The sequence below is a fragment of the Bacillus sp. N1(2025) genome (assembly GCF_053470005.1).
Genome location: NZ_JBLTJB010000004.1, coordinates 166008 through 222079 on the forward strand (window position 1 = coordinate 166008; position 56072 = coordinate 222079).

At 46.5% G+C, this 56072-nt stretch carries 61 protein-coding genes, 1 riboswitch and 1 other annotated feature (2 of these 63 cut by a window edge); of the genes, 15 read left to right on the forward strand and 46 right to left on the reverse strand.

From position 1 onward, the window contains the following. The 4 genes from thiO to ACNFN4_RS11230 all read right to left on the reverse strand — a co-directional run. A protein-coding gene (gene thiO / locus ACNFN4_RS11215; RefSeq protein WP_103526993.1) for a glycine oxidase ThiO crosses the window boundary here: on the reverse strand, positions 1–187 show its 5' portion. It extends 923 nt beyond the left edge of the window; only the first 187 of its 1110 coding nucleotides appear in the window; it begins with the start codon at positions 185–187; its stop codon lies beyond the left edge, outside the window. Beyond that, positions 171–788 (reverse strand): thiazole tautomerase TenI, encoded by a 618-nt coding sequence (gene tenI / locus ACNFN4_RS11220; protein WP_012117296.1) that lies wholly within the window; start codon positions 786–788, stop codon positions 171–173. The genes thiO and tenI overlap by 17 nt, the downstream gene beginning before the upstream one ends. Next, positions 766–1473, reverse strand: a complete 708-nt coding sequence (tenA, locus tag ACNFN4_RS11225) for a thiaminase II (RefSeq protein ID WP_015417218.1) — start codon at positions 1471–1473, stop codon at positions 766–768. The genes tenI and tenA overlap by 23 nt, the downstream gene beginning before the upstream one ends. 87 nt (positions 1474–1560) lie before the next feature. Continuing rightward, a riboswitch (TPP riboswitch) is annotated at positions 1561–1669 on the reverse strand. Between the two features lie 53 nt (positions 1670–1722). After that, positions 1723–3567 carry a monovalent cation:proton antiporter family protein gene (locus ACNFN4_RS11230; RefSeq protein WP_029973137.1) on the reverse strand — a complete coding sequence of 615 codons (1845 nt, stop codon included), beginning with the start codon at positions 3565–3567 and terminating at the stop codon, positions 1723–1725. A gap of 227 nt (positions 3568–3794) precedes the next feature. Between ACNFN4_RS11230 and prpE the strand changes: the two genes are divergently transcribed. Continuing rightward, positions 3795–4544: a bis(5'-nucleosyl)-tetraphosphatase PrpE gene (gene prpE, locus ACNFN4_RS11235; protein WP_007409101.1), complete on the forward strand. Its 750-nt coding sequence runs from the start codon at positions 3795–3797 to the stop codon at positions 4542–4544. 32 nt (positions 4545–4576) lie between these two features. Here prpE and ACNFN4_RS11240 read toward each other — a convergent pair whose 3' ends face one another. Genes ACNFN4_RS11240 through ACNFN4_RS11255 form a run of 4 tightly spaced genes read right to left on the reverse strand, consistent with a single transcriptional unit; the run spans position 4577 to position 7331 of the window. Next, positions 4577–5470 carry an RluA family pseudouridine synthase gene (locus ACNFN4_RS11240; RefSeq protein ID WP_448200178.1) on the reverse strand — a complete coding sequence of 298 codons (894 nt, stop codon included), beginning with the start codon at positions 5468–5470 and terminating at the stop codon, positions 4577–4579. A 14-nt stretch (positions 5471–5484) separates the two neighbouring features. Next, positions 5485–6285: an NAD kinase gene (locus tag ACNFN4_RS11245; protein ID WP_003155018.1), complete on the reverse strand. Its 801-nt coding sequence runs from the start codon at positions 6283–6285 to the stop codon at positions 5485–5487. 17 nt (positions 6286–6302) lie between these two features. After that, the gene (gene yjbM, locus ACNFN4_RS11250; protein WP_003155019.1) at positions 6303–6938 is read right to left on the reverse strand and encodes a GTP diphosphokinase; all 636 of its coding nucleotides are present in this window, start codon (positions 6936–6938) and stop codon (positions 6303–6305) included. A 27-nt stretch (positions 6939–6965) separates the two neighbouring features. Further along, the gene (locus ACNFN4_RS11255; RefSeq protein WP_012117290.1) at positions 6966–7331 is read right to left on the reverse strand and encodes a UPF0738 family protein; all 366 of its coding nucleotides are present in this window, start codon (positions 7329–7331) and stop codon (positions 6966–6968) included. Positions 7332–7455: 124 nt separating this feature from the next. Between ACNFN4_RS11255 and ACNFN4_RS11260 the strand changes: the two genes are divergently transcribed. The 5 genes from ACNFN4_RS11260 to ACNFN4_RS11280 all read left to right on the forward strand — a co-directional run bounded on the left by ACNFN4_RS11260 (position 7456) and on the right by ACNFN4_RS11280 (position 10698). Then, positions 7456–8028 carry a CYTH domain-containing protein gene (locus ACNFN4_RS11260; RefSeq protein ID WP_029973141.1) on the forward strand — a complete coding sequence of 191 codons (573 nt, stop codon included), beginning with the start codon at positions 7456–7458 and terminating at the stop codon, positions 8026–8028. A gap of 4 nt (positions 8029–8032) precedes the next feature. Then, a complete protein-coding gene (locus tag ACNFN4_RS11265; RefSeq protein WP_448200179.1) occupies positions 8033–8719 on the forward strand; it encodes a lytic transglycosylase domain-containing protein in 687 nt (228 codons plus the stop codon). A gap of 228 nt (positions 8720–8947) precedes the next feature. Then, complete coding sequence (locus ACNFN4_RS11270; protein ID WP_003155023.1) at positions 8948–9346, forward strand: globin domain-containing protein; 399 nt, start codon at positions 8948–8950, stop codon at positions 9344–9346. Then, the gene (gene spxH, locus ACNFN4_RS11275; protein ID WP_100261696.1) at positions 9343–10245 is read left to right on the forward strand and encodes a protease adaptor protein SpxH; all 903 of its coding nucleotides are present in this window, start codon (positions 9343–9345) and stop codon (positions 10243–10245) included. The genes ACNFN4_RS11270 and spxH overlap by 4 nt, the downstream gene beginning before the upstream one ends. Positions 10246–10530: 285 nt before the next feature. Beyond that, on the forward strand, positions 10531–10698 hold the full coding sequence (locus ACNFN4_RS11280; RefSeq protein WP_003155026.1) for a hypothetical protein: 168 nt from the start codon (positions 10531–10533) through the stop codon (positions 10696–10698). Between the two features lie 37 nt (positions 10699–10735). On the opposite strand, the gene pepF is transcribed toward ACNFN4_RS11280, so the two are convergent. The 3 genes from pepF to mecA form a co-directional block, all read right to left on the reverse strand. Beyond that, complete coding sequence (pepF, locus tag ACNFN4_RS11285; protein WP_448200180.1) at positions 10736–12565, reverse strand: oligoendopeptidase F; 1830 nt, start codon at positions 12563–12565, stop codon at positions 10736–10738. Between the two features lie 227 nt (positions 12566–12792). Beyond that, on the reverse strand, positions 12793–13953 hold the full coding sequence (locus tag ACNFN4_RS11290) for a competence protein CoiA family protein (protein ID WP_448200181.1): 1161 nt from the start codon (positions 13951–13953) through the stop codon (positions 12793–12795). 150 nt (positions 13954–14103) lie between these two features. After that, entirely contained in the window at positions 14104–14760 is a 657-nt protein-coding gene (gene mecA, locus ACNFN4_RS11295; RefSeq protein ID WP_003155032.1) for an adaptor protein MecA, read from the reverse strand. Between the two features lie 275 nt (positions 14761–15035). Between mecA and ACNFN4_RS11300 the strand changes: the two genes are divergently transcribed. Then, positions 15036–15692: a TerC family protein gene (locus ACNFN4_RS11300; RefSeq protein ID WP_414971336.1), complete on the forward strand. Its 657-nt coding sequence runs from the start codon at positions 15036–15038 to the stop codon at positions 15690–15692. A 54-nt stretch (positions 15693–15746) separates the two neighbouring features. On the opposite strand, the gene spx is transcribed toward ACNFN4_RS11300, so the two are convergent. From spx to ACNFN4_RS11340, 8 genes are all read right to left on the reverse strand, one after another. Then, a complete protein-coding gene (spx, locus tag ACNFN4_RS11305; protein ID WP_003155034.1) occupies positions 15747–16142 on the reverse strand; it encodes a transcriptional regulator Spx in 396 nt (131 codons plus the stop codon). 178 nt (positions 16143–16320) lie between these two features. Then, the gene (locus ACNFN4_RS11310) at positions 16321–16899 is read right to left on the reverse strand and encodes a GNAT family N-acetyltransferase (protein WP_448200182.1); all 579 of its coding nucleotides are present in this window, start codon (positions 16897–16899) and stop codon (positions 16321–16323) included. 117 nt (positions 16900–17016) lie between these two features. Beyond that, positions 17017–18204, reverse strand: a complete 1188-nt coding sequence (locus ACNFN4_RS11315; RefSeq protein WP_065180643.1) for a putative glycoside hydrolase — start codon at positions 18202–18204, stop codon at positions 17017–17019. A gap of 106 nt (positions 18205–18310) precedes the next feature. Then, on the reverse strand, positions 18311–19228 hold the full coding sequence (gene oppF / locus ACNFN4_RS11320; protein ID WP_017417453.1) for an oligopeptide ABC transporter ATP-binding protein OppF: 918 nt from the start codon (positions 19226–19228) through the stop codon (positions 18311–18313). Continuing rightward, positions 19221–20297: an ABC transporter ATP-binding protein gene (locus ACNFN4_RS11325; RefSeq protein WP_003155039.1), complete on the reverse strand. Its 1077-nt coding sequence runs from the start codon at positions 20295–20297 to the stop codon at positions 19221–19223. Before ACNFN4_RS11325 ends, oppF begins: the two co-directional genes overlap by 8 nt. A 12-nt stretch (positions 20298–20309) precedes the next feature. Then, the gene (oppC, locus tag ACNFN4_RS11330) at positions 20310–21227 is read right to left on the reverse strand and encodes an oligopeptide ABC transporter permease OppC (protein WP_007409113.1); all 918 of its coding nucleotides are present in this window, start codon (positions 21225–21227) and stop codon (positions 20310–20312) included. A 3-nt stretch (positions 21228–21230) separates the two neighbouring features. Next, positions 21231–22166: an ABC transporter permease gene (locus ACNFN4_RS11335; RefSeq protein ID WP_003155043.1), complete on the reverse strand. Its 936-nt coding sequence runs from the start codon at positions 22164–22166 to the stop codon at positions 21231–21233. Positions 22167–22272: 106 nt separating this feature from the next. After that, entirely contained in the window at positions 22273–23907 is a 1635-nt protein-coding gene (locus ACNFN4_RS11340) for a peptide ABC transporter substrate-binding protein (RefSeq protein WP_022553558.1), read from the reverse strand. A gap of 476 nt (positions 23908–24383) precedes the next feature. Continuing rightward, positions 24384–24595 (forward strand) — a binding site (T-box leader). A 56-nt stretch (positions 24596–24651) separates the two neighbouring features. On the opposite strand from ACNFN4_RS11340, the gene trpS reads away from it, so the two are divergent. Then, positions 24652–25644 (forward strand): tryptophan--tRNA ligase, encoded by a 993-nt coding sequence (gene trpS / locus ACNFN4_RS11345; RefSeq protein ID WP_014417415.1) that lies wholly within the window; start codon positions 24652–24654, stop codon positions 25642–25644. Positions 25645–25676: 32 nt separating this feature from the next. On the opposite strand, the gene ACNFN4_RS11350 is transcribed toward trpS, so the two are convergent. The 9 genes from ACNFN4_RS11350 to ACNFN4_RS11390 all read right to left on the reverse strand — a co-directional run bounded on the left by ACNFN4_RS11350 (position 25677) and on the right by ACNFN4_RS11390 (position 35449). Continuing rightward, the gene (locus tag ACNFN4_RS11350) at positions 25677–26429 is read right to left on the reverse strand and encodes a YjbA family protein (RefSeq protein ID WP_007409116.1); all 753 of its coding nucleotides are present in this window, start codon (positions 26427–26429) and stop codon (positions 25677–25679) included. 147 nt (positions 26430–26576) lie between these two features. Next, complete coding sequence (opp4C, locus tag ACNFN4_RS11355; RefSeq protein WP_017417449.1) at positions 26577–27491, reverse strand: oligopeptide ABC transporter permease; 915 nt, start codon at positions 27489–27491, stop codon at positions 26577–26579. 21 nt (positions 27492–27512) lie between these two features. Next, the gene (locus tag ACNFN4_RS11360; protein WP_448200183.1) at positions 27513–28463 is read right to left on the reverse strand and encodes an ABC transporter permease; all 951 of its coding nucleotides are present in this window, start codon (positions 28461–28463) and stop codon (positions 27513–27515) included. A 66-nt stretch (positions 28464–28529) separates the two neighbouring features. After that, on the reverse strand, positions 28530–30158 hold the full coding sequence (locus tag ACNFN4_RS11365; protein ID WP_038461778.1) for a peptide-binding protein: 1629 nt from the start codon (positions 30156–30158) through the stop codon (positions 28530–28532). A gap of 77 nt (positions 30159–30235) precedes the next feature. Beyond that, positions 30236–31225 carry an ABC transporter ATP-binding protein gene (locus tag ACNFN4_RS11370; RefSeq protein WP_014417412.1) on the reverse strand — a complete coding sequence of 330 codons (990 nt, stop codon included), beginning with the start codon at positions 31223–31225 and terminating at the stop codon, positions 30236–30238. Continuing rightward, positions 31222–32208, reverse strand: a complete 987-nt coding sequence (locus ACNFN4_RS11375; protein WP_025284553.1) for an ABC transporter ATP-binding protein — start codon at positions 32206–32208, stop codon at positions 31222–31224. Before ACNFN4_RS11375 ends, ACNFN4_RS11370 begins: the two co-directional genes overlap by 4 nt. Before the next feature lie 173 nt (positions 32209–32381). Beyond that, positions 32382–33167, reverse strand: coding sequence for a DUF2268 domain-containing protein (locus ACNFN4_RS11380; protein ID WP_103527003.1), 786 nt, complete (start codon positions 33165–33167; stop codon positions 32382–32384). Positions 33168–33249: 82 nt separating this feature from the next. Continuing rightward, positions 33250–34488, reverse strand: a complete 1239-nt coding sequence (gene fabF, locus ACNFN4_RS11385; RefSeq protein ID WP_448200184.1) for a beta-ketoacyl-ACP synthase II — start codon at positions 34486–34488, stop codon at positions 33250–33252. Between the two features lie 22 nt (positions 34489–34510). Beyond that, positions 34511–35449: a beta-ketoacyl-ACP synthase III gene (locus ACNFN4_RS11390; protein WP_007409122.1), complete on the reverse strand. Its 939-nt coding sequence runs from the start codon at positions 35447–35449 to the stop codon at positions 34511–34513. 166 nt (positions 35450–35615) lie between these two features. Between ACNFN4_RS11390 and ACNFN4_RS11395 the strand changes: the two genes are divergently transcribed. Then, on the forward strand, positions 35616–35834 hold the full coding sequence (locus ACNFN4_RS11395) for a hypothetical protein (protein WP_007409123.1): 219 nt from the start codon (positions 35616–35618) through the stop codon (positions 35832–35834). 28 nt (positions 35835–35862) lie between these two features. On the opposite strand, the gene ACNFN4_RS11400 is transcribed toward ACNFN4_RS11395, so the two are convergent. The 4 genes from ACNFN4_RS11400 to ACNFN4_RS11415 all read right to left on the reverse strand — a co-directional run bounded on the left by ACNFN4_RS11400 (position 35863) and on the right by ACNFN4_RS11415 (position 38494). Continuing rightward, positions 35863–36054, reverse strand: a complete 192-nt coding sequence (locus tag ACNFN4_RS11400) for a ComZ family protein (protein ID WP_003155061.1) — start codon at positions 36052–36054, stop codon at positions 35863–35865. A 12-nt stretch (positions 36055–36066) separates the two neighbouring features. Then, on the reverse strand, positions 36067–37020 hold the full coding sequence (locus ACNFN4_RS11405; RefSeq protein ID WP_072177123.1) for a BMP family ABC transporter substrate-binding protein: 954 nt from the start codon (positions 37018–37020) through the stop codon (positions 36067–36069). A 90-nt stretch (positions 37021–37110) separates the two neighbouring features. Next, a complete protein-coding gene (locus ACNFN4_RS11410; protein ID WP_110124641.1) occupies positions 37111–37677 on the reverse strand; it encodes a hypothetical protein in 567 nt (188 codons plus the stop codon). A gap of 82 nt (positions 37678–37759) precedes the next feature. After that, positions 37760–38494 carry a hypothetical protein gene (locus ACNFN4_RS11415; RefSeq protein WP_179155982.1) on the reverse strand — a complete coding sequence of 245 codons (735 nt, stop codon included), beginning with the start codon at positions 38492–38494 and terminating at the stop codon, positions 37760–37762. 260 nt (positions 38495–38754) lie between these two features. Between ACNFN4_RS11415 and ACNFN4_RS11420 the strand changes: the two genes are divergently transcribed. Further along, positions 38755–38940, forward strand: a complete 186-nt coding sequence (locus ACNFN4_RS11420) for a YjzD family protein (RefSeq protein WP_007409129.1) — start codon at positions 38755–38757, stop codon at positions 38938–38940. Between the two features lie 35 nt (positions 38941–38975). Here ACNFN4_RS11420 and ACNFN4_RS11425 read toward each other — a convergent pair whose 3' ends face one another. The 10 genes from ACNFN4_RS11425 to ACNFN4_RS11470 form a co-directional block, all read right to left on the reverse strand. Next, positions 38976–39155 (reverse strand): YjzC family protein, encoded by a 180-nt coding sequence (locus ACNFN4_RS11425; RefSeq protein WP_003155070.1) that lies wholly within the window; start codon positions 39153–39155, stop codon positions 38976–38978. 74 nt (positions 39156–39229) lie between these two features. Beyond that, entirely contained in the window at positions 39230–40201 is a 972-nt protein-coding gene (gene argF, locus ACNFN4_RS11430; RefSeq protein WP_012117275.1) for an ornithine carbamoyltransferase, read from the reverse strand. Continuing rightward, positions 40189–43284, reverse strand: a complete 3096-nt coding sequence (locus tag ACNFN4_RS11435) for a carbamoyl phosphate synthase large subunit (protein ID WP_448200185.1) — start codon at positions 43282–43284, stop codon at positions 40189–40191. The genes argF and ACNFN4_RS11435 overlap by 13 nt, the downstream gene beginning before the upstream one ends. Then, entirely contained in the window at positions 43277–44335 is a 1059-nt protein-coding gene (locus tag ACNFN4_RS11440) for a carbamoyl phosphate synthase small subunit (RefSeq protein WP_014417402.1), read from the reverse strand. Before ACNFN4_RS11440 ends, ACNFN4_RS11435 begins: the two co-directional genes overlap by 8 nt. Before the next feature lie 69 nt (positions 44336–44404). Then, complete coding sequence (locus ACNFN4_RS11445) at positions 44405–45562, reverse strand: acetylornithine transaminase (protein ID WP_029973152.1); 1158 nt, start codon at positions 45560–45562, stop codon at positions 44405–44407. After that, the gene (gene argB / locus ACNFN4_RS11450) at positions 45559–46335 is read right to left on the reverse strand and encodes an acetylglutamate kinase (protein ID WP_410980073.1); all 777 of its coding nucleotides are present in this window, start codon (positions 46333–46335) and stop codon (positions 45559–45561) included. Before argB ends, ACNFN4_RS11445 begins: the two co-directional genes overlap by 4 nt. Before the next feature lie 14 nt (positions 46336–46349). Next, a complete protein-coding gene (argJ, locus tag ACNFN4_RS11455; RefSeq protein ID WP_410980072.1) occupies positions 46350–47567 on the reverse strand; it encodes a bifunctional ornithine acetyltransferase/N-acetylglutamate synthase in 1218 nt (405 codons plus the stop codon). A gap of 22 nt (positions 47568–47589) precedes the next feature. After that, positions 47590–48627 (reverse strand): N-acetyl-gamma-glutamyl-phosphate reductase, encoded by a 1038-nt coding sequence (gene argC / locus ACNFN4_RS11460; protein WP_014417398.1) that lies wholly within the window; start codon positions 48625–48627, stop codon positions 47590–47592. Between the two features lie 133 nt (positions 48628–48760). Beyond that, positions 48761–49303, reverse strand: coding sequence for an MFS transporter (locus ACNFN4_RS11465; RefSeq protein WP_014417397.1), 543 nt, complete (start codon positions 49301–49303; stop codon positions 48761–48763). Continuing rightward, positions 49300–50736: an FAD-binding oxidoreductase gene (locus ACNFN4_RS11470; protein WP_014417396.1), complete on the reverse strand. Its 1437-nt coding sequence runs from the start codon at positions 50734–50736 to the stop codon at positions 49300–49302. The genes ACNFN4_RS11465 and ACNFN4_RS11470 overlap by 4 nt, the downstream gene beginning before the upstream one ends. Before the next feature lie 185 nt (positions 50737–50921). Between ACNFN4_RS11470 and fosM the strand changes: the two genes are divergently transcribed. Continuing rightward, the gene (fosM, locus tag ACNFN4_RS11475) at positions 50922–51365 is read left to right on the forward strand and encodes a FosM family fosfomycin resistance protein (RefSeq protein WP_014417395.1); all 444 of its coding nucleotides are present in this window, start codon (positions 50922–50924) and stop codon (positions 51363–51365) included. Positions 51366–51473: 108 nt separating this feature from the next. Here fosM and ACNFN4_RS11480 read toward each other — a convergent pair whose 3' ends face one another. Beyond that, positions 51474–51782, reverse strand: coding sequence for a metal-sulfur cluster assembly factor (locus ACNFN4_RS11480; protein ID WP_003155088.1), 309 nt, complete (start codon positions 51780–51782; stop codon positions 51474–51476). 62 nt (positions 51783–51844) lie between these two features. Further along, complete coding sequence (locus tag ACNFN4_RS11485; protein WP_014417394.1) at positions 51845–52612, reverse strand: prolyl oligopeptidase family serine peptidase; 768 nt, start codon at positions 52610–52612, stop codon at positions 51845–51847. A gap of 120 nt (positions 52613–52732) precedes the next feature. On the opposite strand from ACNFN4_RS11485, the gene ACNFN4_RS11490 reads away from it, so the two are divergent. The 3 genes from ACNFN4_RS11490 (at position 52733) to ACNFN4_RS11500 (ending at position 53977) form a co-directional block, all read left to right on the forward strand. Next, the gene (locus ACNFN4_RS11490; RefSeq protein ID WP_007610550.1) at positions 52733–53545 is read left to right on the forward strand and encodes a Cof-type HAD-IIB family hydrolase; all 813 of its coding nucleotides are present in this window, start codon (positions 52733–52735) and stop codon (positions 53543–53545) included. 85 nt (positions 53546–53630) lie between these two features. After that, on the forward strand, positions 53631–53780 hold the full coding sequence (locus tag ACNFN4_RS11495) for a hypothetical protein (protein ID WP_003155094.1): 150 nt from the start codon (positions 53631–53633) through the stop codon (positions 53778–53780). Beyond that, positions 53780–53977 carry a DUF3813 domain-containing protein gene (locus tag ACNFN4_RS11500; RefSeq protein ID WP_003155097.1) on the forward strand — a complete coding sequence of 66 codons (198 nt, stop codon included), beginning with the start codon at positions 53780–53782 and terminating at the stop codon, positions 53975–53977. Before ACNFN4_RS11495 ends, ACNFN4_RS11500 begins: the two co-directional genes overlap by 1 nt. Positions 53978–54013: 36 nt before the next feature. Here ACNFN4_RS11500 and ACNFN4_RS11505 read toward each other — a convergent pair whose 3' ends face one another. Then, positions 54014–54475: a BsuPI-related putative proteinase inhibitor gene (locus ACNFN4_RS11505; RefSeq protein ID WP_105937880.1), complete on the reverse strand. Its 462-nt coding sequence runs from the start codon at positions 54473–54475 to the stop codon at positions 54014–54016. 14 nt (positions 54476–54489) lie between these two features. Beyond that, positions 54490–55332: a YitT family protein gene (locus ACNFN4_RS11510; protein WP_007610547.1), complete on the reverse strand. Its 843-nt coding sequence runs from the start codon at positions 55330–55332 to the stop codon at positions 54490–54492. Positions 55333–55457: 125 nt separating this feature from the next. Between ACNFN4_RS11510 and ACNFN4_RS11515 the strand changes: the two genes are divergently transcribed. Beyond that, positions 55458–56072: the 5' portion of a DegV family protein gene (locus ACNFN4_RS11515; protein WP_419690862.1), read on the forward strand. The gene runs 237 nt beyond the window's last position; 615 of the gene's 852 nt are visible here — the first part of the coding sequence; it begins with the start codon at positions 55458–55460; its stop codon lies beyond the right edge, outside the window.

Sequence of the window (56072 nt, forward strand, 5' to 3'; positions counted from 1 at the left end):
AAAACGCATCCCGATTTTCACATTCCGCATGAGCGCCCAGCATTCCCGCGGCAGCGCTTGTCGTTTTTCGGCCGACTTCTCCGGCTTCAAACAAGACAACGTTCTGCTGCGTCTTCGCCAGCTCATAAGAAATGGCGCACCCGATAATTCCGCCGCCGATCACCGCTGTATCATAGTGCTTCTTCATAATCGGCCTCCCTTACCGCGCGTGCATACCGTTTTGCCGCTTCCTCAGGATTTTCAGCTGAGAAAATACCTGACATGACGGCAATTCCGTCCGGTTTCGCCTGCTTTGTGTGTCCGATCGTCTGCAGTGTCATTCCGCCGATTGCGATGACGGGGATGGAAAGCGTGCGTTTGATCTCTGAAAGCAGGCTGATGCCTCTTGCTTCAAGTCCTTGTTTACATTCGGTTTCAAATACATGGCCGAACACCACATAATCCGCATCTTCCTTTTCAGCTTGGATAGCTTCTTTCAGCGAATGAACCGAACGCCCGATATGAAGATGTGGAAATCTGCTTCGCACCTGCTTTACGGAAAAGCTGCGGGACGGAAGCTGAACACGGTGTATGTTGGCAAAAAGCGCGATATCCGCCCTGTCATTGATGATCAATTTGTCCTTATCCGCACCGCCCTTTTTCAAAAGGGACAAAAGCTGCATGATCTCTCCCGCTGTTTTATCCCGCTCACGGATATGGATAAAGCTTACTTCGCGCTGAATCGAAAGAATATCCTCGGCCAGCTCGGCAACGGGTTTGCGATTATCAGTTACCGCGTGCAGCTCCAAAGGATTCCACCTCTTTTCCGCCCTTCTCGGACCAGCCTTCTTTTTGATAGGCCATTCCCCAAAATTGATATTCATAATAGCTTGAAATCACAAAATTCTCTTTCATTTTCGCGCGGATGTCCTCTGTGCTGTTTTCAGCAATCTCGTCGAAACGGCTGATTTGTTCTTCGACTTGCTGTCTGAACCAGTCTCCGCCGTATGTACCGATCCATTTTTCATAAATCGGATGCTCCGGTTTGCACTCTTTTAAGTGTTCGCCGACTTCATAATAAAGCCAATAACAGGGCAGAAGCGCAGCTAATATTTCTCCAAAATTGCCGCTCATCACCGATCTGTACATATGAGACGTATAAGAATAGGCGGTCGGTGCCGGTTTAAATGCCGCACGCTCTTCTTCCGTAATCCCTAAAAGCTCCGTAAACTCGCGGTGCAGCGCCATTTCCGCTTCATATGTCCCTTGAGCGTGGCCCGCCATCCTGCCCGTCGTAAACAAGTCTTCGGCATATGCGGCGCCGAACGCCTGAACTTTTGCAAAATGCGTCAAATAGTAGGAATCTTGCAGCACGTAATAACTGAAACGGTCTATCGGCAGGCTTCCGTCACCGATTCCCGTTACAAACGGATGAACAAAACTTCCGTCCCACCATTCGGCAGCCGCCTGTCTGCATTCTTCAGAAAATGTCATCATGTCTTCCCCCCTGTTAAAATAAAAAAACCACTTTCCCGCATCGGAAAAGTGGTTTGGAATTTAAATGGATAAAAGGAACCCCAAAAAAATACCGCTCCACTTCCCTACGCAGGTCTGAACCTGTTCAAGTTATGAGGGTCTAAAAGTCTCACTTTTATCTCAGCCCTTATGAAGGACACCCCTAGTGGTCATACGATTAATGATTTATTTGTTATGCCTTCTATATTATCACGAATTGCAATTTGGTCAAGCTTCAAGAATTTTTCTCAGTTCCGACACGTAGTTGCGCGAGCCCGTGACGATGAGGCGGTCTCCTGTTTTCAGCCGCGTGTCTCCGTGCGGAACGATGCTGTCCACACCTCTGAAAATCCGGACGAAAATCACATCGCCCATCAGCGGAAATTCCCGCAGAATGATGCCGTTATACGCCGGGTTTTCCAGATTGATCTGATATAACGAAGACTCCTCATTCGTCAGGAGGCTCATCACGCCCGGCGCCTCAATTAATGCGCGCAAGAGCGTCTTTGTAGACAGAAGGATAGAAAAAATACTGATGCCCTCTTCTTTCAGTTTTGTTTCATGCTCAACCGAGCCGACGCTTGCGATGATACGCTCAGTCCCTTTCTCTTTCGCTATTAAGGCGATTTCGGCGTTCACATCTTCATTTCCAGTCGCCACGACAAGAATATCCGTTTTGAAAATACCGTGCGACTCAAGCGTGCCGGGCTCGTAATCAGAAATCGTGTCAACCGAAAAAACGGATTCCGCAAGCGTTTCCCCGGCATTTTCCTGATACACATGGACGACCCGTACTTCATATTCCTCCTCAGGCAATTCCAGCGTAACCGGAAGTGTCATTTGGTTGGCGCCGATAAATGTAATGCGCTTTTTTTCCTGCGGCGCACTTTGCCGTTTGTATAATTTCTTAAAGCCGATCGGCGTGATGATACTGGCAATAACCGCAACTAAAGTCAGCGCGCCGGACATATTGGCGCTGATAATGTGGAGCCTTTCTCCGATCGTAGCCGCCGCGATAACAAGCGACAGCGTGGACGTCAGCAAAAAGCCCGAAGCAAACACGGTTCTTTTGTCATACCATTTCTTTAAGTAAAACACCGGGAACATTTTGCTGATAAACAGCGCAAGCAGAAGCAGCGGAATCATCGTTACTGTTTTCGGATCTTGGAAAAGCGTCCAAATGTCCAATTTCACCCCGACCATGACGAAAAAGATCGGAATTAAAAACCCGTATCCGAATGAATCCAGCTGTTCCACCATTTCTTTATTCGGAGACAGTAGCGATACCAGAACGCCTGCCAAAAACGCGCCGAGAATATTTTCCGCCCCGAGAGATTCCGATAAAGCGACAAGCACGATAATCAGTGTGAAAATGGCTCTCGTGCCGATCTGCACGGTGCCTTTAGACATCGACTGCACAAATGAGCGGTGTTTAAAGATCCTGCCGAAGAAATACAGCACGACCCCCGCGGCAAAGAGAATCAACAGAAGCCACATATTTCCGCTGTCTTCTCCGTAAAGAGAAGAGAAGAAAGCGAGCAGAATCATCGTAGCCAAGTCCGCAATAACGGCAACAAGCAGGATGATCTGGCCGATATTGGAGTTCATGATCCGTTCTTCCTTTAAAGTCGGGACCACCACGCCGAGTGATATCGTCGAAATAATAAGCGTCATTAAAAATGCGTTTTGTATAAAACCGGCTAATACAAAGGCATAGGACAGCAGCAATGATAAAATAAAGATGCCGAAAAAGATAATCAGTGCGGCAGAAAACGTGTTGGGCGCTTCCTTGCCATTCGGAAGGAATTGTTTTTTCTTCCCTTTCTCAAATGAAGAAAAATCAATTTCCAAGCCGCTTAAAAACATTAAAAAGATAAAGCCGAGAACAGACAGCGTCTCCAGCCACGTGTCTCCCTGAACGACAAGATTCAGGCCGCTTTTTCCGATAATAAGCCCCATGATGATCTCCGCGACGACGACGGGGATGCTGAGCTTAAACCGATGTAAAAGGAGCGGCGTCAAAAAAGCGACGATCAGAACGACGACTAAAGATGCGACTGATGTGTGTTCCATTCGTAAATACCTCCTTAAAACAAGGGTTATAAAAGCCCGCTTTAAGCGGGCGAAACCTTACTTTTTTTTAAAAACATAACGCATATTCTAACAAGGCTGACCGCGAAAAAAAAGTGATAAGGCTTTATTTCTTTAATTCTTTTTTAATTTGTGCAAAAACAGCGTAATTAGGTATAGGAATTAGCCCCATAATAAATAAAAAACCGTTAATAAGGAGGCTGACACGAATGGCTTATGACATCATCAGCGATATACACGGATGTTATGACGAAATGATCGCGTTAATGCAAAAGCTCGGATATGAAGTGAAAGACGGAACGCCCGTTCATTCTGAAGGCAGGACGCTTGTCTTTGCGGGGGATTTAACGGACAGAGGCCCAAAATCCGTAGAAGTGATGCGTTTTGTGGCAAAAGCATATGAAAAAGGAGCCGTCCGTTATGTCCCGGGAAATCATTGCAACAAACTGTATCGTTACTTAAAAGGAAACCCCGTAAAAGTGATGCACGGACTGGAAACGACGGCAGCCGAACTGAAAGAGCTGTCTCCCGCCGACAGAACGGAAGTCTCCAGACAATTCATCCGATTATATGAGTCAGCGCCGCTTTATGACATTTTACATAATGGCGATCTCGTTGTCGCCCACGCCGGCATAAAAGCTGACGATATCGGTAAATACTCGCGTAAGGTAAAAGAATTTGTTCTGTACGGCGATATCACGGGTGAAACGTATCCCGACGGCAGACCCGTCAGAAGAGACTGGGCCGCCGCTTACGAAGGCAAGGCATGGATTGTTTACGGCCATACCCCGGTAAAACGCCCCCGGATCGTCAACCGTACGATCAACATTGATACAGGCTGCGTCTTCGGCAATCAACTGACAGGCTTTCGTTTTCCCGAGCACGAAACCGTCTCTGTGGAAAGCTCAATGCCGTATGATGCTTCACGATTTCGCGAGGATCACGGCAGGCAGGCATGAAAAAAGCCCGAAACCGGCACACGGTTCGGGCTTTACATGTGTTCAATTAATGTTCTCATATCGTCAGGCACCGGAGCGTGAAAAACGAGCTTTTCTCCGGTCATGGGGTGTACGAATGAAAGCCGCTCACTGTGAAGAGCCTGCCGCGCAATTCCCTCATTTTTTCCGCCGTACAGTGTATCGCCGACTAACGGGTGGCCGAGGTAGCTCATGTGCACCCGGATTTGATGCGTCCGCCCCGTTTCCAGCCGCAGGGCTGCAAGCGTAAACGCATGTCCCGCTTTTTCCGTTTGAAAATGCGTCACCGCTCGTTGTCCCTCCGGCGTTACCATCCGCTCAATAATACTGTCGTGTTTTCTTCCGATGGGCGCGTCCACCGTTCCTTCCTTCTGCGGCATGATGCCGTGTACGACAGCGAGATACCGCCTGCTGACAAGCCCCTTCTTCTGCGCTGCTGACAAAAGAGAATGGGAAAGCCGATGTTTGGCGATCAGCATCGCCCCCGATGTATCCCTGTCAAGGCGGGTGACAAGATGAACCGTTGATGGCACGCCGCTTTTCCGGTAGTGGCTGATCACTCCGTTAGCGATGCTTCCCGACGGATGTTCTCTTGATGGAATTGAGGAGACATACGGCTGTTTATTGACCACAAGCACATGGTCATCTTCATAAAGAATATCAAGCGGAACCGGCTCAGGCAAAAGCGTTTCACTCACATGCTCCTTCGGAAATTCAATCTTAAGCACGTCTCCGTCCGCTAACACGGTGCGGACGGTTACATGCTCTCCGTTCACAAGCAGGTCTCCCCCGCCGAATTTAATGTCAGCGAGTAGCCGCTTTGAAATGCCGAGCTGCGCCGTATATTCTTTTACCGTCATGCCGGCTTCCCGAGCAGTCATGTTCTTTTGGATAAAAAAGTTGTCCAATCCGTTTCCTCTTTCTATTCGCCTTTTCCGATAAAGGAGTCCTGCACCCTTTTCCAAAACGGAAAAGGGCGGAATCTTGCAAATCTGACTTTTTCATTTGCCACACGGCATAGAATGGACTTGACATCCTTATGCAGCAAGGTTAAATGATCAATTGTGACTTGAAAGTCGACGTCGTTTCTCGGTTTGATGACACAGTTATGATGATCGGGAAGCAAAAGCGGCGAACCGACAGTCCTGAACACTCTGTTGTTGATGGATGCCATTTCCGCAAGCTGAATCGCCCTGATGGAAGGGTGGATGATTGCGCCGCCTAACGCCTTATTATAAGCCGTGCTTCCGGAAGGCGTGGACAGACATAAACCGTCTCCCCTGAACGTTTCAAACAGCTGGCCTTTAATTTCCACGTCAGCGACGAGACTGCCTTCTATGCTTTTGATCGTACATTCGTTCAAAGCCAGATACCGCTCCTCACGCTCTTCATCATGATAAGTGACAATCACCTCAAGAAGGGGATACTCCACGGTATGATACGGCGTTTTGGCAATGGCCAGAACGAGCTTTTCTATCTCCTGCGGAACCCAATCGGCATAAAAACCCAAATGCCCCGTGTGAACTCCGACAAACGCCGTTTTATCGAGACGGTCGCTGTACCTGTGAAATGCGTAAAGAAGCGTTCCGTCACCGCCGACGGAAATAACGATTTCCGGCTCTTTTTCATCCAAGGTCATATCAAAATCGAGTAAATACGCCTGTATTTTGCTTTTCAGTGTATCTGAAACCTCGTCTCCTTTTGAAGAAACGGCAAATTTCATGCCATTCCCCTCCTTTCCTACTGGCGGTCTCCCGCTTTTTTCTTTCGCGAGAACGCGGCTTGGGCTTCCTGGATTTCTCCGCGGATTTCTGACATTTCTTCATCGAGCCGGGATGCGGCTTCTGAGGCCCGCTGCAGCCTCAGCTTTACTTTTTCGGGAATGTTCCCGCTGTATTTGTAATTCAGTGAATGCTCAATGGTTGCCCAAAAGTTCATGGCAAGCGTCCGAATCTGTATTTCCACAAGAACGTGCTTTTCACCGGACGTTGTTTGTAAAGGATATAAAACGACAAGGTGGTAAGACCGATATCCGCTTTCCTTATGCTCTGCTATGTAATCCCGCTTATCGACAACGGTAAAATCTTTTCTGGCAAACAGCATATTTTTGACGATCTGGATATCATCGACAAATTGGCACATAATACGCAGCCCCGCGATATCCTGCATCGTTTCAATCTGATGAAGCGGTATGCTTTTTCGTCTCGCTTTTTCAAGTATGCTCGCCACCGGCTTCACGCGGCCTGTCACAAACTCAATCGGTGAGTGGTCATCTTCATACTCATAAAGGGTTCTGACGCCTTTCAGCTTCACCTTTAATTCTTCAACAGCCTGGCGGTATGGCGCTAGAAATTGCTCCCATTGTTTGTCATCCATCGTACATCCCCCAATTCCGAACCTGTTCTAAAGAAATACGTTTTTCACTTTTTCTTCCATATCTCCGTAGTTTGCATTATCTTTAATATTTTCAAGAAGATAATCGAGTTCTTCATGCAGCCCTGAAAGTTCAACCGTTTTTCCGCCGGCCTCAAGGACCGCCGGCTTTCTTTGGTCTAAGGCTTCTTTCAGATCCGGCCAGATATGTTCTTTTATAATGACATATTCAAAAGAGTCAGCTGATTCAAGTATGTATACAAAAGCAAAGTGATCGGAATCAACAAGCATTTGACCTGAGGCTTTGCGTTCCGCTCCGCTTAAGTCCTCTCCGCACTTCAAGCGGAGCGCGTCTTCTGTTAATGATGCATTTTGGATTTCAATTCTCTTTTGCATAATGTTCTCCTTTTTTAACAAAGTACAGCATTTATTTTATCATATCAAGGTCGATATTGATAAACGTAACCTCTAAAGAGATAATGGGAATTATACAAATTTTCGTCCTGAAAGGAAGACTGTCATGACCCAAGAAATAGAAATTGAATTCAAAAACCTGCTGACAAAATCAGAATTTCTGAAGCTGAGTGAAGCACTCTGCATGAAAGAACATGATTTTAAACAGCAGGTCAATCATTATTTCGACACGAAAGATTTTTCCCTGAAACAAAAAAAATCAGCACTCCGCATCCGAGAAAAAGACGGCGCGTTCGTTCTGACGTTAAAAGAGCCTGCCGCGGTCGGTCTGCTGGAAACCCATCAAGAGCTTGCGGCACCTGATCTTGACGTCTTCAAGATTCCGGAAGGCCCCGTCAAACGTCAGCTGGAAGGTCTCGGAATCAACTCAGAACACATTTGCTATTTCGGAACGCTGTCGACCGCACGCGCGGAAAAAGAATCAGAAAAAGGCTTAATCATTTTAGATCACAGCCGATATTTAGAGAAAGAAGACTTTGAATTGGAATTCGAAGCTGCTGACTGGGATGAAGGAAAACGGGGGTTTGAACAATTGCTCAAGCAATTCGGCATCCCAGAGCGGATCACGAAAAATAAAATCCAGCGTTTTTATGAACAGAAACAAAAAAAGGTGGAATGACACAGTGAATATAACGAATTGGGCGGCCCTTCTCCAGCTGCAATCAATGGCGCTGCAATCAATCTCTCATACAAGCACGGCTTCAGGCGGACAATCTTCAGAAAGCCCGCTTGCCAATTTCAGCGCGCTGCTCAGCCAGTATACGGACACAGCCGTCCGGCAGCAGCCGGAATCAGGAATTTTAAACGGCGTGCGGACCGCTCACGCTTCTTATTCACCGAGAATTCCCGTTTCATCCGGTTCCGCGGCAGCTTCACAGACCGCTTCCCCAAGCATAAAGTCTGCGAATGCGGCTTCTGACATCAGCACCAGAAACTTTTCAATAGACAGCGCCATTCAGAAAGCGGCCGAAAAATACGGAGTGGACGAAAAGCTGATCCGCGCGGTTATTAAACAGGAATCAGGCTTTAATCCGAAAGCGGTCAGCGGTGCGGGGGCAATGGGACTGATGCAGCTCATGCCTTCCACGGCAGAATCACTCGGGGTGTCAAACCCGCTTGATCCCGTCCAGAACGCTGAGGGCGGCACGAAGTACTTAAAGCAGATGCTCACGAAATACGACGGAAATGTATCTCTCGCGTTAGCCGCCTACAACGCAGGCCCCGGCAACGTAGATCGGTACGGAGGCATTCCGCCGTTTAAGGAAACACAGCAATATGTCAAAAACATAACCAAACAGTATTACGCGTAAACCAGAGAGGCTTCCTTCGCCCTCTGGTTTTTTTGCGGAGTGAAATCTTACACATGAATGAAGGCGATGTGATATGATATGAAATACAAGCGCCTGACAGAAAGGCACTTTGTTTGTAGAAATAAAATGTTATTGCTAAAATATACAGTAACTGAAGATAGTAAAACTGAAAGATAAATTCGCAATGGGAATTATGATTCCTATTAGCCATATAAAGGAGTAGTCAACATGGGACAATCGTTTAACGCACCATATGAAGCGATTGGAGAGGAACTTCTATCGCAACTTGTTGATACTTTTTATGAGCGTGTCTCGTCTCATCCCTTGCTGAAGCCGATATTTCCAAGTGATTTGACTGAAACGGCCAGAAAACAAAAGCAATTTTTAACCCAGTATTTGGGCGGACCTCCTCTTTATACTGAAGAGCACGGACATCCCATGCTCAGGGCAAGGCATCTCCCCTTTCCGATTACGGACGAGAGGGCTGATGCGTGGCTAAGCTGTATGAGCAAAGCGATGGATCAGGTCGGGCTGGAGGGCGATATTCGTGAATTTCTGTACGGGCGTCTGGAACTGACGGCCAGGCATATGGTAAACCAGTCAGAAGCGGAGGATCGATCATATTGACGAATTATCAGCATGAGCAATACTTCGCCCATTGCCACGGACATCCAAAAAAACCGCTCGAAATTTACATGTTTGTCGACCCTTTATGTCCTGAATGCTGGTCGCTGGAGCCCGCCATAAAAAAATTAAAAATCAAATACGGACGTTTTTTTACGCTGCGGATCATTGTTTCCGCGAGCATTACATCGTTGAATAAGCAAAAACGGAAAAAACACCTTCTTGCCGAAGCTTGGGAAAAAATTGCGAACCGTTCCGGTATGCCCTGTGACGGAAGCCTTTGGCTTGAGCAGGATCAGCCTCTTTCATCGCCCTACCTTGCCGCACTCGCTTTAAAAGCGGCTGAACTGCAGGGAAGAAAAGCGGGCATTCTGTTTCTCCGCAGCATGCAGGAAAGCCTGTTTGTTTCCAAGCAGAATATTACAGATGAAGACGTTCTTTTAGAAATTGCCGAAAAGACGAAATTGGATGTTGAAGAATTCAAGCGCGATCTCCATTCGCAAAGCGCGGTAAAAGCGCTTCAGTGCGATATGAAAATCGCGGCGGAAATGGACGTCACCGTCAACCCGACATTGACGTTCTTTAACAGCCTGCATGATGATGAAGGGCTGAAGGTTCCCGGCAACTATTCTTATGACGTATACGAAGAGATCTTATTCGAAATGCTCGGGGATGAACCGAAGCCTTCTGAAACGCCGCCTTTGGAATGTTTCATTGAATATTTCCAGTTTGTCGCATCGAAAGAAATCGCACTCGTTTATGATTTGAGTCTAGAAGAAGTTGAAAAAGAAATGAAAAAACTGGCATTCGCCAAAAAGGTCGCCAGAGTGGAAGCAAAGCACGGTCTGTTTTGGAAATCTCTGGCCGGCACCCAGGAGGATGTCACCTGTTGTGATCATTAAAAAAAGCTGATTCCTTACGGAGCCGGCTTTTTTTGTGCAAATAAAGAAACCGCGCCGGGATAAGCGCGGTTTCATATGTCTTAACGACAACAAAGGGGATGGGAGAAATTTTTCACGGTCAAACAAAGGGGTAATGTTTGTTTGTGATCAATTTCACATCCTTATCATATCAAATCTTGTCGAGTTTTGACAAGCCATAAGATTAATGTTCATATTTTTGTCACAAAACATAACTGACTGCTTGTTTTCATAGAATATATCAATGAAAAACAAGGAGGGAAATCAATGCTCCGCACCGTATTGATCATCGGAATGATTGTGTTTTTCTTCTTTTTAAACCTGCTGGCCATGATGCACATGCTGCCGATTTACATTACATCTCCCCTGCTGTTTCTGTCCATATTGTTTGCCTTGTACCGGCTGAACCATAGAAAAACGTTTAAAGGGTTTTAGGAAAAGCCTGCGCATCTTATGCACAGGCTTTTTTGAATTACGAAGGGTTCACTTTCGAAAGAAGTTCTTCCATTTCATTCAGTTTCTCTTCAAACATTTTGCAGGCCGCCTCGATCGGTTCAGGCGATGTCATATCGACTCCCGCTTTTTTCAGTATGTCGATCGGATATTCCGAGCTTCCCGCTTTTAAGAATTCGGTATAGCGCTCCACCGCAGGCTTGCCTTCTTTTAAGATCTGGCTGCTCAGCGCTTGGGCCGCACTGTAGCCTGTCGCATATTGATACACATAATAATTGTAATAGAAATGCGGAATTCTTGACCATTCCAGACTGATTTCTTTATCAATCACCATGTTGTCACCGAAATACTTTTTATTCAGATCATAATAAAGTTCGTTCAGCAGTTCAGGCGTCAGCGGCTCGCCTTCCTGCGCTTTCGTATGAATCAGATGCTCAAATTCAGCGAACATCGTCTGTCTGAACACTGTGCCTCTGAATCCTTCAAGCATGTGGTTGAGCAGGTACAGACGCTGTTTTTCATCCTTTAAGCTGTTCAGCATATATTCACCGAGCAGCGCTTCATTGGTCGTAGAAGCGACTTCAGCGACAAAAATGCTGTAGTTACCGTACGGATACGGCTGATATTTTCTCGTATAGTAGCTGTGCACGGAATGGCCGAACTCGTGAACGAGCGTAAACAGATTATTGACATTATCATGCCAGTTCATCAAGATGTACGGATTCGTGCCGTATGTACCGGACGAATAAGCACCGCTGCGTTTTCCTTTGTTTTCGTATACATCGACCCAGCGGTTTTCAAGTCCTTCTTTTAAAATAGACGCGTATTCCTCGCCCAGCGGAGCAAGTCCTTTGAGCATATAATCTTTCGCTTCCTCATATGTGACCTTCATTCCCGAATCTTTTACAAGCGGTGTGTACAGGTCATAAATATGGACTTCATCAAGGCCGAGCACCTTTTTCCGCAGGTCAATGTAACGGTGTAATAACGGAAGATGTTTATTGATCGTTTTAATAAGGTTATCGTAAACTTCTTCAGGGATGCTGTTATTGGATAAAGCCGCTTCCCGTGCTGATTTATATTTTTTCACACGGGCGTAAAAATTATCTTTTTTCACAGTGCCGCTGAGTGTAGTCGCCATCGTGTTTTTATACTGTCCGTATGTTTTATATACGGCTTCAAATGCGTTTTTGCGGACTTCACGATTGCTGCTTTCCAGGAAATTAATAAAGTTGCCGTGTGTGATTTGAGTTTCCTTGCCGTTTTCATCTTTAATCGACGGAAACGTAATATCGGCGTTATTTAAAACGCTGAATGTATTGGAAGGCGACGACAGCGCTTCTGAGGCTTCCGCAAGCAGGGCCTCTTCTTGTTCGCTCAGCACGTGCGGACGCTGTTTTGTAATTTCTTCAATTGCATGGGAGTAAAGCTTAAGCTCTTCTTTTTCCAGAATGAACTGGTGCAGCTTGTCCTCCTGAATCGCCAGAATTTCCGGTTCAATGTAAGCAGTCGCGCTGGCAGCCTGGGAATACAGGCTTGCGGCTTTGTCGTTCAGCCCTTGGTAGAAAGAATTTCCCGTATCCTGGTCTGAGCGCATATGCGCGTATGCATAGAGTTTCCCAAGGCGGTTCGTCACTTCATCCTGTGCCGTAAGCGCCGCGTATAAATTATCAGCCGAATGAGCAAGCGTGCCTTTAAAAGAAGATAAATTCGGGATTAATTCTTTAACTGCTTGAAATTCTTTATTCCAGGCCTCATCACTAGGAAAAATATCCTCTAGTCTCCATGTATGCTCTGCCTTTACTGCACTTCTGTCAGGCAGCTGTGCTGCTTTATTTTCCTTAGTCATGGTGATCCCCCTCGTTTTCTTTACTTCAAGCCAATTGAAAAAACGATTGTTTCTCCAAAAACTTGTGTTGTGATTATCTTCCGGCTTTTCACTGCCTTTTGTCAAATCATATGCGGCATATAAGACCGAGCATACCAATAATACAGTGAAAAAACGAAAACAAAATGCTTGTACGCCCCTCACATTCGCCACCACCTTGACGTTAGGGTGAACGAAATGAAGCATTCTCATTCCCCAAAAAAGAGCAGATCCCGCCGGCGCAGCTCTTCTGCCGTTTGAGGGAGCTTCCGTTGAGATGAGGGCATATATACTTCATTCTCAATTTCCCTTAAAAAATCCTGCAAGCATAAGAAATCAGCATATTGTTTTACCGCCATTCCGATAAGGCTATCTTGTGAACCATACCTCATCCGGATCTCCTTATGCCTGATTTTTTGCCGTAAATCATGAACCATGCCGGATAATCGGATCGGCGCGCCTTTTTTAGAAAGTTCCGCAAGCCGCAAGTATAAATGGCCCTGCCACACAAAAACGGGACTTGCAAACACAAAGCCCGCTGAAACGGGAATAAACACTTCAGAGGGGAGAAATGGAAATGCAACCTGATGTCTTTCGTAAAAAAGACGCCGGATAAGACCGGCATCTTCAGATAAAAACCGCCCGCTTTTTTTGCGGAATCCGGCTACGGCACGTCCCCACGAGGGAAGTCTGACGCTGTGCCGCCCTTCCGGATGACAAATGTCTTTCAGGTTTGCTTTGTGAAGAGGGATTGCGGTTAAGCCGGCATAAGAATAGCCGGTGTAAAACGGAGTGATGGAATGCAGCCTGTAAAAGGAGCGGGCGTCGGGGCAGTAAAACAGTAAAGAGGAAAATGAATGGACTTCAAAGAACTGCCAGTGAAAAGCAGAAAGCCGGAAAAATTGCGCGGCCATCCGTTTTAACCGTTTTGCCCCGATGATCCAGACCGGCCGGTACCCGGCATTTTTCAGGCCTGCCGTCCGGCTCTTTAAAGAGTCCGCCGAAAGGTTCGCACATTGAAATTCAAAAGCCACCCTCTCTTCTCCGCTTACTGCCGTCAAGTCAGGCCGCTGTCCAGCGGAAGTCAGATACGGTTCCAGGCTGACACTGCACCCTTGTGTCTTCAGCCAGAGAAAAAGCTGTCTTTTTCCTTCAAGATGGTATTCGCTTTCAGGTTCGGATTCCCCCGGACACAGCCTGCTTTTTTTATGAGCGAAGTGCGGCAGTTTCTCCCGGCCCAGTTTGATATCAAGCTCACTTTTGCAAACAGGGCAGAACCAGCGTTTCTTTCTCAGCTCCGCCGCTTTTTCCTTTGAATAGCTTCCGGCCAGCTGAATGAGCCGTCCGTCGGCAGTCACAGCACTGAACATGTTGCATCTTCTCCTTTCCTGAATCTTGTTGTATTCAGCAGGAAGAAGGCATAATCCTGTTTGCGGATGAGAGCCCGTTATACGGTTTTCAGCCGTTCATCGTGTCATTCAGAACAAAAAAACCGATTTCTGCTGAGAGAAATCGGTTTGTTATGATGCAAAGTGTTTTTTTATTGTATATAACGCATGATCAGCGATCACCAATTTGCCGTATTCTTCAAGACGGTGAATGCTGACTGATGATTCGTGCGCGTACTCCAACAGGATGCTTAGCTGATTTTCAACCTCTTCATCAGTTTGCTCATAAAAATCTGCATATAAATAATATCGGTCTTCAAACGAATACAGGGTCGTTTTGATTCCGTTAAGATTCAATTTTGATAGCGAGATGAGATCCTCAAAATCATCGAACCGCAAAGTGAACTGAAGCTTTTGCTCCTTATCTTCCCGGCTCTCGGCCTGCTCTTCTTTCTGGAAATCATCAAGTAAAGCATCGAGATTTTCATCTGCCGGCTCTTGTTTTTTATCTTCCGGGATCGGCAGTTCGAGTTTTTGTCCGTCCTTGGAAAGCTGGGCTTTTGTTACGATTATTTCCAGTCCTTTGTCCAATGCCTGAACCTGAATCCAAAGAGGACCCTCGACAGCGAATTCTTCTTCATCATGCACTTCATCCATGACTTCCCAGAACAGTTCTTCACTGCGCTCGCGATTGTACCAGATTTCTTCTCTGTCAAAACCGCGATCTTCAATATCACCATAAGACATATAAAATTTTACAGTATGCTCATTAATTCTTTCTATTTCCATTTTGCCAACCTTCCCTTCTTTATAAGATGTTGAAGGGACATCTAAGCTCCCGATGAATAGTACTTTACTACACTTTACCCATTCCGTCCACATCTTAACCTTATAGAGGACAGCGCAAATTCTTTATATTTCTATTTTATGATAAAACAGTTATAAAAGAAATAAAAAAGCATTTTCACACCGAAAAACAGGCTTTCTCCCGGTTCCCATCATAAATAGCACACTGCTTCATATATTAGCTGTACAAGCAATCGATCTATAAGCGAGGTGTTATCATGCCGCACGATTACCTGCTGTCCCTTCTGCTTATTATCGGGATTGACCTTATTCTCGGCGGTGACAATGCCGTCGTCATCGCGATGGCCAGCCGGAATCTGGCTCATAAACAAAGACAGCAAGCGATCATCTTCGGAACGTTTATCGCGGTCGTCTTGAGAATCGTTCTGACGAGCGCTGCGGTCTATTTATTGAATGTTCCTTTTTTACAATGCGCAGGCGGGGTATTTTTATTGTATCTCGGCTATCAGCTTCTGATTGAGAAGAAAGATGCGCAGCATGTGAAAAGCAGTTCTTCTCTTTGGAAAGCCATCCGCACAATCGTTCTGGCTGATATCTTTATGTCGCTTGACAATGTCATCGCAGTAGCCGGCGCTTCTCACGGTGAGCTGACACTTGTAGTGATCGGCCTCTTCATCTCGGTGCCGATTATCATTTGGGGCAGCAAGCTCGTTCATGCCGCCATGGACAAAATGCCTTTATTGATGTACGCCGGGAGCGGTCTTCTCGCATTTACCGGCGGTGAAATGATTGCCGGAGACAGCAAGCTGTCATTTTTCATGGCAGAACACGGCATTATACAAATGATGCTGCCGATTTTGACCGTCGTATTTGTTATCCTCGCCAATATGATTTACCAGCAGACTGAAAAATAAAAAAGCCCAAACCGCGATGGTTTTGGGCTTTTTCCATGCTATCGTAAGCTTATATCAGTTGGCAAGACGCTGTGCTTCTCTTAATTGGAAAGAACGCACTTTTCTTGGCAGGAATCGTCTGATTTCATCTTCGTTATAGCCGACTTGCAGACGTTTTTCATCAATGATGATCGGACGGCGGAGCAGTCCCGGATGCTCATTGATCAAAGTATATAAGTCTTGAAGCGGCATAGATTCAACATTTACGTTCAGTTTCTGGAATACTTTAGAACGGGTAGAGATAATTTCATCCGTACCGTCTTCAGTCATACGCAGAATCTGCTTGATCTCATCAATTGATAACGGCTCGGAGAAAATGTTTCTCTCTACAAACGGAATCTCGTGCTCTTCAAGCCAAGCTCTTGCTTTTCTGCATGACGTACAGCTAGGTGATGTGTATAATGTAACCATTAATCTTCACTCCTCTAATTAGTAGGATGAACATGTTTGTATTCTCAAATTGAAATGACTTTAAAAAAGGAATCTTTATAGGTATTATACTATAAAAAAGTAAGTGTGAACAGTCTCCTGAGAAAAAAATGTGTCAATCCGGCAAATTTACGGCTGGCGGATTTTTCCCCATTCTCAATTAGCTCAGCTGATCGAAAATGTTTTTTCGTTTTTTCTCATCAATGACTTTGAGAACTTCATCCGTTTTTTCGTATGATTCTCCGTACCATTTTTCATCTTTATAAGTGTGAATGTTTTCATATGTCTGTTTCATCGCTTCAAACATTTCTTCTTCTGATTCCGTCTTATGTGACCAGTACAGAATCTCCATTTTGTTCACTTCATTCGTAGCCAATGACCGGCGCCGATACCCGATTGACTGCGCGTGCTTGAAATGCTCTCTTTGATAAAAACGCAAGCGTTTCTGTGTATCCGTGTCATCCTCGTCAACAGGCTCCACCTCAAGCAGAATCGGCTTGTTTTTCTTTTTCAGCCTGCCGATCAGCTTGCTTCCGAGGCCTTGTCCTCTGGATTTCTTTGACACAAACAGGTAATCAATAAAGATGAAAGAGTCAAATTCCGCATACATCAGCACGTGGTACTGCCCCTCTTCTTTATGATAAACATCGCTTTGCTCCTTTAACAGAGCTTCCATATGCGCTTTTGATTTCATTTCTTCAATCGGAAAATATTCACTCAGCTTTTCGTACCAGTTCATTCATTTGCTCCTTATGGGTTCGTTGTCTTCACACTTTTAGATATACCCCATTTCCGATTGTTTAAACAATCTTACATCTATTAAGACGTGTGATCCTTTAACATGGTTTCAATTTTTTTAAAATGGTGTGTAATCGACGTTTTTGGTATAACGGTTTGCCGCGTCCCACAATAAAAATTCGTCGATTCCTTCATCATGCAGCGCTTTAACCTGGTCTTCCACCTGGCGTTTTCCGTACTTTTGATAATTTCCGCTGCCGAGATATGATGCCGTGAAGTCCTGAAGCCACGGACGCGATACAGGCGGGTGTTTCAGCTTAGACAGTTTTTTATTTTCCACCTTCGCGTATTCTTTGACGACATTGTAAGGCTCAAGATCCGGTTTATCAATGCCGAAATAGCTTGTCCAATGGCTCGGATAAATCATGGATGAAATGACATCGACCTGTTCTGAAATCTTGCTGAAATTCTGGCCGATCCCCGGCGCTTCCGGCAGCGTGGCAGAATAGCCGAAAATATCAACCGACACATCCGCGCCGTACGGCTTGAGTTTTTTCTTCGCATAACCGACAAAATCGGTGACGGCATGAACGCGTTTTTGCACATTGCTGTCTGCTGTTTTCCCGTAATCGCCGTGTCCGTATGTCAGTTCGTCATCACGTTTTTCAAATCCTTCAGGAAAACGGACATAATCAAACTGAATTTCTTGAAACCCCATCTTTACGGCTTGTTTTGCAATCTTTACATTGTAATCCCATACTTCTTTCATAAACGGATTAACGAACGATTCGCCGCGGCCGTTTTTCCAGACACTTCCGTTTTTTTCTTTAAAAGACCACTCCGGCTTTTCGTTCGCAAGTTCGCTGTCTTTAAATACGACAATACGCGCGATCGGATAGATCTTTTTTTCCTCCAGCTTTTTCATCATCTTTTTTGGATCTTTGATGTACGGCTTGGCGATTTTGGCATACTCAGAATGGCCGTCCGGCTTAAAGGTGAGGTTTCCGTTGTCGTCCTTGACATCAATCACCATTGTATTGAGCTCCGTTTTGTCCACAAAGTCTGTCAGCTCCCCGAATTTGCTTCCTCCCGCCGAATGCCCTGTGACGTAAATGCCCCGCACCTTATCAGGATGTGTAAACTGCAGCCCTGACGGATAAGCGAACCGTGCATTTGATTTCGGCAGTTCTTTTTCAGCCAGCGCTATTTTTACAAGCGGCTGCTCCTCTTTCACAGCGGCGTGGGCCGGATAAGCGGCTGCACTGATAAACAGTCCCGCACAAATGGCGCACAAAATGGTTTTCATACTGATCTCCCCCTTTTTTTCCATTATAGAAAAACGGGAGCAGGCTTAATAAACTTGAATGTGCGCAAAAAAATCCTCCAAGACTGAGTCTTGGAGGATGATACTTTTATAGATAGGTTTTAAATTCAGCTTCTGTGCACATGACAAAATGTCCCGGTTTCACTTCTCTGAATTCCATTTTTTCTCCTTCTTGGAGCTGATGAACTGCCGGATCGTATTTCTTTCGCATGCGATTTCTTTCATAGTCCGGATCAGGAAGCGGGATAGCGGACAGCAATGATTTCGTATATGGATGAAGTGGGTTTTCGTAAAGCTCATCCGCCGGCGCAAGCTCCACCAATTTTCCGAAATACATGACGCCAATGCGGTCGCTGATGTATTTGACCATTGATAAATCATGGGCGATAAACAGGTAAGTGAGCCCTTTTTCTTTCTGCAATTCTTTCATTAAATTGACGACTTGCGCCTGAATGGAGACGTCAAGCGCCGAAATCGGTTCGTCCGCGATGATAAACTCCGGATCAACCGCCAGCGCTCTGGCGATTCCGATACGCTGGCGCTGTCCGCCCGAAAATTCATGCGGGTAGCGGTTGGCGTGCTCTTTATTTAAACCGACCGTTTCCAGCAGTTCGTGAACCCGCTGCATCCGCTCTTTTTTCGTTTTTGCCAGGCGGTGAATATCTATTCCCTCGGCAATAATGTCGGCGACTGTCATTCTCGGATTTAAAGATGCGTACGGATCCTGGAAAATCATCTGCATTTTCCGGTTAAACTCCAGCAGCTTCTTGCGGGATTTTTTCCCGTGGACATTTTCCCCGTTAAAGAGAACTTCCCCGCCGGTTGCCTCATACAGCCGGATAATGCTGCGGCCCGTCGTTGATTTACCGCAGCCTGATTCTCCGACAAGGCCGAGCGTTTCGCCTTTATAAATATCAAATGACAAATCATCTACGGCTTTTACCGTTCCTTTCTGCGTGAAAAAATGCTGTTTTAAGTGTTTGATTTCGAGAAGTTTCTCAGTCATTTTTTTCACCTTCCTTCATTAAAACAGGATGCTGATACGTATTCGGAAGCTGACGGATTTTAGCCTTCACCGCTTCAGGGGGCTCGACCTTAGGCGCATCAGGATGCAGAAGCCACGATTTCACAAAATGCGTATCAGACACTTTATACATCGGCGGTTCCTGTTCAAAGTCAATTTTCATCGCATATGAGCTGCGGAGCGCAAATGCATCCCCTTTCGGAGGATTCGTCAGATCAGGCGGCGTGCCCGGGATGGCCGTCAGTTTTTCCTGATCGGTGCTGTCCAGGCTGGGCATTGAGGCAAGCAGCCCCCACGTATACGGATGGCGCGGATCATAAAAGATTTCATCCACCGTGCCCGATTCGACGACCTGACCTGCGTACATGACGGCGACCCGGTCGGCGACATTGGCGACAACGCCAAGATCATGCGTGATAAAAATGATAGACGTATCAATTTTCTTTTGCAGATCTTTCATCAGCTCAAGGATCTGTGCCTGAATCGTCACATCAAGCGCTGTTGTCGGTTCATCGGCAATTAACAGTTTCGGATTTGCCGCAAGCGCCATCGCGATGACGACACGCTGTCTCATCCCGCCTGAAAATTCATGGGGGAATTGGCCGATCCGTTTTTCGGGCATCGGAATCCCGACGAGATCAAGCAGCTCTATGGCGCGCTTTTTCGCCGCTTCACTTGAGATTTTTTCATGTTTGAAAAGCACTTCCGTAATTTGTTTGCCGACTCTCATCGTCGGGTTCAGAGAGGTCATCGGGTCTTGGAAAATCATTCCGATGTCCTTTCCTCTGATGGCCTGCATTTCTTTTTCAGACATCGGCACGATATCGCGTCCGTCAAAAAGAATCTGTCCTCTTTTAAAGTAGCCCGGCGGCATCGGGATCAGCTTCATAATCGCTTGGGAGGTCACACTTTTTCCGGAACCCGACTCCCCCACGATCGCAAGCGTCTCTCCTTTATTCAAATGGAAATTCACGCCGCGGATTGCCTGTACCTCTCCGCCGTATGTTTTAAATGAAATGGCTAAGTCTTTTACTTCTAGCAAGCGTGTCACTCATATCACTCCTTATTTGCGTAACTTAGGATCCAGCGCGTCTCTTAACCCATCGCCGACAACGTTAAAGCCGAACATCGCCAGGCAGATAAAGCCGGCAGGGAAGAACAGACGCCAAGGGTAATAGGTTAATGCAGGCAATCCGTCTGAGGCCATCGTTCCCCAGCTCGCAAGCGGCGCAGGTACGCCGAGGCCCAAATAACTTAAAAACGCTTCTGTAAAAATCGCCGTCGGAACCGTCAGTGTCATCGTTACGAGGATAGAGCCCATCGCGTTCGGGACGATATGCTTAAACAAAAGCCGGCCGGTTTTGGCGCCGAGTGTCTGTGAAGCAAGCACATACTCCTGATTCTTTAATTGCAGCACCTGTCCGCGGACGATTCTCGCCATATTGATCCAGCCCGTGATTGTCATGGCGACGATAATGGTGAGCAATCCTTTCGGCAGGACAACCATCAGCAAAATAACCATTAATAATGAAGGAACAGCCCACAGAATGTCGGCGATGCGCATCATCACTTCATCTGTGCGTCCGCCGCGGAATCCGGAAATGCTGCCCCAGATTACGCCGATTAATAAATCAAGCACGGCAGCTGCGACACCGATAAAGATGGAAATCCGCGCGCCCACCCATGTCCGGACGAATATATCCCTTCCAAGGTCATCCGTGCCGAACCAATGATCTTTCGACGGCGCTTTATCCGCATTTAATAGATTGGTAGTCGCATAATCATACCTTGAAAAGACAGGCGCAAAAATCGCCATCAGAATAATAAGAACGATCAGTACGAACCCGACCATCGCAAGCTTATTGCTGCGGAAGCGGAGCATGGCGTCTTTCCAGAGGGAAAGGCTTTTTTTATTTATTTTTTCGGCATCGCCGGCATTAGCTGAAGCTGGTTCAAACATATTTTTAGGAATGTTCTGCATGGTCTAGGCTCCTTTCTTTGCTTTGGAAAGCTTGATTCTCGGATCGATTAATCCGTACAGCACGTCTACAATTAATACGCATAAAAGCAGGAGCACGCTGAAGAACACGGTAACTCCCATAATGACCGTATAATCACGGTTTGTAATGCTGTTTACAAAATGCGCGCCTAAACCGGGAATTCCGAAAATGGATTCAATGATGAAACTTCCCGTTAAAATGGATGCCGCCATCGGCCCCATATATGTCACGACCGGCAAAAGCGCGTTTCGAAGCGCATGGCGCACGGTGACTGACGGACGGGAAAGTCCTTTAGCTTTTGCAGTCCGTATGTAATCGCTGTTTAACACTTCAATCATGCTTGAACGGGAGAGTCTGGCAATGAACGCCATCGGCATGGAAGCGAGCGCAATAGAGGGCAGAAAGGTGTATGCCCAGGATTCCCACCCTGCGACCGGGAACAGTTCTAATTTAATTGAGAAAATATATTGCAAAATCGTCGCCAATATAAAGCTCGGAACTGAGATCCCAAAGATCGTTAAAATCGCAATGGTATAATCCTGCCATTTATTATGGTACAGGGCAGCAAGCACCCCGAAAAGCACACCGAACGCTAAAGCGAGGAGAATAGCTTCTGCACCGAGAGTGAATGAGACGGGGAAGCCTGAATTGATTAAATCATTAACACTTTGGCCTTTATATTTAAAAGAAGGTCCGAAGTCCCACATCGCCACAGATTTTAAGTAGCTGACATATTGAACGAAAAGAGGCTTGTCCAAGCCATAGTGTTCGTTTAAGTTTGCCTCAATTTCAGGCGGCAGCTTTCTTTCGCCGGAAAATGGTCCGCCCGGCGCTGCCTGCATTAAGAAGAATGTGGCGGTCACAATCACAAACAATGTGATGATCATGTAAATGAATCGTTTACCGATATATTTCAGCAAGGTGAACACCTCCATGTTTTTTACAATTTTATACGTAATCAGTAAGAAAGGTATATGGGGACATCCTCCCCATATACCTTGGGTCTTTTGTTTTCAGAACCATCTTTTATTCAAAAGAAGCGTTTCTGAAGTAAACTTCGCCTGTTCCGGTCAAGATTACATTTTTGAGGTTTTTATCCTGCACCCAAGGATCCGTATAGAAATAAACTGGCGCGACCGGCATTGCGTCAATAAAGATCTTTTCTGCTTTTTTCAGCTCTTCGATACGTTTATCCGGATCCGTTTCAAGCTGAGATTGGTTCAGCAGCTTTTTAAACTCAGGATCTTCCCATCCGGTATCATTGTTTCCGCCTTCTTTATCACGGAACAATTCAAGGAAGTTGATCGGATCGTTGAAATCGCCGAGCCAGCCCATACGTCCGATTTGGTAGTTCTGGCTGTGCAGCTTGTCGATGTAAACATTCCATTCGGAGTTATCAAGCTCAACTTTGACGCCTAAGTTCTTTTTCCACATTTCCTGTACGGCCTGTGCGATTTTCGCATGCGCGTCATCCGTATTGTAGGACAGTTTGATCGCCGGAAGGTCAGAGGCATTCTTGACGCCTAATTCCTTCAGTCCTTTATTTAAGAATTCTTTAGCTGATTTGACGTCATTGTCTTTGAAATAACCTTTTGTGTTATCCTTGAATCCCTTCATTGACGGCGGCACCGCAGCCATGGCCGGGATTTGTTCGCCCTGCGTTACATTTTTCACGATGGACGAGCGGTCGATCGCATAAGCAAGGGCTTTACGGATGTTCACATTGTTCAGCGGTTTCTCTTCTGTGTTGAATTTGTACCAATACACGCCTGCGATCGGTTCAACGTGAAGAGATCCGTCTTTTTTCAATGTCGGCAGAGATTCAGTCGGAAGCTGGCCGAGCGGCATTCCTGCCCAGTCAAGCTCACCGGCCTGGAATTTTTTCAGTTCGGTGTTGTTATTGTTAATCATCACCATGTTGATTTTCTTCAATTTCACAGCGTCTTTATCCCAATATTGATCGTTCTTTTCGAGCGTGATGGAACCGCTGTGTTTCCAAGCCGTCATTTTGAACGGGCCGTTTGACACATAATTTTCGCCCGCGTTTGTGTTCCAGTTTTTATGTTTTTCCGCAATTTTCTTGTTGACCGGCATATACGTATAGAATGAAGTTAATTGCGTGAAATAAGGTGTCGGGTTATTCAGTTCAACCTTTAATGTTTTGTCATTTACGGCTTTTACGCCTACATCATCAATCTTGCCTTTTCCTGTATTGGCAGCTTCAGCGCCTTTGATGTAGTAGAGCTGATAAGCGTATTGTGATTCGTTGTTCGGGTCAAGCGCCCATTTCCACGCATATTCAAAATCCTGCGCCGTCACAGGGTCGCCGTTAGACCATTTCGCACCGTCACGAATCGTAAATGTATAGGTCTTTCCGTCTTTGCTTGTTTCAATTTTAGATGCCATTCCTTCTTCAGGCTCACCTTTGGAGTTTACGCGTGTCAATCCTTCAAAAGTCTGTCGGATTACGCCTCCTGACACGGAATCATTCGCTAAACCCGGATGCAGTGAGAACGGCTCAGTTTTAATATTGATATTAAGTGAAGTCTGCCCTTTGGTGTCTTTTTTACCGCCGCCTGATCCGCCGCTGAATCCGCCGCACGCACTTAATACAAGCGAGAAGATAAGCATCAAACCTACAATAGACCAACGCTTTTTCATGCACTAACCCCCTAATCAAATTTTTCAGCCTTTACTACTAAATACTCAGAAATATCAGACAAAATAACTTAATATTTTTCTAAACTTTAATTGTGTTCCGTCTTTTCTGATTATTTTATGTAAAGAAGCTGTAACAATAGAGTGAACAAGTTCATTATAATGAAATGAATAATTTATTGCAATACTATTTTCTCAATTTAAAATATTTAAATTTGGTCAGTTTTTCTGTCAAAAAGGTGATACACTTCTATAGTTTAAAGCATGACCTAACTAAATTTTTTTATTGCAATTTCCAGTTCATATTGCTTTTTACATATAATATTCGTTATACGAAATGTTGATATACGTTATCATTTAAGCATTTTCAGTTCTTTTTGAGGATTTTCAGCCCTTTAGCAAACTGGAAATAATCTTGTATTCCTCTGATGACATTTGGCTATAATTGATTTATAATAGATCAATCAAATACATTTGTTGTGATTGCGATGATGAAGAGTAGTACACATTTTCATCCGTTTGAAGAGAGTCTGCGGTGCTGGGAGCAGGTAACGGGCGATGTGGAATGGACTTCTGAGCAGCTGACCGAACGTTAGTAGGCCCAGCCGGAGCAGCCTCCGTTACCAACGTCTCGAGCGATTCCATTGTAATGGAATAATCAGGGTGGCACCACGGTTCATTCGTCCCTTTTTTCTACGGGAAGAATGGGCTTTTTTTTATTATGTTTTAAGAAATGAGGTAAGAAATATGAAGAAAACGATTTTTTCAGGCATTCAGCCGAGCGGTTCCGTTACCCTCGGCAACTATATCGGCGCAATGAAGCAATTTGTCGATTTGCAGCATGACTACAACGGCTACTTCTGCATTGTCGATCAGCATGCGATTACGGTTCCGCAGGATCGGCTTGAACTGCGGAAGAACATTCGCAATCTCGCGGCCCTTTACGTGGCCGTCGGACTCGATCCTGAGAAAGCGACCCTCTTTATCCAGTCGGAGGTTCCCGCTCATGCCCAGGCGGGGTGGATGCTCCAATGCGTCGCATATATCGGCGAGCTTGAGCGGATGACGCAATTTAAGGATAAGTCAAAGGGCAAAGAAGCCGTCGTGTCCGGACTGTTAACCTATCCGCCGCTGATGGCCGGCGATATTTTACTGTACGGAACGGATCTTGTTCCGGTCGGAGAAGACCAAAAACAGCACCTTGAACTGACCCGCAACCTGGCGGAACGCTTCAATAAAAAATATAATGACATCTTCACGATTCCTGAGGTGAAAATTCCTGAATCAGGCGCGCGCATCATGTCACTGGCTGATCCGCTCAAAAAAATGAGCAAATCAGATCCGAACCAAAAGGCATACATCACGCTGCTTGATGAGCCGAAGCAGCTCGAAAAGAAAATCAAGAGCGCCGTGACTGATTCTGAAGGCATTGTAAAGTATGATAAAGAAAACAAACCGGGCGTTTCTAATCTTTTGACGATCTATTCTATTTTAGGAAACACATCAATTGAAGATTTAGAGGCTAAATATGAAGGCAAAGGGTACGGTGAATTCAAAAGCGATTTAGCCGAAGTCGTTATCGGCGCATTGACACCGATCCAAGAACGCTACCGTGAATTAATTGAGAGCGACGAGCTTGACCGCATTCTCGACGAAGGAGCGGCGCGCGCAAACAAAACGGCCGGCAAAATGGTGAAAAAAATGGAAAATGCCATGGGTCTCGGACGGAAAAGAAGATAAAGAAAAGAGGCGGGAGAATCCCCGCCTCTTTTTTAGTTCACTTTTGATTCCTGCTCCATTTCCCAAAGCTTTTCGAAAAACGGCTGCCCTTTAATCAAATTTTCACAGAACGCAAGATGTTTATCTGACCAGCCTTCAATTGTTTCATTGTAAAGCATGTCCCAAATCTCTTCAAAGCTCATCCGTTTGATCTGCTCATACATATGCGGATTCCATTCCGTGTACCAATACACAATTTCCGCACGGTTTTTCAGCCCTTTCAGCTGGTCGAGCGCCATAAACATCAGCTGCTTGATCTGCCGCTCTTTTCTCGTCAGCCCTCTGACATGCTCCGGCGCTAATGACAAAATGTGATATTCCTTTGAAGACTCCAATTGCGCCGGCTCAAATTGAAACGATTCCGGTTCTACATCCTTTACCATTTCATAAACAAGCTGCTCCTGTCTCGGAATCAGGCGGCTCTTTCTGACCGGAATGGTATATCCGATCGTATCCACGGCAATGATGCCGATCCCGTCTGTCACGACAAAACAATACTCCAGCTTTGTCCGCTCATGATTTTTTCGCACGTATGACTTTTGGTGGACTTGGTCAAGCAGCTCTTTCGGAAGCTCTGATAAGTCGTTTTCTATGTAATGAAATAATACCGACGGCACTCTGAGCAGCGGCGTCTGATCCAAAAGCTCAACCGTGTCTTCCTTCCGCCATTCGTGAAAATGGCATACATTGTAGCCGTTCTCTTCCCCTTCAAACCAATTGACCCATACATCATGAAGAAATAACATATTCGACCCCTCACTTTATAAAAACTGTTGTCCACAGTATAGGCAAGGGATAGATAAATTATTCCATTTCAATATGAGATTTCCGCATTACGGAGCTGGATTTCCGACTGCATCGCAACAAAAAAATCTCCCGTTCCGTCCGGGAGATCATTTCACATTTTTCGGATCAAGCGCATCACGCAGCCCGTCTCCGACAAAGTTGAAGCACAATACGGTAAGAAGAATGAACAGTCCCGGAAATAACGGGTACCACCAAGCCTGAATCATAATCGTAAAGTTCTGTGCATCCTGAAGCATATTGCCCCAGCTTGCGATCGGCGGCTGAATCCCGAAACCGAGATAACTTAATGTAGATTCCGCCAAAATAACCGTTCCCACCTTTAATGTCGCTGAGACAATGATCGGTCCGAGCGCATTCGGCAATATATGAGAAAAGATGATGTGATGATTTTTTGTACCGATCGTCTTTGCAGCTAATACAAACTCTCTGGAACGAAGCGATAAAAATTCCCCCCGGACAAGGCGTGCCGTTGTTGTCCAGCCTGTAAGGGAGAAAATTAAAATTAATTTATCCATTCCGGGCTGAAAAATCGTAACAAGTGTAATAAGCAAAAATATATCAGGTATGGATAATACGATATCAACGGTTCTCATGAGAACGGCATCGACAATCCCTTTAAAATATCCGGCAACGGCTCCGACAACTGTCCCGATTGTAATCGCGCCGATCACAGAAGCGAATCCGACAAGCAAGGAGACGCGCGCCCCGTACAGAACCCTCGTAAAGATGTCTCTTCCGAATTTATCAGTTCCCATTAGATGTTTTAAGCTCGGCGGCTTCAAACGATTGACAAGAGATTGACTCTCCGGAGAGTAAGGAGCGATTACCGAAGCGAATAAGGCTGACAAGATGATGATGGTTAATATAACGGCTCCGATTACAGCTAGTTTATTTTGAAAGAACTTTTCGAAAAAAATCTTCGTCATTGTTTCCGGTTTGGATTGAATATTTTCCTTTAATTTTACTTCGTTGGGGGGTGTGCCGGTATTGGGCTGTAACATTTGACCTCTCACCTCTCTTTGTTAATATTCAATGCGGGGATCAACCAGCGCATATAAGATGTCCGCAATTAAATTCCCCACTACAACCAAAACAGCTGAAATGACCGTCATGGCCATGATAACCGGATAATCCCGCGAAAAGGCTGAATCAATAAACAATTTGCCGAGGCCCGGCCAAGTGAAAATCTGTTCTACCACTACCGCTCCCCCGATAAATGACGGTATCATCAGACCAAAAATAGTGATGACAGGAAGAAGTCCGTTTCTCAAACCGTGTTTAAAAATCACTTTATTATCTCGGAATCCTTTCGCACGCGCCGTTCGTATATAATCCTGTTTTAACACATCCAGCATACTGGATCTTGTGTATCTCGTTATCCCTGCCATGTCTGCCGTGGCGAGCACAAAAGCAGGCAGAATCAAGTGATGCAATCGGTCAAATATGTTAAAGTCAGCATTTAAAGTGCTTACTCCGCCAGTGGGAAACCACCCCAGATTTACAGATAAAACCATGATAAAAATCAAACCGAACCAAAAATTCGGTATGGCAAGCCCTAAAAATGAAGTAACAGTTATCCCGTAATCCAATTTTGAATAAGGACGTTTCGCTGACAGAACACCAAATGGAATAGAAATAAGAAGAGCGACAAGGGTTGAGAAAAGCATAAGCACAATCGTATTCGGTAAGCGGGATAAGATAAGTTCAGAAACTGGAGTGCCTTTCTTGACGATAGAAGTCCCGAAATCCCCTTGCAGCATATTCCCCAGCCATTTCACATATTGAACAGGTTCCGGATCATTCAACCCGTATTTTTCAATGAATTTCGCCCTGTCCGCTTGACTGATTGTAGGGTCCATCATAAGTGACATCGGGTCTCCCGGCGCTGCTTTCATGATGGCAAACGACAAAATTGTAATGCCTAAGAGAATCGGCAAGGACATTAATGTTCGCCGTAAAATATATGTAACCATGTTCTTGTCCCCTTTTTAAATAGGATAAGAGAGGAAAGGAACCTCCTTCCCTCTCCAGGGCTTTTGCTATTTTTGATCCAGCCACCATTTTTCGATATTGTACAAGTCATTTTTAGGGTGGAATACATAGCCTTGTAAATTATTCGGCATCGCTCTGTGGTAATTGTAATAGAATAAGAAGCTGTACGGCTGATCTTCAGCAATCAATTTGTATATCTCTTCATATTTCTTTTGGTATTCTTTTCTGTCAGTAATTGACTTCGCTTCTTCAAGCAGCTTGTCGACTTTCGGGTTTTTATACCAGATATTATTCAGCCCGTTTTTCGATTGGCTTGAATGGAAGATAGAGAATTGATCCGGGAACGTTGCAAGACTCCATCCGAGAAGAAGAGCGTCATAATCCCAATTAGGGGCACTTGTCTGTTCGATTAACGCACTGAATTCAACAATTCGCGGTTTAGCCTCGATTCCCACTTCTTTTAATTGCTGCTGAACGACAACAGCTAAATCTTCACGAATTTTATTGCCTTGATTCGTTTTAATTTCAAATGAGAATTTTTTCCCGTCTTTATCAAGGTAGCCGTCACCGTCATGGTCTTCCCATCCGGCTTCTTTTAGCAGCTGCTTTGCTTTTTTCGGATTATAATCAAATGTCGGCACTTTAGACTTCGGATAATTCCATGACAGCGGACTCTCAGGAACATCCGCTACCTTACCGTCTCCGTTCAGCACTTGATCCACCATTGCCTGCCTGTCAAGAGCGTAAGTCAATGCCTGACGCACTTTTTTGTCCTTAAAGATCTCTTTTTTCTCATTCCAGCCGATATAGCTGTAGTTTAAGCCAAGGTCAGATTTGACCTTCACGTTTCCAAACGTTTTAACCGTATCAAAATCTGTGCCCGGCACAACGAAGAAATCAATATCCCCCGCTTTTAACTGAGCCACAGCAGCGTTAGAATCAGGTATTGTTTTTACTGTCACTGTATTAAGGTAAGGTCTGCCGCCAAAGTAATCATCATTTGCTTCCAGTTTGACATACTCGCCCTTTTTCCACTCAACAAACTTAAACGGACCGGAACCGATTGGATTTTTACGGTTAAATTCATTCTCTCCCAGATCTGCAACCGGCACCTTACCCAATATATGTTTAGGCAAAATGCCGTAACTGTCGAGAACGACATTATAGAAATAGGCATCTTTTTTCTTCATTTTAAACTGAATTTCATATTTCCCTTTTTTCGTTACGGATTTAAGGGACTCAAAACCCGAGCCACGCTCACCGTTGTAATCTTTGTTAAGAGGGATGCTGTAGGTGAAAACAACATCATCGGCCGTCAGCTCTTTTCCATCATGGAATTTAACGCCTTTTTTCAGTTTTACATCATACGTTAATCCCCCGTCAGCTTCTGTTACTTTTTCAGCCAGCGACGGCTTGACGTTTAATTTCTCATCAGTTTCCAATAATGTGCTGTAAAGCATTCCTTCAATATCAGAACTTGCAACATCGGTAGAATAAAGTGGATTAAAAAGTGTGGGTTCCCCGGTTGACCCGACAACCAAATCTCCGCCTTTTTGCGGTTTTCCTGCCGGTTTGGATTCGGTGCTTGTGGATTTTGAACCGGAGCAGGCTGACAGGAAGATGGCGAGCGCCATAAAAACACTTAGCATCATCAGTGCGCTTTTACGTAATTTCATATCAATTCCCCCTTTGTGATATATATGCAGCAAACTGGTTATGTAATCCGGCATACCCCCTCTCGATGCTTGTCATTTCAGGCATATAAATGGCAGGCGACGTAATGGCCGGGAGCGGCTTCTTCAAATGCCGGGATTTGTTCCTTGCAGATCGGTTTGGCCATCGGGCACCGCGTGTGGAACACGCAGCCTTTCGGCGGATTTGCCGGGCTTGGCAGTTCTCCTTTCAGGATGATTCGTTCCCGCTTGACGGCGTCTTTTTTTCTCGTGACGGGCACTGAAGACAAAAGCGCCTGCGTATAAGGGTGAAGCGGATTGCCGTACAGCTCGTGTTTTTCAGTCAGCTCCATCATTTTTCCCAGATACATGACGCCGACTCTGTCGCTGATATGGCGGACAACACTCAAATCATGAGAAATAAACAAATAGGTCAGGTTGAATTCTTCCTGCAGTTCTTCCATCAGATTGATGACCTGGGCCTGAATGGAGACATCGAGTGCGGAAACGGGTTCATCCGCAATAATCAGCTCGGGATTCAATGTCAGAGCCCGCGCAATCCCGATCCGCTGGCGCTGCCCCCCGGAAAATTCGTGCGGATAGCGGTTTGCAAAGCTCGGATGAAGGCCGACTTTCGCCAGCAGCTCCTCCACTCGCTCGTTCCGCTCGCTCATGCTGTACATATGGTGAGTCTGGAACGGTTCTTTAATAATGGAACGCAGCGTTTTCCTCGGGTTAAGGGATGCGAAGGGATCTTGGAAGACCATCTGGATGTTTTTGCGGACGCTTTTTCTCAGCTTTTCTTCAGATAAGCCGGAAATATCCTGCCCCTTAAAAAGAATCCGGCCGTCTGTCGGCTTGTATAAACGGATCATCGTCCTTCCCGCCGTTGATTTGCCGCATCCTGATTCACCGACGATGCCGAGCGTCTCCCCGCGCTTCAGTGAAAAAGAAACACCGTCAACAGCCTTTATATCACCGACTTTCCTTTGAAAAAAACCGGAGCGGATCGGGAAATATTTTTTTACGTCTTTCAGCTCTAAAATCGTTTCTTGGCCTGCAGCTGTCATTTTGATTGGGCACCCTCTTCCTCATATAAAAAACATCTTACAGAACGGCCGCTTTCATGCGTTATCAGCTCCGGCTGCCCTGTTTTGCATTTGTCCATCGCTTTTGAACACCTCGGGGCGAATCGGCAGCCTTCCGGAAGATTATCCGGTGTCGGGACACTGCCTTTGATCGCTTTTAATGTATCAATCTCTCCATCTATCACCGGTATGGAGTTTAACAGCCCTTCGGTATACGGATGAAGAGGGTTTAAAAATAAGTCCTCCACACTCGCGCTCTCTACGACTTGTCCGCAGTACATCACGATCACCCTGTCGGCGGCTTCGGAAACCACACCTAAATCGTGAGTGATCAGCAGAATGGAAGTATCGAATTTTTTGCAGAGGTCTTTCATCAGCTCCAATACTTGGGCTTGTATCGTCACATCAAGCGCCGTCGTCGGCTCATCAGCGATCAGAAGCTTCGGATTGCAGCTGAGCGCGATGGCGATCATCACCCTCTGTCTCATCCCTCCGGAAAGACGGTGCGGATATTCTTTCATCACTTGTTCCGCTCTGGAGAATCCGACGAGTTCCAGAAGCTCAACGGCTTTTTTGGACGCTTCTCTTTTATTCATTTTTTTATGGTATTCAAGCACTTCGGTAATTTGTTCGCCGATGGTCAGCACCGGATTCAGGGAAGTCATGGGCTCCTGAAAGATCATAGAGACGTCATTTCCGCGGATTTTGCAATATTCGTTTTCGGTGAAGGAGGCCAGGTCTCTGCCTTCAAGCTTAATCGAGCCGTCCATAATTTTTCCGCCCGAGCCTTGGACAAGTCCCATAATAGAAAGCGAGGTGATGCTTTTGCCCGAGCCGGATTCTCCTACAAGAGCGACGGTTTCGCCTTTATTAATGTGAAAATCAACCCCGTCGACTGCGGGGATCGGCTGTTTCTTTCTGAAAAAATAGGTCTTTAAATTATTCACTTCTAATAGTGTGCTCATGATACGCCCCTTTCTCATTCCGCTGAAGCAGAGGGAAACATACGTTTCGCTATCACAAAATATAGAATAGTCGAAAAATTTTATAGTTGTATATTATTACATCATTATTACAAAAGCAAGAATTTTTTAGGATAAATGTAATATCCTTAAATAATTTCCATTCTTTTAATCTATTAAAGCGTTGCCTCCAGAAAGGTTTTTGAAGGGATGGCCAATGCTTCTTTTACTGTTTTTTGATGGTCGGTTAAATATTTTTTTACTATATTGAATCCGACGGCATAGCCGAGCATTGAGGGGAAGTATCCTTTTCCGTATAACAGCTGGGAAAACATTCTGCTGTCTCTCGTTAAGCGGAGGTTCGGCTTGACTCTTTTTTCAAACAGAAAATCAAGCTGCTCAGGCGTATAGTAGGACGTCCATTCCGCCGTAAGACTTGAGCCAAACCGCTCATATACAGCATATTCTGCCAGCCCCTCCATCATGATTGTATCAAGAAATGTCTCATCTTTTTCGTCCTTTGTCACATGTTCTAACCGGCAGACGTGATTATATTCATGTGTCATAAGGGCGGATACAGCTGAATTGGAACTATCCGACGATAGAAAGAGGAACATTTTGTCCCGAAAGGCCAGACCGGATTTTGATCCGAATTCCTGACGGATTTTCCGGTTTCGTTCATCGACGGGCAAAACTACGATCGGCACGTCCGACCCGTTCCACTTCTCCTTTAAATAGGCTTCCTCCTTTTGAATATGGCTGTAGCATCCTTTTTCTTTCAGCCGTTTACTGGTCCTAACGCCGTCCTTCAGATGGCGGAACATGCCGTGGTTTTGCAGCATCCCGAGTATCGGCTTCCACTCTTTCTTATCGGCCCCTGAAAAAAGCGGCAAAAGATGCGGGGCCAGATCATTTACGGATGCCGCCTTTTCCATCCATTGATATGTCTGCTTGACGCTCATACCGGTTCGCCTCCTCTTGTTGTTATCATATGCACGCACAAAAAACCGGCCACCTTTTTCAGGCAGCCGGTCAAAAACTGTATTATTGATATTTTTTAAAGATCAAAGTGGCATTATGTCCGCCGAAGCCGAGCGAGTTGCTGAGAACGACGTTGACATCCTGCTCGCGCGCTTTGTCCGATACATAATCTAAATCACACTCTTCATCAGGTGTTTCGATGTTAATCGTCGGCGGGATAATGCTGTCTTTAATGGCCATGACGGAGAAGATTGCTTCAATTCCTCCGGCAGCGCCTAACAAATGACCCGTCATTGATTTTGTCGAACTGACGGCAAGCTTGTACGCATGATCACCGAAAACGGTCTTAATGGCTTTTGTCTCGTATTTATCATTGTAGTACGTGCTTGTGCCGTGAGCGTTGATGTAATCAATTTCTTCAGGCTTGATGCCCGCATCTTTGATTGCTTCCTGCATCGCTCTCGCACCGCCTTCCCCATCTTGGGCAGGCGCGGTAATGTGGTAGGCATCACCCGTTGAGCCGTAGCCGACAATTTCCCCGTAGATTTTCGCACCGCGGGCAAGCGCATGCTCAAGCTCTTCAAGCACGACGATCCCCGCGCCTTCTCCCATGACAAAGCCGTCACGGTTTTTATCAAACGGGCGGCTTGCCGTTTTCGGATCAGGATTTGTAGAAAGGGCTTTGTTTGCACTGAAGCCCGCAAATGACATTCTTGTCAGCGGCGCTTCCGTTCCGCCCGTAATCATCGCATCGGCATCGCCGCGTTGAATGACTTTAAACGCGTCACCGATAGAGTTCGTTCCCGTGGCACATGCCGTCACCGTACAAGAGTTGACTCCTTTTGCTCCGAGAGCGATTGAGATTTGGCCTGTCGCCATATCAGGAATCATCATCGGAACAAAGAACGGGCTGACCCTTCTCGGCCCTTTTGTCAGGAAGATTTCGAATTGGGATTCAAGCGTTTCAAGACCGCCGATTCCGGACCCGACCCAAACGCCGACTCTCGGCGCGATCTCGTCTGTGATGTTCAGACCGGCATCTTGAACGGCCATTTTCGCGGCTACGACAGCGTATTGCGTGAAGCGGTCCATTTTTCGCGCTTCTTTTTTATCCATGTAATTTTCAATATTGAAATCTTTCAGTTCAGCAGCTACTTTCGCCGGATACTCGTCCGATTCCACACGTGTGATCGGTCCGATTCCGGATACGCCGCCGATTGCATTTTTCCAGCTTGTTTCGGCGTCGTTGCCAAGCGGAGACAGGGCTCCAAGCCCTGTAACGACTACTCTTTTTTTACTCATCTTGTGTGCACCTCACCTTTTTTTATCGTCCCCAGCGTATTGCTATGGCGCCCCATGTCAATCCTCCGCCGAAACCGACCATGACGATGACGTCGCCGTCTTTAATTTTGCCTGCTTCCAGTTCCTCTACTAATGAAATCGGAATGGATGCTGCGGATGTGTTTCCATATTTATGGACTGTTTTAGACATCTTTTCAACCGGAAGCTCCAAACGTTCCCGTGCCGCTTCCATGATGCGGATGTTTGCCTGATGCGGAATCAAAAAGTCTACGTCCTCTTTGGAGAGGCCGGCTTTTTCAATGACATTTACACTCGATTCACCCATTTGCCGGACGGCGAATTTGAATACTTCTCTTCCATGCATGATTGTATGCCCTTTTTCATCTAAGTACAAGTGCTGACCGCCTGTACCGTCTGCTCCGAGCTCAAATGACAGTATGCCTCTGTCGTCGCTGACCGGTCCGATGACCGCCGCTCCGGCTCCGTCTCCGAACAGCACAGCCGTATTGCGGTCGTCCCAGTCGGTAATGCTTGAGAGCTTTTCCACGCCGACCACGAGGACATGTTTGTATGTTTGCGATTCAATGAATTGTTTGGCGGTTACGATACCGTACATAAAACCCGCACATGCGGCGCTGATATCCATCGCGCACGCTTTTTTGGCCCCGAGCTTCTCTTGTATCATACAGGAAACGGTAGGGAAGGACTGGTCAGGAGTAACCGTCGCCACGAGGATCATATCAAGCTCCTCAGCGGAAATACCGGCCTGATCAAGCGCTTTTTGCGCAGCCTCAGCGGCCATGCCGGATGAATACATATCTTCCGCGGCGATTCTTCTTTCTTCTATACCTGTTCTCGTACGAATCCACTCGTCCGATGTATCTACCATTTGTTCAAGATCATGATTTGTCAGCACTTTTTCCGGGATGTAACGGCCGACGCCAAGAATTCCAGCTTTCATTGGAAAGACTCCTTTTTTATAATGAATTTAAAACTAATTAGTTATGATCAATTATTAGTATCAGGTACTAATTCTACCCTATTTTTTTTCTGTTGGCAATATATTCGTCTAAACTATCGGACGCTGCTCCTCATAGAATAAAAGGAAGACGAAAGGAGGCTTCACTATGGATATTTTCTCCAAAATGATGTTCGGCGATTCCAGAGACCGGGATAAAGAACCGGAAGAAAACCCGGAGCAGCCTCAGGCTGAAAACGAAGAAGAGATCGATTACAACCACGTGATGAATCAGCTGGGGTCCATCATGAACTCTCTGGATCAATTAAAGCCCGTATTTAAAGACTTCGCGCCGATGGTGTCCGCTATAAAGAAAAAAATCATGTGAAAAGCCACTTCATGAAAAGTGGCTCTCTTTATTTATTCAGCTCCCCGGCATCAGATCTGCCAAGCTCATACGCTTCCGCCATGACCGATGTAAACAGGTCCATAAACGGCTGAATCATTTCCATAGACAGATCTATGCCGGATTTCTCAAGCTCCGCCTTTGCTTCCGGCAGGTATTTCATTGCGATCTGCATAAATTCAAGAGACTTTTCATGCTGCATGTGTATCCACCTCTATTCATTTGACGGCAGTTCATTTGTTCGGTTATACGTTTTGACAAGGTCTGAGATTTTGTCTTGAAATGCTTTGTCCACCAGAGGGCTGAACGTCCCCATTTCAACGACTCCTTCCCTGAAATCAAAGTTGTGATCTCCGCTCTTGAGCGTACCTTTATTATATTGCTCGGCAATTAATGTATAGGCTTTATCTACGTTTTGCACCGTGCTTGTCAGCACCGTGTTTTTGCCGAGATTCGATTGCTCGGCGACATAGCCGATGGCGTAAAGCCCGTCTTTTTTGATTTGCTGAATGACAGGAACATTATACCCGTCTCCGGCCGGATATACAACATCCGTGCCTTCCGCTTTTAACTTCTCGTAAAGATGCAGCGCTTCATTGCCGTTATCCCAGTGGTCCGTAAATTCAGTATTGACGGTGATATCGGGCTTTTCATATTTCGCCCCTTTGATAAAGCCGTCTACTTCAGGCTGCCACAAAAAGGAGGCGATGACACCTACCTCATTGGTTTTTGACATATGGGCGGCCGTCATTCCCCCGAAAAAGCCCATTGCTTCTCCCATAAGGTGAACGCTTGTGACATTATCGCTTTTCGCCGTTCCGTTTGCGACGACGAATTCCATGTCGGGATAATCCTTGCTGATCATATTGAAGATTTCCTCGTATTCATTTCCGTGCCCGTATAAAAGATTGACTCCTTTTTTATGAAAATCATCTATCGCTTTTAAAATATCTTCATCGGATCTGATATTTTCTTTATAATAAACGTCAACGTTAAATTCAGATTGTATCGCTAATAAACCTTTGTAACCTTTTGTGCCCCATACCAAGTCACTGATGGTATCGGGAAAAAGCATTCCGACCTTCTCAATTTTTCCTTTAAACGGAGTTTGTGCGCATCCGCTCAATAAAAGGAGGACAGAAAAGGTCATGACAAGCCTGGTGATCAAGCCATGTTCAACCCCTTTTCAAACTCATAACATGTATAAATTGATATACGTTTATTGTAGCGGTAATGCACATAACATGGAAGGTATTTCTTAAAAAATGTCGAATATTGATGATAATTGTCTTTTCCACTCTTTAATTTTTTCTTCCGCTTCCGTTTTTTGTGTTTTTTCTTTTATTTCCAGGGTAATAATCTGATTTTCGTCTTCTGTGCCGTCAGCCTCAAGCTGATTCATCAGCCCGCAGACTGCGTCTTCTAAAAAGATCCTGCTTTCGCCATCTTCTTTTGCTTCTGTCCACGGACCGTAGAGGGGAGGAAGGATAATCGCTTTTGCCGTATCCCGCTGACCGTTTTTTTCCCAGTCTCCGTGATCCTCACTGTAAACAATCCAATATAAAGGCTCAGCCCTTTCTTCAGGCAGACACCCGCTCCCGTATTGGACGCAGATACGATCGTATTCCTTTTCACCGATTTCATCTATTATTTGAAAAAGCCCGTTTCTCGCGAGCCACATTAATCGTTCTTCTAAATACAGCTGCCTCGTTTTGTCCTCCGGTTCTGCCAAAATGACATCAACATGCACACCCTCATCCATCAACCGTTCGCACAATGAAAGGCCGAGAAATTCATCTGCTCCAATGATCAGCGCTGTCTTCATCACATCTGCCGCCTTTCCGGTTTTTCATTCACACACAAGCCAAACAGCCCTCTGAAAAGAGATGGCTGTTGTATTCTATTCATTACAGGTCTTTTTCATGACTGCGGAAAAACCGGCAGATGGCTCTGTACATACGCGCAGGGTTTTCAAGCAGGTGATACGTGATATCAGTCTTGCTTCCGGTCTTTTCCCGGGCTTCTTTATACGCGTTCGCATGCAGGGTGTACGGGTACGGCGCTCCGGTCGTTCTTTGCCATATATGTACCGGCGCGCGGGTGCGGCAGCCGGTAATGGTCTGATAGCTCAGTGAGCTTGCCTCTTTTTCAGAAACACCGAAACTTTGTGCCGTTTCCCTCAGAAACTGCTTATAAAAAAACTTATTTTCTTTCTCTGATTCAAAATGGGCTTGAAGATCAAGACAAGGATCTAACATTGCGGCTGAACGGATATGCTCCGGTGAAGACTGCAGCAATTGATCGGCGATGAGGGCGCCCATGCCTTCTGCGAGCAAGTGTATTTTCGGATTGAGGGTTTCTTGTTTCAGCACATAATGAATCAGCTGTCTGGCGTAAAGGGCGGCTTTTTCCGAACCCCAATGCCGTCCGTATAAATTGCTGTTGAAAATGGTGTACCCTCTGTCAAGCATCGTATTTAACAGCTGGTTTCTCCCTTCATGTTCGAGCCAAAAGCTTGAGTCCCGGCTGACAAAGTGGGTTCTGTCCCCCAGAATAAAGATACAGAAGCCGTTCGGCCGATACGGCAGATGGATGACGTTCAGCTCAGATCCGAATTGGAAGAATCTTTCCGTTATCCCCATGCCTGCCCGCCTCCTTTTACTCCTAATCTCTCTATTGGCTATCATATGTAAGAAGAATGAAAACGGATCGGATAAACTCCTATTTGCTGCTATGTTTTGGCTATTATCCCGAGCACGGGAACCGAATTTTCCGTCAGACGGCCGGACAGGCGGGCACATGTCAGGTTCAGGCGTGCTTTTTGATGAGAAAATGACCTTCCGCCCGCGCTTTATGTATGGTATGATACAACGTAGAATAAAATGAAGGACGAGGTGGAAACGTGCGGTTTATTATCGGTTTTATTTGGACGTTCCTTTTAACACATATGGCCTGTTATTTGGTCGCCTCCATGAACAGCGCGGCGTACAATTTCAAGCAATCATCCGTTATTGCCGTAGTTATTGCAGTGCTTGTCTTTGTTCTTGCGGAGATCATGCCTGTCAAACAGGATGCAAGCCAGCATTAAATAAAAAACCTGCTATTCAGCAGGTTTTTTTGTGTTCACGGTTTTCGTTGATACGTCCACAATCTGTTGTGGTTTGAAGTTTCAGGGAACATTTCTCCCACTGTGAGCTTGATTTTCTGCGGATTTTTGACCATGCTTCCCGTTTCGCCGATTTCAACGTACACACCGTTATTCGGCGCTTTTTGTCCCGGGCGGAATTGATGCTGCTGTCCCACGTCATTTCCTCCTTTTTCTTTTTTATGTAGTATGTGCTTGTATGCGGAGAAATATCAAAAACCGCTGATGAGATTCAGCGGTTTTTTTGTTCATCCTGTTTGTAAAGAAGAGCTTTCAGGAGCGCTTTTTGCGCGTGAAGCCGGTTTTCCGCCTGCTGGAATACCGCAGAGTTCGGGCCGTCGATAATCTCGGACGTGACCTCTTCCTCCCGATGCGCGGGCAGGCAATGCAAAAATGTATAGTCAGGTTTGGCGAGACTGACGAGTGAGGCGTTGACTTGATACGGGGCAAACACATTCAGCCGCTGCTGCGTCTCTTCCTCCTGCCCCATGCTCGTGAAGACGTCGGAGTAAATCACGTCTGCATCCCGCACCGCTTCCTGCGGATTTTCGGTAAGGGTGATTTTCGCTCCGGAAACAGCCGCCGCTTCTTTCGCGGCATTCACCGCCTCTTCCTCTACTTCATAGCCTTTCGGCGAAGCAATCGCAATGTCACAGCCCATTTTTGCGCAGCCGATCATTAGTGAATGCGCTACATTATTTCCGTCACCGATATAGGCGGCTTTTACTCCTTTCAGTTTTCCTTTTATTTCTTGTATCGTTAACAGATCCGCGAGTGCCTGACACGGGTGATACCGGTCGGTCAGCCCGTTTATGACGGGAATATCAGCATGCTCAGCAAGCTCTTCGACTTTTTCATGTTCAAAGGTGCGGATCATTATGGCATCAACGAATCCGGACAGCACCTTCGCCGTATCCGCGACCGTCTCCCCCCGCCCAAGCTGCAGGTCGCTGCTTGAAAGAAATAGTCCCGTTCCCCCGAGCTGGGCCATTCCCGCTTCAAAAGACACACGTGTGCGGGTTGAAGATTTTTCAAAAATCATCGCCAATGTTTTCCCTTGGAAAATCGGCTGTATCGGATGTTGTTTTAATAATGAAGCTTCTGTCAAAAGCGCATTGATGTCTGACGGGCTGACATCTTTTAAGGAAAGAAAATCTTTGCCGTACAAATGGGTTAATGTGTGTTCCGCTTTTATTGTGTGCATGATGCCACTTCCTTTTGATAAAGATCTTTGAGCGATACAGGCTGAGGTTTGCCAGAGCCGCTTGCTAAAAATGCCTTTACGGTTTCCGGTTCAGTAAAGACCGTCACGCCGTGCGTCATGGCTTCGATCCGTTGTTTACGCGCTTCTTCAGAGTGATTGAAATTGATATGGACCGCTTTATCCTTTCGCTCTGCCCATGCCGGGAACGCATCTTTGCATACCGTAAATCCCGCCTCTTGAGCCTGACGTTCCAATTCCGCATCACAGCCTTCCAGATAGATGCTGCCTTTTTTCTCCCAGACGTGCGCATAGATTTTTTTCAGGGCGCTTTCTGCGTCAAACGCGACACACATGCCTTCTCCGGTCGACTTCATTTCCGGCCCGGGCTTTACGTCCACATCCTGAATGGCGTGCGAAGAAAAAACCGGGAATTTCACTGCCGTTCCGTGCTGATTTTGAACCTCGGGCTTGAGGTCTTTAAGGGAAGCGCCGGCCAGCAATCTGGCGGCAAGCGGGATCATCGGCACCCCCATCACCTTAGACACGACAGGAACTGTGCGGCTTGCCCGCGGGTTCACTTCAAGAACGAGAATATCTCCTTTGTCATCAATGACAAACTGAATGTTCATGATGCCTTTAAAAGCCAGTTTTACCGCGATTTTTTCTGCGGCCTCTTTTATATTACGCTGCATATCAGGTGTGACAGACGGACCCGGAAGAATCGCAAAACTGTCGCCCGAATGGACGCCGGCGCGTTCAATATGCTCTGTGTAAGTCGGCACGAATACTTCATGTCCGTCGGAAATCAGATCGATCTCCAATTCTTTTCCTGTAATGTACTGATCGATCAAAATCGGATACGGCATGCCCGCTTCATTTTCCAGCAGTTCTGACATTTGCGCTTCTGAATCAACGATGATCATGCCCATCCCACCGATGACATAAGACGGACGGATCAGCACGGGGTAGCCGATTCGGCTTGCTTTTTCCGTTGCTTCTTCTTTTGAATAAGCGGTTTCGCCTTTGGCATGTTTCAGGCCAAGGTCATCAAGCAGCTGATAAAACAGATCCCGATCCTCCAGCGCATCAAGGGTTTCAAAGGATGTTCCGAGCAGCGGAATGCCCGCTTTTTCCAGCGGTTCAGCGGCATTGATCGCGGTCTGCCCCCCAAATTGGACGATGGCAAAATCAATGTTTTCATGTTCCGCCACGTTCAAAATATGTTCTGTCGTCAGCGGTTCAAAATAAAGCCGGTCGGCGATTTCATAATCCGTGCTTACTGTTTCCGGATTGTTATTGATCATAATCGTTTCATACCCCAGCTTTTGCAGGGTCAGAACGCCGTGGACGGCGCTGTAATCAAATTCCACTCCCTGACCGATGCGGATCGGGCCGGAGCCGATGATGAGGGCGCGTTTTTTCTCTTTTCGGCTGATATCTCCGTCGCTTTCCCCGAGGTAGGTGGAGTAGAAATAATTCGTCTTGGCATCAAATTCAGCGGCGCATGTATCTACGATTTTAAACGACGGGACGATGCCTGATTTCTTTCTGAGAGCACGGATGTCTTCTTCCGTTTTTCCCGTGAGAGATGCGATCATGACATCCGTGAAGCCCTTTACCTTCGCCTGCTTTAAAAGCGGGACAGACAGATGATCCCCTTCTTCCATCAGCTTGTTTTCCAATGTGATGATATTTCGGAATACATGGAGAAAAAACGGATCAATTTTCGTTTTGGCATGGATGTCTTCTATCGTTTCACCGCGGCTTAACAGTTCCATGACGACGAAAAATCTCCGGTCATCCGGCGTTACCGCTAATTCCCACAGCTGATTGATCGTACAGCCGCCGAGTTCAGGCAGGCGGGTGCCGATCGTTTTCAGCTCAAGGGAGGCCGCCGCTTTTTGAATGGCCGCTTCCATATTTCTTTCGATCGCCATGACCTCTCCCGTCGCTTTCATCTTCGTTCCGAGCGTGCGATCGGCATGTTTAAACTTATCAAACGGCCAGCGCGGGAATTTGACGATGACATAATCAAGCGCCGGTTCAAAGCTTGCATAAGTAGAGCCCGTCAGCGGATTTTTCAGTTCGTCGAGCGTATAGCCGACGGCAAGTTTCGCCGCCATTTTGGCAATCGGGTAGCCGGTCGCTTTTGACGCGAGGGCCGATGAACGGCTGACACGCGGGTTCACTTCAATGACATAGTACTGTTTGCTGAACGGATCCAGCGCAAATTGAATGTTGCAGCCGCCGACCACATCCAGCGCCGAAATAATCGCCAGGCTTGCTGAACGCAGCATCTGATATTCTTCATCCGTTAACGTCTGGGACGGTGCGACGACGATGGAGTCTCCTGTATGCACGCCGACGGGATCGATGTTTTCCATATTGCAGACGGTGATGCATGTATGATTGCTGTCGCGCATGACCTCATATTCGATTTCTTTAAAACCGGCGATGCTTTTTTCGACGAGGCATTGGCTGATCGGGCTTGCTAACAGCGCCTGTTTAATAAGCGTCTGAAATGCTTCTTTCGTTTTCGCGATTCCGCCTCCCTTTCCGCCTAACGTGTACGCCGGTCTCAGAATGACCGGAAATCCGATAGACTCAGCGAAACGGAGGGCGTCTTCTTCGTTGTCGACGATTTCGCTTTCCGGAACGGGCTGATCGAGCTCTTTCATCAGGGCGCGGAACTGCTCCCGGTCTTCGCCTTTTTGAATGGTTTCCACCGATGTTCCCAAAAGCTTGACGTGATGCTTCTTCAGCACGCCTGCTTCTTCAAGCTTAACGGCTAAATTCAATGCCGTCTGGCCCCCCAAATTGGCAAGCAGACCGTCCGGTTTTTCTTTTTCAATAATGGCCTCGATGCTGTCGGTTGTGAGCGGTTCAAAATATATTTCATCGGCAAACGCCTCATCCGTCATAATCGTTGCCGGGTTGTTGTTGACTAGAATAACGCGGTATCCTTCTTCTTTCAGAGCCATGCAGCCCTGCGTTCCTGAATAATCAAATTCTGCCGCCTGGCCGATGATGATGGGGCCGGAGCCGATGACTAATATGCTGGAAATGGTTGTATCTTTAGGCATGAGCGATTTCTCTCCTTGCTGGTATCACTTTCTCTAGAAATTCATCAAATATCCACTCGCTCTCAGCCGGTCCGGGGTGAGCTTCAGGGTGGAACTGGACGCTTAATACGGGAAGGCGCTTATGAATGAGCCCTTCCACTGATGTATCATTGACATGATGAAATCTGATGGACAGCTCGTTCTCGTCAATTGATGCTTCATCAACGACATAGCTGTGGTTCTGGCTTGTCATAAACACCCGTTTCGTTTTCCGGTCAATGACGGGATGATTGGCACCCCTGTGGCCGAACGGCAGCTTATACGTATTTCCTCCGAAAGCCAGGGCAATCAGCTGATGCCCGAGGCAAATGCCGAGTGCGGGGAAAGCCTTCAGTAAAGCCTTAATCCGGTTCATGTACGGCGCAATCGCTTTCGGGTCGCCCGGGCCGTTTGAGAGCACGATTCCGTCAGGCTGAATGTCATAAACGGCGTTCATCTGCTGATACGGAATGACCGTTACTTTACAGCCGCGCTTTACAAGTGACGAGGCGATTGATTTTTTATAACCGAAATCAATCAGCGCAATATGCCGGTCTCCGTTTCCCATTGACGTGATGTCTTCAGACTGCGCCAGCTCCGCCGGGTTTTCTGTTCCGGATGCTGCGGGAATCTCTCCTGTTGTTGACACGGCAGCGTTCATCGTGCCGCCGGAGCGGATGGTTTTGACGACGGCCCGTGTGTCCACTTCGGTTAAGAGCGGGATGTTCCATTTATTTAAATACTCTCTCAAGCTTGAAACTGCTTCATGGTGAGAAAAATGTTCACACGCTTCATAGACGGCAACAGCCTTGACTTGAGGAATCTTACTTTCGAGGTCTTTTTCATTAATTCCGTAGTTTCCGATCAGAGGATACGTAAAGACGACGATCTGACCCTTATATGACGGGTCAGTAAGCACTTCCTGATAGCCCGTCATTCCGGTGAAAAAAACCGCTTCGCCAACACAGCGGGCCTCTTTTTCAAGTTCACCGCCGAATGATGTTCCGTCTTCCAATACTAAATAGCCTTTCATCTAAAGCCCACCTCTTGATGAATAATTAATTAAAAACATGAATTTTTATACCCTTATATCGAAAAAAAATTACCGTTTCACTGCCGAATGCGCTTCGATCGCTGCTTTCAGCATACTGACGGCCGACAGCATTTCTTCTTCAGAAACTGTAAGCGGCGGCAGCAGCCTAATGACATTCGGTCCGGCCGGAAGCACGAGAAGTCCGCGTTCCTGCAAATCTCCGATAATGCCGGACACGGGACCTGCGCATTCAATGCCGATTAATAACCCTTTTCCGCGGATTTCTTTTACAAAAGGCCCTGTCAGTTCACGGTTCAGCTGCGCTTTTAAAAAAGAGCCTTTGTCTGCCGCCGCCTGGAGAAAGTCCGGCTGAAACACAATGTCCAAGGTTGCTTTCACAGCTGCCATGGCAAGCTTATTGCCGCCGAAAGTCGTACCATGCGTACCCGGCGTAAAGGCGTCTCCAAGCTTCTTTTTGCCGATCACGGCTCCGACGGGAAAACCGTTTCCAAGCCCTTTCGCAGCAGTGATGATGTCCGGAGAGATGCCGAAATGCTCATAGCCGAATGCCTTGCCCGTCCGGCCGATTCCGGTTTGAATCTCGTCTGCGATAAGCAGCGCCTGTTTGTCTTTGCAAAATGTCTGTAAGGCTTCGATGAATTCCGGATCGGCGGGATTGACTCCCCCTTCTCCCTGCACCGTCTCAAGCATGACGGCGGCGATATCATCCTCTTTTGAAAGCGTGCTGAATGCCGACGGATCATTAAACGGAAGATAGTGAAAGCCTTGGAGCATCGGTCCGAAACCGGTCTTGATTTTGTCTTGTCCGGTGGCGGCCATCCCCGCATAGGTCCGTCCGTGAAAGGATTGATGGAATGTTACGATTTTTGTCTTTCCCGTTGCTTTACGGGCAAGTTTAATGGCGCCTTCATTCGCTTCGGCTCCGCTGTTGCAGAAGAAAACGAGATCCCCCTCGCTATGTCCGGCAAGCTTTGCCGCGGCTTTTTCCTGAAGATCATTTTCAAACAGATTGGAAACGTGCCATACGCTGTCAAGCTGTTCTTTCACCGCTTCTGTCACCGCATCATGACAATGGCCGAGATTGGAAACGGCGATGCCCTGAATAAAATCAAGATACGTTTTTCCGTTTTCATCCTCTGCGATTGTCCCTTTCGCTTTTTTAATATCGATAGGCCAGCGGCTGTAGGTTTGAAATAGGCTGCTCATGACACGCTCTCCTTTTCTTTGACGATTTTTGTTCCTCGGAAGACTTGATTGGTGAAAAACGCTCCTTTTCCGTTTACGATCATCACTTCCGCGACATCTTCACTCAGTGCCGATAATGCCGAGTTTACCTTCGGAATCATCCCTCCTGAAATCACGCCGCCATCGATGAGGGCCTGAATCTCTTGCGGCGTCAAAGTATCCAGCCTGTTCTCTCCGTCCATAATTCCTTCGACATCCGTGACATATAAAAGTTTATCGGCGTGTAAGGCTGAAGCGACGGCCGATGCCGCGGCGTCTGCATTGACGTTCAGCGTTTCGAAATCACTTGTCATGGAAAGCGGAGCGATAACGGGAATGATGCCTTCTTTCATTAATGCGTGAATGATTGACGGATCGGTTTTTTGTATTTCGCCGACTTCTCCGTATTTGTCTTGATTAAGGTAAGATGCTTGAAGGAGACCGCCGTCCTTTCCTGATATTCCCGCGGCTTTCAGGCCGTTTTTCGCGAGTTCGGTTACGAAAAATTTATTGATCGTCCCTGACAAGACCATTTCCGCTGTTTCCAGCACCGGTTTGGTCGTTTTCCGCTGTCCATCGACAAATTCCGTTTCAATCTGCAATGTTTTCAGCATTCTTGAAATGTCCGGGCCGCCTCCATGCACGACGGCAAGGTTCCAGCCCGATTGCATAAGCTCTTTTACACTTTGAAAAAAATCGGCGGATAACTCGCGGATTACGCTTCCGCCGCACTTAAAAACGATGGTTTTCTTCATGCCGCTCCCCTTTGTTATGTGCGATAGCTCGCATTGATTTTGATATAATCATAAGTTAAGTCACAGCCCCATGCCCGGCCGCTGCCGGAGCCTTCCTGCAGGCGGACTGCAATCGTAATCTCATCACCTGATAAGTACTCCTTGGCATCAGTTTCCGAAAACGGCTGAGGTTCATTGTGTTTAAACAGACACTGACCGCCGAGGAAAACTTCCACTTGTTCGGCCGTTACGCTTGCCGCACTGTGCCCGATGGCGCCGATGATGCGCCCCCAGTTGGCGTCAGTGCCGTAAACGGCGGTCTTCACAAGGCTTGAGCCGACGATTTTTTTGGCGATAATATTCGCCTCAAGGTTATTTTTCGCGCCTTCGACTCTGGCTTCAATTAATTTCGTCGCTCCTTCACCGTCTCTGGCAATATCTTTGGCAAGATCTTCGCATACAAGCTTTAACCCCTTTTTAAATGCCGGCCAGTCAGGGTGCTGCTCCGTCAGGCAATCATTCCCCGCGCAGCCGTTCGCCATCACAAGCACCATGTCATTCGTCGATGTTTCTCCGTCAACGGTGATTTGGTTAAATGAAACATCCGTAATCTCTCTGAGCGCGTTTTTGAGCGACTGTTCTTCCACGGCCGCGTCCGTTGTGACAAAGCCGAGCATTGTCGCCATGTTGGGGTGGATCATGCCGGAGCCTTTCGCCGCTCCGCCGATCGTGATGATGTCTCCGCCGATCACCAGTTCATAACACGTCTGTTTCGTCACTGTATCCGTCGTCAAAATGGCTTCTTCAAATGCTCCGGACACGGACGGCGCTTGACCGAGCTGTTCAATGCCCGCTTGAATTTTTTTCATATCTAAAAGCTCGCCGATCACCCCGGTTGACGAAACCGCAACAAGCTCCGGCTCAATGCCGAGCTGGCTCGCGAAGCCGTCCCGCATTTCATAGGCGTCCTTTAATCCTTGGTCTCCCGTACAGGCATTGGCAATTGCGCTGTTGACGATAACCGCCTGAAGCACACCCTCTTTTTTCAAGCTGGCTTGCGTCACTTTCAGCGGCGCTGCCTGAAAATGGCTCTGCGTATATACCGCTGCACTGACTGCAGGCGCTTCACTGATAATCGCTCCGAGATCTTTTTTTGAATAGCGCAGACCGCAGTGCACGCCCTTTGCCTCAAACCCTTTCGGCGAGGATACGCCGCCTTTTATTTTCGTGATTTCCTCACTCAGCTGAATCATATTTTTGAATCCCTCTTTCGTTCTATGGATAGACTGGCGTCATCGTAAGTCCCGTTTCTTCCTGCCAGCCATTCATGATATTTAAATTTTGAACCGCCTGCCCCGCGGCGCCTTTCATCAGATTATCTATGACAGAAACGATGGTGGCACGGTTTGTTCTTTCATCCACGGTGACACTGATATCACAAAAATTGCTGCCGTATACCTCTTTCGTCGCCGGAAATTCACCTTCCGGCCTGATTCTGACAAAATATGAATCTTTGTAGAATTCGGAATACAATTCTCTTACCTGTGCAGCAGACATACCCGGGGGAGCCTCCGTATACATCGTCGCCATAATGCCCCTTGTCATCGGCGCCAAATGAGCGGAAAACGTGATCGGGCCTGTTCCGGGCTGCCAAGCCGCTAATTGCTGTTCAATTTCCGGAGTATGCTGATGCTCATTAACCTTATAAATTTTGAAATTATCATTCAGCTCAGAATAATGAGTGCCCATGGATGCTTTTCGGCCGGCGCCGGATACGCCCGTTTTCGCATCAACAATCAGAAATGAATCTTGTAAAAGCTTATTCTTCGCCAGCGGGGCGAGCCCGAGCAGCACAGCCGTCGGAAAACATCCCGGATTGGCAATCAGCTTTGCAGTCTGAATCTCTTCTTTTTGCAGTTCAGCTAAACCGTAAACCGCGCTTTGAATCGTTCCTTTCGGAGCGGCCTTCCGCTTATACCACTTTTCATACACGGCCGGGTTTTGAATCCGCAGATCGCCGGATAGATCAATGACCGGAATGCCCGCCTCCGCCAGCTTGGGCGACCACTCTCCGGAGACGCCGGGCGGCGCGGCTATGAACATGACATCAATTTCGTTTCGGATCGTTTCTATATGAAGCGGCTGAAGTGATTGTGACGCTATATTCCTCAAATGCGGATATGAAGCGGCATATTCTTTCCCTTCGTCGCTCGATGAATATAATATACAATCCTCTGCATAAGGGTGATGGTTAAGAATCCTGACAAGTTCGGCGCCTCCATAACCAGTAGCGCCTATAATACCTATTTTCAACGGGTTCACCTTCTTGGTTTTTGTGAAATTATTTAACATTATAACATGAATAAAAATTAATTCAATTGTATATTTAATATTTTTTCATTCATTTTCCATCTGTTTTCGCTGACAAAAAAACAGGCTGATCGGATCAGCCTGTTTTCTTCAGCATCATCAGCCCGCTTATAAAAAACAGCACGGAGCTGGCGTGAAAAATAATATAAACCGTAAAGAAATCAGCGAGAAACCCGCCGAGAATAATGGCGGCAGCTGAAAATACGGCCGTCCAGAAATGATAGCTGCCGACTTTTTTTCCCCGCTCCCCGCCGTCGGTGTAATCGGCGATCATGATTTTCTCGCCGTGTTTTTGCATCGCGCCGAACAGGCCCAAAAGCACCTGCACAACATAAACCTGGTGCACGCCGGTAATGTGCGGGAGCGTCAGAAGAAGCACCGCCATCCCCCACGAATTCGCCATAAGGAACCAGCGGGGATCCAGTCTTGCCGACAGCCGGCCGAGCAGCGGATGAATCAATGCGCCGCTCAGGCCGAACAAGCCGTATGAGAGACCGAATTGCGTGTAGCTGGAACCGATGTTTTTAATAAATAAAATATAAAACGGAAAGATCAGGCTGCCGGCAAAAAAGACACTGCTCTGTGACAGGATCAGCCATTTTAAATGGTTGTGTTTCATGATTTGTACCTCTGATAAAAATAATTCATAAACAAGTCATCCGGATCATATTTGTGTTTTTTCTGAAAGAACATATCGCTTTTCGGATATGCCTCGCGCATCTGCTCTTTCGTTTGATACAGCATATACGGGAGATAATAACTGCCGCGGTGGCGCAATGCCGTATCCGTCATTTTTCTGACAATCCGCGCCGCACTCGCCTGGCCGTCTTTTGAAAACCCTTCATTGATTAAAAGGACGAGTGAAAACATGTCTTCCTTTGCGTATGACAGATCGGCTTTTTCATTTTTTTGCACGTAGCGGATCGTAATATTTACGAGATTGAGATCTTCATGTGACAGCGTCTTGCGTAAATCATGAATGTACGGCGCAAATTCGCCGACGGGCACGAAGTATTCTTGTAGCACGTCGGTGTTGTCCGTGTTTTCATATTCCAAAAATTTCGACTCTGACCGCATGACATTGTTCCTGGAGACTTTCACGCCGTTTTGGGTGAGAAAATAAGACTGCTGGGTTGACCAGAACCAATTTCTGCCCCAGTCATACCGGCGGGAGAGGCCGAGCGCGAATTTCGTCAGCGCCGGATGCTCATCTTCTTTCAGTTCATTGTGCTGCTTTAATTCTTTCTGATTGTCTGAGAGCGTGTAATCAGTCACATACATGTCATGCAAAAAGCCTTTATCCCCTGTTGCGATCCGTGCGAGATGCATGCGCACGGCGGGGTTGCGCTGAACATGCTGCGTAAAATATTCACTGTATGTATCAGCGTTCATGCGTTTCGTTTTCATTTCATAAAGTTCATCATCCGTCAGCTCAATATCCGCGTCAAGGATGACGCCGAACAGGCCGTAGCCGCCGATGACGGCTGAAAACAGGTCATCTTTCGGAGTAACGGTGATGATTGTGCCGTCCGCCTTTAAAAGATGAAACGATTTGACCGTATCAATCAGCGAACCGTATCGGATATCCCGGCCGTGGGCGTTGGCGCTCAGTGAGCCGCCGATCGTAAAAATGTTTTGCGATTGCATGACTTTTACCGCGAGCCCGTACGGATTGACATAGCGCTGAATATCATTCCACGTCGCTCCCGCCTGCACTCTGATGATTTTTTTCTTTCGGTCGAGACCGAGTATTTTGTTGTAGCCCGTCATGTCGAGAACGATACCGTCTTCATAATACGTCTGGCCGCCCATTGAGTGCTGGGCGCCTGCGATTGAGATCTTCAGATGCTTTCTCTTTGCTTCCTTAATGGTTTCGATCAATGTTTCTTTCTCTTTTCCTTTGACCGTCTGCTTAATTTTCACGGGCATGAGACGGCTGACATCCGTCATTGTCCCTGCCTGCTGCTCCGGCTCTTTGTGAAAAGCGGAAACAGCGAACAGCGCCGTATAAACAAGAATGCTAAGGATAATGAGAAGTAATTTTTTCTTCATGGGTTCCTCCCTCGCATGCAGCCGGTCTATTATATCATGCCTTACGTCCGTTTTTTTCCTTTTTAATCCGATACCGGAAAACACACGGCATAAAAAATACACAGAAATCCTTAAAATGATTTTTTAGTCAGTATATAATCGATATATATGCAGATGTATTACCAAAGGGATTGTTTAAGACAAACATGTTAAATGAGGTGGGGAAAATAAACATAAAAGGAATCAATCATCTTCTTTTTTCTGTTTCAAATTTGGAAAGATCTATAGAATTTTATGAAAAAGTATTTCATGCACAACTCCTGGTTAAAGGGCAAAAGACAGCATATTTTGATCTGAACGGGCTTTGGCTTGCACTTAACTTAGAGGCGGATATACCAAGAAATGAAATACATAAATCTTATACGCATATGGCCTTTACAATTGACCCAAAAGATTTTGATGCAATACATCAACGGCTAAAAAATCTAAATGTAAATATATTAAATGGGCGTCCTAGAGATAAACAAGATCAAAAGTCAATTTATTTTACTGATCCCGATGGGCATAAATTTGAATTCCACACAGGCACACTCCAAGACAGACTGTCCTATTACAAAAAAGATAAACCTCATATGAAATTTTATATATAAAGGTTTGTTTGCGATCCAAAACAAACCCTCACTGTCGCTTATATGCAGACAAAAGAAAAGCACCTCCAAACTTTAGGATGTACCTAAAATCCGAGGTGCATTTTCTTATTACTGAATCCCTAATGCGATTTTTGCGTAGCGTGACATTTTGTCTCTTGTCCACGGCGGATTCCAGACGATGTGGACCTCCGTCTCTTTTACATCCGGAATGTCGGCGAGCGCTTTTTTCACCTCGTCGACGATGATCGGAGCGAGCGGGCACCCCATTGATGTCAGTGTCATCGTAACGTGCGTCAGGCCGTCGTCATCCATATCAACGTCGTATACAAGGCCGAGATTAACGATATCGACGCCGAGCTCAGGGTCAACAACCTGCTCCAAGGCGCCCATGATGTTTTCTTTTAATGCTTCTTCCACGTTCCATCACTCCTTTTTCCTCAGTATAACGTAAAAGCGGGTTTTGTTAACACCTTTGTGCTTTATAAATGCTTATCGAACCAGGCGACGGTTTCTAAAACGGCGTATCTCGGGACTTTATGGTCAGCCCGTTCGTCTTTCAGAAACTGAAGATGGTCAGGTCGGCTGCTGTAATGAGGTTTAATCGTTTCATAAAAGCCGCGGGTCGGTGCATACGGAACGACTTTGTCTTGAACGCCGTGCCAGAACAGCAGCGGGCGGCTCCGGAGTTTTTCCGGTTCCAGACTGAGATCAAACGGTTTGAGCCGCGCAAACAGTTCATCGACCTGTTCTTTTGTGACGTCAATGTCGATGTCCTGCTTTTGAATGTGGTCAATCTGCTGCTGAAAAAACGCCGTATAGTTCGGGCTTCCCATCAGGCTGACGCCGGCTTTGACCCAATCATACGCGGCCATCGCGCCGAATGTCGTAATTCCGCCCATTGACGTGCCCGCAAGACCGATCCGCCCGTCTTTAATCAGACCGCGCGCTTCAAAATCCTTTTTCAGCACGTCAAGCTCCTCGATTTCATTTAATACAATGTCCCAAAAATGGACGGCGAGCTCTTCTGCTGACAGCTGTTCAGCGCGTTCACCGTGGTAAAGAGCTTCCGGCAGTACCGCCCTGAATCCCTTTTCAGCAAGCAGGTAAGCGAAATGAAGATTATGCTCCTTCGCGCTTGTAAAACCGTGAATAAAGAAAACAAGGGGAGCGGGACGGTCCCGATTTTCTTCTTTTACAATATGTAAAAACGGAATGCCTGATACGGTTTGATGATCAATAAGAATCACGTTGACTCCCTCCTTAGGATAACCATAATCATAAGTGTAACATGTAGACAATAAAGATGGTAAAAAGCTACACTGTACATAAGAGAAAAACAGCAAATTACATGACAAAAGGAGTTATTTATGGAGACAAAACCTTACCTCATCGCTTTAGATCTGGATGGAACCTTATTAAAAGATGATAAAACCATTTCCCCTGAAACGGCGCGGACGATTCAGACGCTGAAAGAAGCGGGTCATCATGTCTGCATCTCAACCGGCCGCCCTTTCCGTTCCAGTTCGATGTATTATGACGAGCTCGGGCTGACAACGCCGATTGTCAATTTTAACGGGGCATTTGTCCACCACCCGAAAGACGAGTCATGGGGACGATACCACACGTCCTTATCTGTCGATGTGGTCAGACAGCTTGCCGAACTTACAGAGACCTATCAAATACATAATGTGCTCGCTGAGATCATTGATGATGTGTACTTCCATTATCATGATGAGCATTTAATTGAGGCGTTTCATATGAATACGGCGAATGTCACATTCGGCGATCTGCGCGAAACAGTCCAAGAGGATGTGACGTCCGTATTGATTCACGCGAAGGAAGAGGACGTCGCGGACATACGCGCGCATTTATCCGATGTGCACGCCGAGGTCATTGACCACAGAAGATGGGCGGCTCCTTGGCATGTGATTGAAATTATTAAACACGGGATGAATAAAGCGGTCGGCCTGAAGAAAATCAGCGACTATTACCAAGTGCCGAGAGAACGGATCATCGCGTTCGGCGACGAAGACAACGATCTTGAAATGCTCCGATTTGCCGGGTGCGGCGTAGCGATGGGAAACGGCACGGATGAAGTCAAACAGGCCGCCGACCGAGTCACGGGATCAAATGAAGCGGACGGAATCGCCGAATTTTTAAAATCCTATTTCTCCCTGTGAGGTTTTGCCGCTCATAACAAAAAGCCTTCCGCCCATACTAAAACAGACGACTCATCTCGTCTAAATATGGAAGGGGGACATTGCAATGGGTAAACGAAACAAATCAAAACGGTTTATTCAGCAAGGCAAGGACTCTGTCAGTCTTCATGACGCAAGATTTCCATATCGGTCTACATTAGAGGAAGCACAGCATGATGCAGCAAAAGATTCGGCTGAAAGGCAGGTTGACTTTTAATGAGAAACGAACTGTTTTCTCAAGCCAAGTCATTTGTCCAGCAGGCCGTCATGATTGCTAACGGTTTCGAAGACGGCGATCAGGAAAAAGCTGTCTCACGCGCCAAAAATGCCGTATCTTCCGCGTACGCCAATTCGACAGATGCAGAACGTCAGCAGCTGCACCAATTTCAGGATCAGCTGGAGAAATTGCAATAAAAAAAGGCGCCCCGTTAAGACGAGGGCGCCGCTTTTTTATTTTACTTCAAATGTTTTTACCGTTTTCAGTCTTTTTCCGATCTGATCGGACTTCCCTAAAAACGTCACCGTCACCGTGTATGTTCCCGGACCGGGCACGTTCTTCCACACATCTGAAAAGTCATACGTTTCATTCGGCATTAAGGTCACGGTCTGAAACGCCTGAGTAAACATTTTGTCTTTTGAATAGCGGTACAGTTCTTTGTTATGTTGGTCATGTACGGTCAATTCGAATTTCTGCCCTGAGCTGAATGTGAAATCGATCGGGCTTTCGCTTTTGTTTTTTAAAGACATTTGAAATTCGATCTGCTGATCCGTCTGCACAGGGTTTACGGCTAATTCCGCTTGCTGTTCATTCATCTCTCCGGATACCTCCTCAGCGGGCTCCTTCTGCCCGGATTGACTGCTGCATCCGATCAGTAAAATGACCGGTAATAACAGGCCAAACAGCCACTTCATTCTATCCGCTCCTATCAGTCTTTTCTGAAGAAACCAAAGATCCCCGTCGTTTGCACGATGTTTGTGAAGGCTTTCGGGTCGACTTCTTTCACGATTTTCTCGAGGTCATACAATTCGTACCGCGTGATGACGATGATCATCATTTCTTTCTGTTCGTTTGTGTAAGCGCCTTTTGCCGGCACCGTCGTAATGCCGCGGACCATTTTCCCGTAAATCGCTTCTTTGATTTCATCGGCTTTTTTCGTAACGATCATGGCGGTCAGTTTCATGTGGCGGGTGTGAATGGCGTCAATCACCCTTGTTGTGACATACAGAGCGACAAGGGTATATAATGCTTTCTCCCATCCTTGCAATAATCCTGCCGTCAAAATGATAATCCCGTTCAAAATGAAGAAATATGTGCCGACCGGTTTATCCTTCCATTTGGCCAGCACCATCGACACGATATCAAGACCGCCTGTCGAAGCGCCGAATTTCAGCGTTAAACCGATGCCGATAGCTGAGATGACTCCTCCGAATACGGTATTCAGAAGAATATCGTGCGACAGTCTCATTTCCGGGAGAATTCCCATAAAGACGGACGTCATCGCTACGCTTAATATGCTGTATACGGTGAATGATCTGCCGACTTTCAGCCACCCTAACACACCGATGGGAATGTTTAAGAGGAACATGAGAACTCCTGTCGAAATATAAAAGGGGGCGTATTGATCAACGACGCTTGACAGCAGCTGGGCGACACCGGTAAAACCGCTGGCATATACATTCGCCGGTATCAGGAATAAATTCAGTCCCGCCGCATACAGAAACGCGCCGATGACGACGATTGCTAATTTTTTTGCTTGTTCTAGTACCATGGCTTGCTCCTCCGCTCATTTTCATTATTAGCTTTTCCCTTAAAACAAAGTTTTGAACACTATTTTGCCACATTTATATGATATAGTTGGCATCACTCTCACCAATCGGAAAGAAGGGAATTATGATGACAGTTCACCTTATTGCTGACAGCGCCTCTGACCTGCCGAAATCTTATATTGAAGAAAACCGGATCGGGTTCATTCCGCTGCACGTAACACTTGACGGAAACGAATATGAGGACACGGTCACCATTCAGGCGGATCATATATTTCAAGCGATGCGGGACGGGAAAGTTCCGAAAACATCCCAGGCATCACCGGATACGATAAAAAAAGTATTTTTACAATACGCGGAACTGGGAAAACCGGCGATATACGTCGCCTTTTCCTCAGGTCTTTCCGGCACCTATCAGACGGCCGTAATGATGGCCAATGAAGTAAAAGAGGAATTTCCCGATTTTGATTTACGGATTGTAGATTCCAAATGCGCTTCATTGGGCTGCGGCCTCGCGGTGATGCACGCGCAAACACTCTGTGTTAACGGGAATACAATACAAGAAATCGAAACGTCTGTAAAGAGCTTTTGCGCACGGATGAAACATATATTTACGGTCGATGATGTCGCTTATCTCGCGCGGGGCGGCAGAATTTCAAAAACGTCCGCTTTTGTCGGGGGGCTTTTGAACATCAAACCGATTCTGCATGTGGATGACGGCAGGCTCGTGCCGCTCGAAAAATTG

Excerpts from the sequence above, each read along its gene's own strand:
- tenA (WP_015417218.1), bottom strand. The coding sequence starts at position 1,473 with ATGACATTTTCTGAAGAATGCAGACAGGCGGCTGCCGAATGGTGGGAC.
- ACNFN4_RS11230 (WP_029973137.1), bottom strand. The coding sequence starts at position 3,567 with ATGGAACACACATCAGTCGCATCTTTAGTCGTCGTTCTGATCGTCGCT.
- prpE (WP_007409101.1), top strand. The coding sequence starts at position 3,795 with ATGGCTTATGACATCATCAGCGATATACACGGATGTTATGACGAAATG.
- ACNFN4_RS11245 (WP_003155018.1), bottom strand. The coding sequence starts at position 6,285 with ATGAAATTTGCCGTTTCTTCAAAAGGAGACGAGGTTTCAGATACACTG.
- yjbM (WP_003155019.1), bottom strand. The coding sequence starts at position 6,938 with ATGGATGACAAACAATGGGAGCAATTTCTAGCGCCATACCGCCAGGCT.
- ACNFN4_RS11255 (WP_012117290.1), bottom strand. The coding sequence starts at position 7,331 with ATGCAAAAGAGAATTGAAATCCAAAATGCATCATTAACAGAAGACGCG.
- ACNFN4_RS11260 (WP_029973141.1), top strand. The coding sequence starts at position 7,456 with ATGACCCAAGAAATAGAAATTGAATTCAAAAACCTGCTGACAAAATCA.
- ACNFN4_RS11270 (WP_003155023.1), top strand. The coding sequence starts at position 8,948 with ATGGGACAATCGTTTAACGCACCATATGAAGCGATTGGAGAGGAACTT.
- ACNFN4_RS11280 (WP_003155026.1), top strand. The coding sequence starts at position 10,531 with ATGCTCCGCACCGTATTGATCATCGGAATGATTGTGTTTTTCTTCTTT.
- pepF (WP_448200180.1), bottom strand. The coding sequence starts at position 12,565 with ATGACTAAGGAAAATAAAGCAGCACAGCTGCCTGACAGAAGTGCAGTA.
- ACNFN4_RS11290 (WP_448200181.1), bottom strand. The coding sequence starts at position 13,953 with ATGTTCAGTGCTGTGACTGCCGACGGACGGCTCATTCAGCTGGCCGGA.
- mecA (WP_003155032.1), bottom strand. The coding sequence starts at position 14,760 with ATGGAAATAGAAAGAATTAATGAGCATACTGTAAAATTTTATATGTCT.
- ACNFN4_RS11300 (WP_414971336.1), top strand. The coding sequence starts at position 15,036 with ATGCCGCACGATTACCTGCTGTCCCTTCTGCTTATTATCGGGATTGAC.
- spx (WP_003155034.1), bottom strand. The coding sequence starts at position 16,142 with ATGGTTACATTATACACATCACCTAGCTGTACGTCATGCAGAAAAGCA.
- ACNFN4_RS11310 (WP_448200182.1), bottom strand. The coding sequence starts at position 16,899 with ATGAACTGGTACGAAAAGCTGAGTGAATATTTTCCGATTGAAGAAATG.
- ACNFN4_RS11315 (WP_065180643.1), bottom strand. The coding sequence starts at position 18,204 with ATGAAAACCATTTTGTGCGCCATTTGTGCGGGACTGTTTATCAGTGCA.
- oppF (WP_017417453.1), bottom strand. The coding sequence starts at position 19,228 with ATGACTGAGAAACTTCTCGAAATCAAACACTTAAAACAGCATTTTTTC.
- oppC (WP_007409113.1), bottom strand. The coding sequence starts at position 21,227 with ATGCAGAACATTCCTAAAAATATGTTTGAACCAGCTTCAGCTAATGCC.
- ACNFN4_RS11340 (WP_022553558.1), bottom strand. The coding sequence starts at position 23,907 with ATGAAAAAGCGTTGGTCTATTGTAGGTTTGATGCTTATCTTCTCGCTT.
- trpS (WP_014417415.1), top strand. The coding sequence starts at position 24,652 with ATGAAGAAAACGATTTTTTCAGGCATTCAGCCGAGCGGTTCCGTTACC.
- ACNFN4_RS11350 (WP_007409116.1), bottom strand. The coding sequence starts at position 26,429 with ATGTTATTTCTTCATGATGTATGGGTCAATTGGTTTGAAGGGGAAGAG.
- opp4C (WP_017417449.1), bottom strand. The coding sequence starts at position 27,491 with ATGTTACAGCCCAATACCGGCACACCCCCCAACGAAGTAAAATTAAAG.
- ACNFN4_RS11360 (WP_448200183.1), bottom strand. The coding sequence starts at position 28,463 with ATGGTTACATATATTTTACGGCGAACATTAATGTCCTTGCCGATTCTC.
- ACNFN4_RS11365 (WP_038461778.1), bottom strand. The coding sequence starts at position 30,158 with ATGAAATTACGTAAAAGCGCACTGATGATGCTAAGTGTTTTTATGGCG.
- ACNFN4_RS11370 (WP_014417412.1), bottom strand. The coding sequence starts at position 31,225 with ATGACAGCTGCAGGCCAAGAAACGATTTTAGAGCTGAAAGACGTAAAA.
- ACNFN4_RS11375 (WP_025284553.1), bottom strand. The coding sequence starts at position 32,208 with ATGAGCACACTATTAGAAGTGAATAATTTAAAGACCTATTTTTTCAGA.
- ACNFN4_RS11380 (WP_103527003.1), bottom strand. The coding sequence starts at position 33,167 with ATGAGCGTCAAGCAGACATATCAATGGATGGAAAAGGCGGCATCCGTA.
- fabF (WP_448200184.1), bottom strand. The coding sequence starts at position 34,488 with ATGAGTAAAAAAAGAGTAGTCGTTACAGGGCTTGGAGCCCTGTCTCCG.
- ACNFN4_RS11390 (WP_007409122.1), bottom strand. The coding sequence starts at position 35,449 with ATGAAAGCTGGAATTCTTGGCGTCGGCCGTTACATCCCGGAAAAAGTG.
- ACNFN4_RS11395 (WP_007409123.1), top strand. The coding sequence starts at position 35,616 with ATGGATATTTTCTCCAAAATGATGTTCGGCGATTCCAGAGACCGGGAT.
- ACNFN4_RS11400 (WP_003155061.1), bottom strand. The coding sequence starts at position 36,054 with ATGCAGCATGAAAAGTCTCTTGAATTTATGCAGATCGCAATGAAATAC.
- ACNFN4_RS11410 (WP_110124641.1), bottom strand. The coding sequence starts at position 37,677 with ATGAAGACAGCGCTGATCATTGGAGCAGATGAATTTCTCGGCCTTTCA.
- ACNFN4_RS11415 (WP_179155982.1), bottom strand. The coding sequence starts at position 38,494 with ATGGGGATAACGGAAAGATTCTTCCAATTCGGATCTGAGCTGAACGTC.
- argF (WP_012117275.1), bottom strand. The coding sequence starts at position 40,201 with ATGCACACAATAAAAGCGGAACACACATTAACCCATTTGTACGGCAAA.
- ACNFN4_RS11435 (WP_448200185.1), bottom strand. The coding sequence starts at position 43,284 with ATGCCTAAAGATACAACCATTTCCAGCATATTAGTCATCGGCTCCGGC.
- ACNFN4_RS11440 (WP_014417402.1), bottom strand. The coding sequence starts at position 44,335 with ATGAAAGGCTATTTAGTATTGGAAGACGGAACATCATTCGGCGGTGAA.
- ACNFN4_RS11445 (WP_029973152.1), bottom strand. The coding sequence starts at position 45,562 with ATGAGCAGCCTATTTCAAACCTACAGCCGCTGGCCTATCGATATTAAA.
- argB (WP_410980073.1), bottom strand. The coding sequence starts at position 46,335 with ATGAAGAAAACCATCGTTTTTAAGTGCGGCGGAAGCGTAATCCGCGAG.
- argJ (WP_410980072.1), bottom strand. The coding sequence starts at position 47,567 with ATGATTCAGCTGAGTGAGGAAATCACGAAAATAAAAGGCGGCGTATCC.
- ACNFN4_RS11465 (WP_014417397.1), bottom strand. The coding sequence starts at position 49,303 with ATGAAACACAACCATTTAAAATGGCTGATCCTGTCACAGAGCAGTGTC.
- ACNFN4_RS11470 (WP_014417396.1), bottom strand. The coding sequence starts at position 50,736 with ATGAAGAAAAAATTACTTCTCATTATCCTTAGCATTCTTGTTTATACG.
- fosM (WP_014417395.1), top strand. The coding sequence starts at position 50,922 with ATGTTAAATGAGGTGGGGAAAATAAACATAAAAGGAATCAATCATCTT.
- ACNFN4_RS11490 (WP_007610550.1), top strand. The coding sequence starts at position 52,733 with ATGGAGACAAAACCTTACCTCATCGCTTTAGATCTGGATGGAACCTTA.
- ACNFN4_RS11495 (WP_003155094.1), top strand. The coding sequence starts at position 53,631 with ATGGGTAAACGAAACAAATCAAAACGGTTTATTCAGCAAGGCAAGGAC.
- ACNFN4_RS11500 (WP_003155097.1), top strand. The coding sequence starts at position 53,780 with ATGAGAAACGAACTGTTTTCTCAAGCCAAGTCATTTGTCCAGCAGGCC.
- ACNFN4_RS11505 (WP_105937880.1), bottom strand. The coding sequence starts at position 54,475 with ATGAAGTGGCTGTTTGGCCTGTTATTACCGGTCATTTTACTGATCGGA.
- ACNFN4_RS11510 (WP_007610547.1), bottom strand. The coding sequence starts at position 55,332 with ATGGTACTAGAACAAGCAAAAAAATTAGCAATCGTCGTCATCGGCGCG.